At 57.4% G+C, this 57,671-nt stretch carries 45 protein-coding genes and 1 pseudogene (1 of these 46 running past the window's edge); 15 read left to right on the top strand and 31 right to left on the bottom strand.

Annotated elements, in window-relative coordinates; translation table 11 throughout:
- A protein-coding gene (gene nhaA, locus F451_RS0120035) for a Na+/H+ antiporter NhaA (protein ID WP_276202613.1) crosses the window boundary here: on the bottom strand, positions 1-53 show its 5' portion. Its footprint begins 1,222 nt before the window's first position; the window shows 53 of its 1,275 coding nt (coding positions 1-53); it begins with the start codon at positions 51-53; its stop codon lies beyond the left edge, outside the window.
- A 302-nt stretch (positions 54-355) separates the two neighbouring features.
- On the opposite strand from nhaA, the gene F451_RS0120030 reads away from it, so the two are divergent.
- Positions 356-943: a DNA polymerase ligase N-terminal domain-containing protein gene (locus F451_RS0120030; RefSeq protein WP_020683203.1), complete on the top strand. Its 588-nt coding sequence runs from the start codon at positions 356-358 to the stop codon at positions 941-943.
- A 13-nt stretch (positions 944-956) separates the two neighbouring features.
- On the opposite strand, the gene F451_RS0120025 is transcribed toward F451_RS0120030, so the two are convergent.
- Complete coding sequence (locus F451_RS0120025; RefSeq protein WP_020683202.1) at positions 957-1,514, bottom strand: HdeD family acid-resistance protein; 558 nt, start codon at positions 1,512-1,514, stop codon at positions 957-959.
- Between the two features lie 379 nt (positions 1,515-1,893).
- Complete coding sequence (locus F451_RS26160) at positions 1,894-3,477, bottom strand: C13 family peptidase (RefSeq protein WP_020683201.1); 1,584 nt, start codon at positions 3,475-3,477, stop codon at positions 1,894-1,896.
- Positions 3,478-3,826: 349 nt separating this feature from the next.
- On the opposite strand from F451_RS26160, the gene F451_RS26920 reads away from it, so the two are divergent.
- A complete protein-coding gene (locus F451_RS26920; protein WP_083928500.1) occupies positions 3,827-4,840 on the top strand; it encodes an HD domain-containing phosphohydrolase in 1,014 nt (337 codons plus the stop codon).
- Positions 4,841-4,876: 36 nt separating this feature from the next.
- Here the strand turns inward: F451_RS26920 and F451_RS0120010 are convergent, their stop codons facing one another.
- Entirely contained in the window at positions 4,877-6,826 is a 1,950-nt protein-coding gene (locus tag F451_RS0120010) for an acetoacetate--CoA ligase (RefSeq protein WP_020683199.1), read from the bottom strand.
- 1,136 nt (positions 6,827-7,962) lie between these two features.
- Here F451_RS0120010 and F451_RS0120005 point away from each other — a divergent pair.
- The 3 genes from F451_RS0120005 to F451_RS0119995 all read left to right on the top strand — a co-directional run bounded on the left by F451_RS0120005 (position 7,963) and on the right by F451_RS0119995 (position 10,769).
- Positions 7,963-8,721 (top strand): TraX family protein, encoded by a 759-nt coding sequence (locus F451_RS0120005; protein WP_156826567.1) that lies wholly within the window; start codon positions 7,963-7,965, stop codon positions 8,719-8,721.
- A gap of 172 nt (positions 8,722-8,893) precedes the next feature.
- Positions 8,894-10,207 carry an IS1380 family transposase gene (locus tag F451_RS0120000; protein ID WP_020683197.1) on the top strand — a complete coding sequence of 438 codons (1,314 nt, stop codon included), beginning with the start codon at positions 8,894-8,896 and terminating at the stop codon, positions 10,205-10,207.
- A gap of 361 nt (positions 10,208-10,568) precedes the next feature.
- A complete protein-coding gene (locus F451_RS0119995) occupies positions 10,569-10,769 on the top strand; it encodes a hypothetical protein (protein WP_020683196.1) in 201 nt (66 codons plus the stop codon).
- A 986-nt stretch (positions 10,770-11,755) separates the two neighbouring features.
- Here F451_RS0119995 and F451_RS0119980 read toward each other — a convergent pair.
- The 9 genes from F451_RS0119980 to F451_RS0119940 all read right to left on the bottom strand — a co-directional run bounded on the left by F451_RS0119980 (position 11,756) and on the right by F451_RS0119940 (position 23,003).
- On the bottom strand, positions 11,756-12,487 hold the full coding sequence (locus F451_RS0119980; RefSeq protein WP_020683193.1) for an SDR family oxidoreductase: 732 nt from the start codon (positions 12,485-12,487) through the stop codon (positions 11,756-11,758).
- A gap of 95 nt (positions 12,488-12,582) precedes the next feature.
- Positions 12,583-14,076: a xylulokinase gene (gene xylB, locus F451_RS0119975; RefSeq protein WP_020683192.1), complete on the bottom strand. Its 1,494-nt coding sequence runs from the start codon at positions 14,074-14,076 to the stop codon at positions 12,583-12,585.
- 2 nt (positions 14,077-14,078) lie between these two features.
- Positions 14,079-16,112 (bottom strand): transketolase, encoded by a 2,034-nt coding sequence (gene tkt / locus F451_RS0119970; protein WP_020683191.1) that lies wholly within the window; start codon positions 16,110-16,112, stop codon positions 14,079-14,081.
- Positions 16,109-17,077, bottom strand: a complete 969-nt coding sequence (tal, locus tag F451_RS0119965) for a transaldolase (RefSeq protein WP_020683190.1) — start codon at positions 17,075-17,077, stop codon at positions 16,109-16,111. Before tal ends, tkt begins: the two co-directional genes overlap by 4 nt.
- Before the next feature lie 12 nt (positions 17,078-17,089).
- Complete coding sequence (locus F451_RS0119960; protein ID WP_020683189.1) at positions 17,090-17,746, bottom strand: HAD family hydrolase; 657 nt, start codon at positions 17,744-17,746, stop codon at positions 17,090-17,092.
- Positions 17,747-17,884: 138 nt separating this feature from the next.
- On the bottom strand, positions 17,885-19,420 hold the full coding sequence (locus F451_RS0119955; protein ID WP_020683188.1) for an FGGY-family carbohydrate kinase: 1,536 nt from the start codon (positions 19,418-19,420) through the stop codon (positions 17,885-17,887).
- A gap of 99 nt (positions 19,421-19,519) precedes the next feature.
- The gene (locus F451_RS0119950) at positions 19,520-20,506 is read right to left on the bottom strand and encodes an ABC transporter permease subunit (protein WP_156826566.1); all 987 of its coding nucleotides are present in this window, start codon (positions 20,504-20,506) and stop codon (positions 19,520-19,522) included.
- On the bottom strand, positions 20,499-22,004 hold the full coding sequence (locus F451_RS0119945; RefSeq protein ID WP_020683186.1) for a sugar ABC transporter ATP-binding protein: 1,506 nt from the start codon (positions 22,002-22,004) through the stop codon (positions 20,499-20,501). The genes F451_RS0119950 and F451_RS0119945 overlap by 8 nt, the downstream gene beginning before the upstream one ends.
- A 75-nt stretch (positions 22,005-22,079) precedes the next feature.
- On the bottom strand, positions 22,080-23,003 hold the full coding sequence (locus tag F451_RS0119940) for an ABC transporter substrate-binding protein (RefSeq protein ID WP_020683185.1): 924 nt from the start codon (positions 23,001-23,003) through the stop codon (positions 22,080-22,082).
- Between the two features lie 335 nt (positions 23,004-23,338).
- Between F451_RS0119940 and F451_RS0119930 the strand changes: the two genes are divergently transcribed.
- A complete protein-coding gene (locus tag F451_RS0119930; RefSeq protein WP_020683183.1) occupies positions 23,339-24,337 on the top strand; it encodes a LacI family DNA-binding transcriptional regulator in 999 nt (332 codons plus the stop codon).
- Between the two features lie 135 nt (positions 24,338-24,472).
- On the opposite strand, the gene F451_RS0119925 is transcribed toward F451_RS0119930, so the two are convergent.
- Positions 24,473-25,201, bottom strand: coding sequence for an SDR family oxidoreductase (locus F451_RS0119925; protein WP_020683182.1), 729 nt, complete (start codon positions 25,199-25,201; stop codon positions 24,473-24,475).
- A 172-nt stretch (positions 25,202-25,373) separates the two neighbouring features.
- Here F451_RS0119925 and F451_RS28505 point away from each other — a divergent pair, with 172 nt between their 5' ends.
- The 7 genes from F451_RS28505 (at position 25,374) to F451_RS0119890 (ending at position 37,363) form a co-directional block, all read left to right on the top strand.
- Positions 25,374-25,586 carry a hypothetical protein gene (locus F451_RS28505; protein ID WP_240476522.1) on the top strand — a complete coding sequence of 71 codons (213 nt, stop codon included), beginning with the start codon at positions 25,374-25,376 and terminating at the stop codon, positions 25,584-25,586.
- Positions 25,555-25,971: a TraX family protein gene (locus F451_RS26150; protein WP_051103972.1), complete on the top strand. Its 417-nt coding sequence runs from the start codon at positions 25,555-25,557 to the stop codon at positions 25,969-25,971. The genes F451_RS28505 and F451_RS26150 overlap by 32 nt, the downstream gene beginning before the upstream one ends.
- A gap of 401 nt (positions 25,972-26,372) precedes the next feature.
- Positions 26,373-29,687, top strand: a complete 3,315-nt coding sequence (locus tag F451_RS26145) for a helicase-related protein (protein WP_020683180.1) — start codon at positions 26,373-26,375, stop codon at positions 29,685-29,687.
- A complete protein-coding gene (locus F451_RS0119905; RefSeq protein ID WP_020683179.1) occupies positions 29,684-30,475 on the top strand; it encodes a DUF4391 domain-containing protein in 792 nt (263 codons plus the stop codon). Before F451_RS26145 ends, F451_RS0119905 begins: the two co-directional genes overlap by 4 nt.
- 17 nt (positions 30,476-30,492) lie before the next feature.
- Positions 30,493-32,379, top strand: a complete 1,887-nt coding sequence (locus tag F451_RS0119900; protein ID WP_020683178.1) for a site-specific DNA-methyltransferase — start codon at positions 30,493-30,495, stop codon at positions 32,377-32,379.
- 9 nt (positions 32,380-32,388) lie between these two features.
- Positions 32,389-34,047 carry an RNA-binding domain-containing protein gene (locus F451_RS0119895; RefSeq protein ID WP_020683177.1) on the top strand — a complete coding sequence of 553 codons (1,659 nt, stop codon included), beginning with the start codon at positions 32,389-32,391 and terminating at the stop codon, positions 34,045-34,047.
- Between the two features lie 115 nt (positions 34,048-34,162).
- Positions 34,163-37,363, top strand: coding sequence for a type III restriction-modification system endonuclease (locus F451_RS0119890; RefSeq protein ID WP_020683176.1), 3,201 nt, complete (start codon positions 34,163-34,165; stop codon positions 37,361-37,363).
- Positions 37,364-37,697: 334 nt separating this feature from the next.
- On the opposite strand, the pseudogene F451_RS26140 reads toward F451_RS0119890, so the two are convergent.
- Both F451_RS26140 and F451_RS0119880 read right to left on the bottom strand, forming a co-directional pair.
- Positions 37,698-38,156: pseudogene (locus F451_RS26140) on the bottom strand (DinB family protein).
- Between the two features lie 56 nt (positions 38,157-38,212).
- Entirely contained in the window at positions 38,213-38,494 is a 282-nt protein-coding gene (locus F451_RS0119880; RefSeq protein WP_020683173.1) for a hypothetical protein, read from the bottom strand.
- 745 nt (positions 38,495-39,239) lie between these two features.
- Here F451_RS0119880 and F451_RS0119875 point away from each other — a divergent pair.
- Positions 39,240-39,833: a LysE family translocator gene (locus F451_RS0119875; protein ID WP_026291918.1), complete on the top strand. Its 594-nt coding sequence runs from the start codon at positions 39,240-39,242 to the stop codon at positions 39,831-39,833.
- Here the strand turns inward: F451_RS0119875 and F451_RS0119870 are convergent.
- The 12 genes from F451_RS0119870 to F451_RS0119810 all read right to left on the bottom strand — a co-directional run bounded on the left by F451_RS0119870 (position 39,819) and on the right by F451_RS0119810 (position 51,424).
- The gene (locus F451_RS0119870; RefSeq protein ID WP_026291917.1) at positions 39,819-40,652 is read right to left on the bottom strand and encodes an AraC family transcriptional regulator; all 834 of its coding nucleotides are present in this window, start codon (positions 40,650-40,652) and stop codon (positions 39,819-39,821) included. The genes F451_RS0119875 and F451_RS0119870 overlap by 15 nt on opposite strands.
- A gap of 218 nt (positions 40,653-40,870) precedes the next feature.
- Positions 40,871-41,413: a DinB family protein gene (locus F451_RS0119865; protein WP_020683169.1), complete on the bottom strand. Its 543-nt coding sequence runs from the start codon at positions 41,411-41,413 to the stop codon at positions 40,871-40,873.
- A 77-nt stretch (positions 41,414-41,490) separates the two neighbouring features.
- A complete protein-coding gene (locus F451_RS0119860; RefSeq protein ID WP_020683168.1) occupies positions 41,491-42,456 on the bottom strand; it encodes a hypothetical protein in 966 nt (321 codons plus the stop codon).
- 154 nt (positions 42,457-42,610) lie between these two features.
- Positions 42,611-42,943, bottom strand: coding sequence for an excalibur calcium-binding domain-containing protein (locus tag F451_RS0119855; protein ID WP_020683167.1), 333 nt, complete (start codon positions 42,941-42,943; stop codon positions 42,611-42,613).
- Positions 42,944-43,261: 318 nt separating this feature from the next.
- Entirely contained in the window at positions 43,262-43,849 is a 588-nt protein-coding gene (locus tag F451_RS26135; protein ID WP_020683166.1) for a DUF2726 domain-containing protein, read from the bottom strand.
- A gap of 469 nt (positions 43,850-44,318) precedes the next feature.
- Positions 44,319-44,867 carry a hypothetical protein gene (locus F451_RS0119845; RefSeq protein ID WP_020683165.1) on the bottom strand — a complete coding sequence of 183 codons (549 nt, stop codon included), beginning with the start codon at positions 44,865-44,867 and terminating at the stop codon, positions 44,319-44,321.
- Positions 44,868-45,131: 264 nt separating this feature from the next.
- On the bottom strand, positions 45,132-45,707 hold the full coding sequence (locus F451_RS26915) for a DUF2726 domain-containing protein (protein ID WP_051103970.1): 576 nt from the start codon (positions 45,705-45,707) through the stop codon (positions 45,132-45,134).
- A gap of 799 nt (positions 45,708-46,506) precedes the next feature.
- Entirely contained in the window at positions 46,507-46,914 is a 408-nt protein-coding gene (locus F451_RS0119835) for a GNAT family N-acetyltransferase (protein ID WP_020683164.1), read from the bottom strand.
- Positions 46,915-47,073: 159 nt separating this feature from the next.
- Positions 47,074-47,739: an esterase/lipase family protein gene (locus F451_RS0119830; RefSeq protein WP_020683163.1), complete on the bottom strand. Its 666-nt coding sequence runs from the start codon at positions 47,737-47,739 to the stop codon at positions 47,074-47,076.
- Positions 47,740-47,762: 23 nt separating this feature from the next.
- Positions 47,763-48,488, bottom strand: coding sequence for a pseudouridine synthase (locus F451_RS0119825; RefSeq protein WP_020683162.1), 726 nt, complete (start codon positions 48,486-48,488; stop codon positions 47,763-47,765).
- A gap of 84 nt (positions 48,489-48,572) precedes the next feature.
- On the bottom strand, positions 48,573-50,183 hold the full coding sequence (locus F451_RS0119820; RefSeq protein WP_020683161.1) for an NAD(P)/FAD-dependent oxidoreductase: 1,611 nt from the start codon (positions 50,181-50,183) through the stop codon (positions 48,573-48,575).
- 722 nt (positions 50,184-50,905) lie between these two features.
- A complete protein-coding gene (locus tag F451_RS0119810; RefSeq protein WP_026291914.1) occupies positions 50,906-51,424 on the bottom strand; it encodes an RNA methyltransferase in 519 nt (172 codons plus the stop codon).
- 583 nt (positions 51,425-52,007) lie between these two features.
- Here F451_RS0119810 and F451_RS0119805 point away from each other — a divergent pair.
- Positions 52,008-53,363 (top strand): uracil-xanthine permease family protein, encoded by a 1,356-nt coding sequence (locus F451_RS0119805; protein WP_020683158.1) that lies wholly within the window; start codon positions 52,008-52,010, stop codon positions 53,361-53,363.
- 1,025 nt (positions 53,364-54,388) lie between these two features.
- On the opposite strand, the gene F451_RS0119800 is transcribed toward F451_RS0119805, so the two are convergent.
- The 3 genes from F451_RS0119800 to F451_RS0119790 form a co-directional block, all read right to left on the bottom strand.
- A complete protein-coding gene (locus F451_RS0119800; protein ID WP_020683157.1) occupies positions 54,389-54,595 on the bottom strand; it encodes a cold-shock protein in 207 nt (68 codons plus the stop codon).
- A gap of 294 nt (positions 54,596-54,889) precedes the next feature.
- A complete protein-coding gene (locus F451_RS0119795; protein WP_026291913.1) occupies positions 54,890-55,756 on the bottom strand; it encodes a bifunctional methionine sulfoxide reductase B/A protein in 867 nt (288 codons plus the stop codon).
- A gap of 240 nt (positions 55,757-55,996) precedes the next feature.
- Positions 55,997-57,583, bottom strand: coding sequence for an ABC-F family ATPase (locus F451_RS0119790; RefSeq protein ID WP_026291912.1), 1,587 nt, complete (start codon positions 57,581-57,583; stop codon positions 55,997-55,999).
- Positions 57,584-57,671: the final 88 nt, after the last annotated feature.

Below are 57,671 nucleotides of genomic sequence, written 5' to 3'. Positions count from 1 at the left end.
AACAGCAGACCACCCGACACCTCGGTTGCGACGAATTTCTGAAACGGCTGGATGATCGTCTCGATAGGCTCGTCGGGAAACTTTGGTGGTTCCGCTTCAGGCCCCTTGATGTGGTTTCCTCCTGCCGGGAACCTGCCCGGTGCTGCGAAGGTTATCGAGCGGCAGACTAGTTGACCGCAGACCGTTATGCCACTTTCGCCAGGGGCTGTTGCCGTTTGCGGATATGTCCTGCCGGGCTAATCTGCACAACGCCTGCCGTTTTTCTGGACGCGGCTGTTCGAACACCCGAGTCACCTCCGCGCCATTGGACCCGATGCCGGTGCCTTGCTAAGGTCAAAAACGGAGGTGGTCGAACATGACGACCAGGGAATATCGACGCAAGCGGAACCTGGCAAAAAGTGGCGAGCCGGCGGGCACCTCGAAGTCCTTCGGCGCAGCCCCCCTGTTTGTCATTCAAAAGCACGATGCCCGCTCGCTGCACTACGATTTCCGCCTCGAGGTCGACGGCGTGCTGAAGAGCTGGGCCGTGCCCAAAGGTCCTTCGACCGACCCGTCGAAAAAGCGCCTGGCGATCGAGACCGAAGACCACCCGCTGGATTACGCCGATTTCGAGGGGGTTATTCCGCAGGGGCAATACGGCGGGGGCACGGTGCTGATCTGGGATCGCGGCACCTACCGCAACATCACCCAAAAGGACCAGAGCCTGCGCCCCCTGAAACAGGCGCTCGAGGAAGGACATGCGCTGGTGCGGCTCGAGGGCCAAAAGCTCACTGGCGGCTATGCACTGCAGCGTATCGACGCCGACAAGGGCCACTGGCTCCTGATCAAGATGGATGACGACGACGCGGATGCACGCCGCAACCCGGTCTCGAGCGAACCGGACTCCGTGGCAACCGGACGGAGCCTGAAAGAGATCGCCAGCGACGCGGAGCATGGCGAATGAATGCCCGTGCGCGTCACTGCAAGTTGCGAAATTCGCGTGCAGCCAGCGCCAGCGTGATAAAGGAAACGCCGGCCAGGATCAGTTCAATCGCGATGATCAGACCGATAATCCAGAGCCCGGAAACCGGCCAACCCAGGAAGATGACGAGACCCAACACCAGGGTCAGAATGCCGCCGATCAGCGTCCAGCCCCAGCCGTAAGTCCCTCTGAACTGGAAGGCCATCAACAGACGGAGCACGCCGATGGCGACCAGACTGGCACCGATCAGCAGGGTCAGAGTGGCCGATGCCAGCACCGGATCGAAGATCATGATCAAGCCGGCGGCCAGGTACAACAGCGCAATCAGCAGACTCCAGCGATGACGGCGCCAGTCCGGGCTTTGGAATACCGCGACCAGTTGGAAAACAGCGCCCAGCAGCATCAGAAAGCCGAAGTACAGCATGCTGACCAGCCCCAGCGTCACGGTCATGCCAAGCCCGATGACACCGGCAACGAGCAGCAGAATGCCCAGTGCCAGGACCCAGCCCCAATTTTTTCCCAGATAGCCAAAGTGTGCAGTTGTCCGGAGCATGCCTGTCCCTCGAAGACGGTAGTGCATTGCAGCAGGCGCCACAGGGCGCCTGCAGGTAGCGCGCCTGTATCGGAGTATAGTCGTCAGGGCGGCCGTTTCGCCGCGCTCGCCCCTCATCACGGGCCTCTCCCGTCGGAATCAATAACCCGCGGGTTAATAAAGAATCAGACGGTCCGCAGCAGGCTCAGTCTTTCCTCGCAGCCTGTCGGGCTTGGCCGATCGTAGCGAGGGAAAGACCGATTTGCGGCAGTTTTTGAGCTCTTTTGAGGCGAATAGTGGTTCTATTTAACAAAAAAGAGCACATAAAATGCCCCCTCTTTACCGGAAAGAATCGGCTTTTCCGCAGTAGATCAGTGGTAAGTCCGACAGGCTGCTGTAGCTAACGGGTGCAGGTCAGCTCCGGGCACTGATCCCGGGCAGCATCGGAACCGGCAAAAGCGGCCTGGATCCCGGGCTCGCGGTACAGCTCGCTCAGCTTGCCGGCAATCGACTCCCCAACGGACAACTGGGGCTGCGAGGCACCAATCTGCTCGCGCGCTTCACGCTCGCTGACCCATTGGTTCGCGATATCAAAGGCCTGAATGAAACGGGGCTGCTGTTGCAGGGCCTGCTTGAAATACGCGGTGCCAAAATAGGTGAAGTCGCTGTCCACGCCACAGCCAAAGGAGGTGCGATCCGCTGCTGCTGCGGTGATCACCAGGGTTTCAGGGCTTTGCAGTGCGTCAATGAAACCACCGGAAAAGCAGCTCGACACCAGAATCACGCGCCAGCGGATACCCGCGTCATCCAGCGCCTGACGCAGCTGCTCCGGCGTCAGGTCATTCAGCTCCACGGCGCCAAACTCCAGCGAAAAGCGGTGGTCACGGCTGCCATGGGAGGTCATGAACAAAAACAGCACGTCCTCTTCCGTATCCATTTTTTGCGCCACGCTGTCCAGCCCAAGCGCCAGGTTATGCCGGTTCGCCAGCGGGTACTTGTCCACCGTCGCCGGGTTGTTGGCCAGTATCAGGGAACGCCCGCGGGTCGCGTACTGGCGGTCAAACTGCTCGCGCACAAACTCAACTTCCTTGAGAAAGACATCCTCCAGACCATAACCGCCCACCGCCATCAGATAGAGATCCGTAACCCCCGGGCGCTGGGCTTCAAGCTGTGCAAGGCTGTTACGCATCAGCTGGTGCTGTGCGTAGAAGATCGATTCAACATCCAGTGGCGCGTACCGCACCTGAGCGCTTTCCTGGGGTGTGTCGGTATACCAGAGCGGGGTGCGGGGGAAAATCCACAGGCTGGCGAGCAGCATCAGCCCGTAGAGCCCACCGAGTAACAGCGCGCGCTGGGCAGGCGCCCCGATAAAGATGTGCAACAGGCGCATGACGACCAGGACCTGCCACAACAACAGCCCTGCAAGCAGGCTCCAGGCCGTCAATGCCGACACGTCGAAACTATCCACCGACAGCCACAGCAGCTGTGACAGCAGCGAGATCAGCACCGAGGCTGCGAGAAAGGCCGTCAGTAACGGGACAAAACGGGCCGTATTGCCGCCGGCCATTCGGCTGGCCAGCATCAGAACCAGCAGGCTGAATAGGCTGGTCGCCCCCAGATAATTCAGCCCGTAAGCATCAAACTGCACCGGAGCCTCGGTCGTGACAAAGGAGAATCCGGCATTGACCAGCAACAGCAATAACAACAGTGCGACGATCTGCCCCAGTGTGCAGGCGACAGCATCAGCGTTCAGCGCCCGCCCCATGACCAGACGGTAGCCGGCAGCCAGGTTGCGCCCAAGCGCGGCGAAGACGCCCTGCTCGGGAGTGTCTTGCAACGCCGCCTGCTCCGAAGCCCGCGGCAACGGGCTCACAGGCTCGTCCGCCTGCTCAGGCGAGAGAGCCTCATTCGACAGCGCCTCAGACGGGGCCTGTGGCGCATCGTTCAAGGGTGAGCTGCGGCCCTCGTTCCAGGGATCGTTCATTGCCATGGTGCCTGTCGGGGGTAATGTTCAGGGTTACTCACAGTTTAACCTGAATAGTGATGCCAAGCAGGCGCGCGCCTGCCTCTATGAACGGACCGATCTATGGGCGGGCCGATGCAGCCCTGCTTCTAACCTGGGGGCTTAGTCCCTATAATGCTCGAACTGCCTTTCGGGCAACTCGTCGCTACGATACCACTCAAGATACACACAGGCTGTCTGCTTCACTGTCCTCAGAACGGTCAACCGATGCTCAAGTTAAAGATACTCGGTTAATAACAATAACTAATAAAAGAAACACTAATACACCTGAATCTAATTTATAAATACTTAATACACGAGCGCTTATCTAATGGAATTAGCTACTGAACGGAACTCAGACCAGTTCGAGTCTTTTCTGCAAAAGCTGCTTGTCTGCGAGGGTGCAGAAGGCGTAATCAATTGCCTGTCATTCCTGTTCGGTTCTTTCGTATTAACCTGCGAAGGAAAAGTGATCGCGTGCAGTCACAGTTTCGCAGAGATGACCGGCTACGCGCGCACAGAGCTTTACAGCATGAATGCACGCGACTTGATCGCCGAGGATTTTCGATCCGACCTGCATAACCGTTTATCGACGGATGTCACTGAACGCTACAACTCTCAATTGATGACCAAATCCGGTACGCTGAGGCATGTCATTATTTCACCGCGCATATTCTCGGCCAATGGTACAAAGTTCAGGCTTGCCGAGTTCATCGACCAGACGGATATCGTCAACTATCAGCAGGCACAGACGGCCATGTTTCACGACACCGCCAGCGCCCTCACATGCGCCATAGAACAGCGGGATCCGTACACCAACGGCCACATGTCGCGTACGACACAGCTATCGATCAAGATTGCACGGCTCATGCAGCTGGATCAGCACACCACCGACCTGATTTCGCTTGGCGCCAGCCTGCATGACATCGGCAAGATTTCAGTCCCGATCGAGATACTGAACAAGCCCAGCAAGCTGGAACCCTATGAATGGGAGGTTGTTAAACAGCATCCCATCAAAGGGTACAAGATTATTGCCGGCGTCAATTGCGAAAAGCTGGTCAAGGACATCGTACTGCTGCACCACGAAAACCAGGACGGGTCCGGTTATCCCTATGGCCTGCAGAAAGACGAAATTCCCCTTGGCGTTGCCATCGTCACGGTAGCCGACTGCCTGGAAGCCATCGCCGGGGTGCGCCCCTATCGCAGGGCCTACAGCTTTGAAGATGCGATCGCGATCATGCAGCAGGAAACCTTCAAGTTTCACCCCGAGGTATTCAGCGTGATGCGCCACCTGGTAAAAAGCGGAGACATTAAAGGCACCGAGTTCAGTGCCTTTAATGACTAGCGTTTATTGACGCGTGCGAATATGCCGGGCCTTGCCTTAACTCTGCAACTGCGGCAGGTCGCGGAACAGTTCCAGCGCCTCGGGGTTGGCCAGCGCGTCCATGTTCTTAACCGGTCGTCCCTCCACCACGCTGCGCACCGCCAGTTCGACGATCTTGCCGGTTAGCGTGCGGGGAATATCGGCGACCTGGATAATCTTGCTCGGCACATGGCGCGGCGAGGTATTGTCACGAATGGTCGTGCGGATCTCCTGCTCCAGAGCAGCATCAAGGCTCTCCCCCTCCCTGAGCCGCACAAACAACACCACCCGCACATCGCCCTGCCACTGCTGACCGATGGCGATGGCCTCCTGCACCGCTTCGACCTTCTCGACCTGACGATAAATCTCGGCGGTGCCGATGCGCACCCCGCCGGGGTTGAGCACGGCATCGGAGCGGCCATGGATCACCACCCCGCCGCTGGGCATCAGCTCGGCATAGTCGCCGTGCGCCCAGACATTGTCGAAGGTCGCGAAGTAGGCATTGTGGTATTTCTCGCCGTCCGGGTCATTCCAGAAACCGATCGGCATCGCCGGGAACGGGTGGACACAGACCAGCTCGCCCTTGCCGCTCTCGACAGGCTTGCCGTCATCACCCCAGATCTCGACAGCCATGCCAAGCCCCCGGCACTGCAGCTCACCGGAATTGACCGGCAGGATCGGGCAGCCCAGTGCAAAGCAGGACAGAATATCGGTGCCGCCCGAGATCGACGACAGGCACAGGTCCGCCTTGATATCGCGGTAGACGTACTCGAAGCCCTCGGGGGGCAACGCAGAACCGGTGGACAGGATCGTCTTGAGCGCATCCAGGCTGTGGCTGGCACCCGGCTGGATGCCGGCCTTTTCCTGCGCCGCGAGGTATTTGGCGCTCGTGCCGAACACCGTCACTCCTTCCTGCTCGACGATATCCCAGAGCACCTCTGGCGTTGGCGTGAAGGGCGAGCCATCGAACAGCACCAGGGTGCTGCCGGTGGCCAGGGCACTGACCATCCAGTTCCACATCATCCAGCCGCAGGTGGTGTAGTAGAACAGCGAATCCCCACGCCTGAGGTCGGTGTGCAGCTGATGTTCCTTGATATGCTGCAGCAGCGCGCCGCCAACACTGTGTACGATGCACTTGGGCACGCCGGTCGTTCCGGAGGAATACAGAATGCACAACGGGCTGTCGAAATGCACCTGGGTAAATTCAAGCTCCGTTGCATGGGCGTCAACGAAATCAGCGAGCAGTACCGCCCCCGGCAGCCGGCTCAGGTCCGGGCTGGCCTCGAGATAGGGCATCACCACGACCCGGGCGATGTCCGGCAACTGCGGCAGCACGCCAGCGAGGCGCTCCAGCGAGTCAAAGGTCTTGCCGTTATAGAGGTAGCCGTCGGTGGTGAAGAGAACCTTGGGCTTCGTCTGGCCAAAGCGGTCGAGCACACCATGGGTACCGAAGTCGGGCGAACAGGCCGTCCAGATTGCACCCAGGCTCGCCGTGGCCAGCATCACCACCACCGTATCGATCACATTGGGCACAAAGCCCGCGACGACATCGGCCTGAATCACGCCAGCCCGGCGCAGGCCCCCCGCCACCTGTGCCACCCGCGTATAGAGCTCGCCACAGCTCAGGCTCTCGCGTTTTCCCGCCTCGTTGTGAAACACCAGTGCCGGCCGGTCGTCCCGGTAGCGCAGCAGGTTCTCGGCGTAGTTCAGCTGCGCCTCCGGGAACCAGCGCGCGCCCGGCATTCGGTCGGCATCCACCAGCACGCGCTCACCACGCCTGCTTGCGCGCACCCCGCCGAAATCCCACACCAGCGTCCAGAACGCCTCCGGCTGTTCAATAGACCACTGATACAGATCGTCGTAGGTCGCAAAGCTTTTCCCGGCCCGCTCGCCCGCCTGCTGCATGAACTGATACAGATTGCTCCGCTCGATCTGCGCAGCGCTCGGTTGCCATAATTGCCCGTTCATACCACAACCTCCTCTTATTGTTTTGCCCGAGAGGTGCCTGCTATTAATAACTTTAGCGCCTTCAGGTGAGAGGGTCAGTGTGCTATGGCTCTATATATTTATTAAGTTTATTTTTATTACTTAATTATTTATTTTACAAAATAATATCAACTGAGAATGGCTGCTTCACAGTGCAATACGCAGACCAACTGAAGGCTCGAATCCCAAAGCTGTAGCACCGTGCTGCGGGGCCCTGCGCACGGTGTACTGCACAGTCGCCTATGCCGTTGCCGCAGACCCCATGGATGCGCGACGACCCAGGCAAAACAGCCCCAGTCGTTCACCGAGGCGGCGCGCACCGGAAAATGCAGCAAAGCTGAGGATTTTGACCCGGCGACGTTGAACCTCTTCGCCACCCCGTAAAGGCTGAATGAGATCCATTGATGAAGAAACCGTCGGCCACCTGTTGATACACTTTCGCCAGCAGGCACCGCATCGACAGAGCGCAGGGTCTGAACCGACAGCCGCTCCAAAAGCGCTATAGTAGATTTTTTGGTTCTTCGCAGATTTGCGGGAATCTTTGGCCTTTTCCTCACTAATTTCTATTTTGCCGCTTTTGAGCTCCAACAGCACCAGCGGGGATTCCGGTGCACTTCCAGAGAGCCGGAGGTGGCGACTGGGACCCGTTAGGAGCCGGCGAGCACTGGGAGTATTTTTTGATCAGGCCCATCAGGGGCGAGGCATGGATGCCGAGCTGCAGATGCGGTACAGGGATGTGACGTCAGCTGCGCCCGAAAAATACTCTCGGGGCGCAGCGTAGCCCTTGGGCCGGCTTCTTCGGGCGTGCTTTCTTTTGCTTACTTTTTCTTTCGCACGAGCAAAGAAAAGTAAGTCGCCTGGAGGCGAAAAGGAGGCTTAGTCGGAAGCGAAGATGATTCGGTTCGCACGAAATGTCCAAGCGGCGCAGTGCGCTTCGATTACGGAGCCCGATGGTAAAATATTCTTTCCCGCTAAAGTGCGAAGAACCTTTTTTAGGCAACATGATAATGTCGCCTGTGCTGCGTTCGAATGACATTAAAAGCCGCGTGCCGGGCGCCTGAACGCAAAAACGGGTACTGTTTCACCCCACAGGCACAGGCTCCGCAAGCAGGATTGAAATGAGCTCAGAGTTAAAAGTCAGGCGTCCCGACGGGGCAATAACCGGCAGTTCCACAAAGCACAGCGCCAAATGCGCCCTGCCGTCCCTTGTCATGGCCGGTGGTACGATCGAAGCCCTGAAGTGGCTCGCGCTGATCCTGATGACGGGCGATCACGTCAACCGGTTCCTGTTTAACGGAACGGTCGCGTACCTGTTCGGGCTGGGCAGACTCGCGCTGCCGATCTTCGTTTTCGTGCTCGCGTACAACCTGGCCCGCCCGGGGCAGCTCGAGCGGGGCACCTACCCGCGCACGATGAAACGCCTGGCGGTATTCGGCGCCCTTGCATCGGTGCCCTTCATTGCCCTGGGGGACCTGCTACACGCGGGATGGTGGCCGCTGAACGTTCTGTTCTCGCTGCTGGTTCTCACCACCACGCTCTACCTGGTCGAACGCGACGACCTGCTGGCCGCCGGCATCCTGTTCCTGGTGGGTGGCAGTCTGGTTGAGTACGGCTGGCTGGGGCTCACCCTCGGCCTGGCCATCTGGACGTACTGCAAACAGCCATCGCTGCCCGCAGCGGGTGTGGCATTACTCGCCTGTGCGGGCCTCTGGTTAACCAATGACAACTTCTGGGCGCTGGCCGCTGTACCGCTGATCCTCGCCGCCACGCGCGTCAACCTGCACGTGCCCCGCCTGCGCTGGGCCTTTTACGCCTACTACCCCCTGCACCTCGGCGTGATCTGGTTGATTCGCAGTGTGGTGGGGGTCGCCGCATAGCTTTTTTTCGGTTCGGGATGTTTACGCTTTACGGCTTGGTGACCGATTTCCAGGCATGTCTATAAGCCACTGCCAGCGGCTTAGCCCGGATGTTGCAGCATAAACAAGAAGGGCGACCTGGTTTTGTGTTATAATTCAATCACTTAAGTCGAATATAACAACCCGGTCGCCCATGACACATTGTACTGTTACACAGGACCTATTTCCACGCTGTAAAGGTCGTAAAATCGAGACCAATTTCGAAGGGGGCGACATCACGTCCGATGCCGGTGTGCTACTGCTCCGACAGCTCGACCGGGAGCTGGGCCTGACCCGTTCGATCGCCCGCAAGATTACGGATCCGCGCAGCCCCTCCCATTGCCGGCACCAGGCGCAGACCATGATCCGACAACGCGTTTTCGGACTGGCGCTGGGTTACGAAGACCTCAACGATCACAAGACACTGAGGCATGACCTGGCGCTTCAGACTGCCGTCGATAGCGATGCTGAACTGGCCAGTCAGTCCACATTGTGCCGGTTCGAACTCAACGCTAATCGGGCCTGGGCCGTGGCCATGCATGAAGAACTGGTTGAGCAGTTCATTCGCTCGTACAGGAAGCCACCGAAGCGGCTGATTCTCGATTTCGACGCGACTGACGATACGGTGCATGGGGAGCAGGTGGGCCGCTATTTCAGTGGTTACTACAGAAGTTACTGTTTCTTGCCGCTTTTCGTTTTCTGCGGGCAGAAGCTCTTGGTGAGCTATCTGCGCCCTGCCTATGTTGACGCTGCCAAGCATGCCTGGGCCGTTCTGGCCCTGCTGGTCAGGCGGCTTCGAGCCGAGTGGCCGCAGGTGCAGATCATCTTCCGGGGCGACAGCGGCTTCTGCCGACCACGGCTGCTGACCTGGTGTGAGCGCCACGATGTCGGTTATGTCGTCGGCATCGGCAAGAACTCCAAGCTAGAACAGCTGGCACTGGATACCCGTTACCGCGCCGCTGTGGCGTTCGAGGCCACTCGGGTAAAGCAGCGCTGCTTTGCGACGCTCTGGTACTCGGCCCGGAGCTGGAAGAAACGCGTGCGCAAAGTGATCGTCAAAGCGGAGTTCAGCTATCAGGGTGACAACAACCGCTATATCGTCACCAACCTGCCGGGCTCTGCCAAGTGGCTCTATGACCGGCGCTACTGTCTGCGGGGCGATATGGAGAACCGGATCAAGGAACAGCAGTGGCTGTTCTCGGACAGAACCAGCTGCCACGACTGGTGGCCCAATCAATATCGTCTGCTGCTGTCCGGTCTGGCCTACGTCCTGATGGAAAGGCTGCGCAGTGGCTATCTGCGTGGCACCCGCTATGCCCGCGCCCAAGTGACCACGCTGCGTACCCGGCTATTGAAAATCGGTGCCGTCATCACCCGCAACACTCGCCGGATCCGCATCATGATGAGTAGCACTTATCCGGACCAGGAGCTGTTCCAGAAGATAGCCGCCAAGCTGGCGCCGGGGTAGCGCCAGCGGTGCTGTTCCCGGCACGGAATAAACAATGGGGTAAAGGGAGGTTGCGCTCTCATCGTACCATTTGATCAAAAAACAAACAGTTCGTTGGAGCGTGCTCCTCAAATCGGACAGAACTGAGCCATTGGGCCCTCCACTCGAGGACCGGATGAAACATTCGGGTTAGACACATAAAGAAGTGGACTCATAATCAGGTTCAAGTCCTGCCGGGCCGCCAATTAAAGCCTGAAAAATACGTATAAATCATGGCATTAAGAATCATACGATGTAGCACGCCCTTCCTGTGTTCACATGAGATGGTGTTACGGTACACATTCGGTACAGTCAACGTACAAGTAACGTGAAGCAAGGTCCCATGGCTACCATCGTCAAGTCCTCTTCAAGGATCTGGAAAGCGGTCGTCAGAAAGACAGGTTACCGCACTACCTCGAAAACTTTTCGCCCCAAGCGCGGCGCCGAAGGCTGGGTGCGCCGGATCGAGGACGAGATGGTCAGGGGCATCTACATCCAGAGAGCTCCTGCCGAGCGTCGCACCTTTGCGGATACCCTGGCGTGATAATTGAGCGAAGTCACTCCGACCAAGCGGCCTCAAACCCAGCGCGGCAAGATCACCCGCGCCGGTGCCCTGAAAAACACTTCGCCAAATACTCGCTGGCGGCAAAGGTTTTCGAGGTCATGCGGGCGCTGAAAAAACGACAGGCAGCTGCCTTTCAAATCCAGCGGAAGGTCATAGATAGGTGGAGTACGCCTTATCGAGTGCGCGTTTGGCATCGGAACGGATATGCTGACGGAAACACTCGAATATCCCAAGAACGCAATCGAGAAATCGGCTGCGTGACCAGCCCTGCCAACATCCCGATCATTGCCTTTTCGCAACAGAACCGTCTTCGTCAACCGTCAGCCCGTCAATCTCAACCCGTTGCCCGCCAACCAAGTGTTTGTCAGTCTCTATTAAATCGAGTCCAGCACCCTGCAAATCCGGGAAGCCTGCAGGCTCCTCGGTGGCAAGGGCCAAGTTGTTGTGATGATGGATGCTGCAAAATCAGGACACAATTCAGTGCACCCGATACGTTCCGATGTGCTGTGCTCTCCAGAATGTTCAGGCATGGAGGTGGTCGCCGAACCGCCTGCCGACTGACGTTGCTCACGGGACCAGGAGCTGATGGCCTAAAGGAGGTCATCGGCTTTGACTTCGATACCGTCATCGCCAACAACGACGAGGTGGCCCTTAGTGCCATCGCGGCACTGAAGGCGCAGAGGGCAACGTAGGCAGGGTCGTGATCGCTGGTATCGATGCCACACCCTATGCGCTAGCGGTCATGGAACCCGGTAATCTAGACGTGACCGCCTACCAGAATGTCGTCGCGCAGGGTGAGGCAGCCGTGGGTGGCTGTCAGGCTCGCCGAAGTTGATGCCGTCGTCCGTGAGACATGGGAACCATTCGAGCCGGTAACATCCGAGAACCACATTCACTATCTTAACCGCTACAGCTGTCCGACTAAAAAATCTGGCTTGGCAGCCAGAAGCAGTGGAGTTTCCCTTTTAACCAGCAGTAAAGCCACCATCGATCGGCAATACGATGCCCGAGATCATCGAGGACGCCTGGCTCAACAGGAACAGGATCGGCTGCACCACTTCTTCGGGTTCGGCAAAACGGTGGAGCGGAATCCTGCTCAACATGCCTTCGGCCTTGACCGGATCGCTCCAGCCCACCTTGGCCATCGGTGTCAGGGTCACTGTCGGGTTCACGCTGTTGACGCGAATGTTATGCGGGCCCCATTCAGCGCATTGCACGCGCGTCATCGCATCCATGGCCGCTTTCGATGCAGAGTACCCCAGGTGATCGTTCAGCGAAGCCAGCGACGCCTGGCTCGAAACGTTAACGATGGCGCCGCCCCGGCCCTGGTCGATCATCCGCCGTGCCACGATCCGGCTCATCAGCGCCGCTGCCCGGGCATTCACCGCCATCATCTGGTCGAAGGCGTCAGCTGTCACCTCGGTCGCGGGTTCGAGCAGTGCCAGACCCGCGCAGTTGACCAGACCATCGACTTCGCCGAGTTCGCGCTCGACCAAGTCCAGACCGGCCTGCTGGGCCAGGTCCGCCACCACGATATCGCAGGCGGTTTTATCCTTTAGTGCCCGCAGTTGCGCTTCATTGCGGCCAATGGCCAGAACCCGGGCGCCTTCGGCGCACAGAGCTTCAACACAGTACCAGCCGATGCCGCTACTGGCGCCAGTGACCACGATTGATTTATTTTTCAGGTCGTTAAACATTTTATGCTCCCGAATTCGGTTATCACCGGTCACTCCGAACCTGACGCGTCCCAAGAGACTGGTATTTTGGTGTTTACCCGCCACCGCCTTGCGTGTCAGCTCAGCTGGTATAGCGCCTGCAGGTGCCGGCGGTAAATGTTGTATGCCGCCTCATAGGCTTGTACGTCTTTTGCGACGGGCTCGACGGCACCCGCGTCGTCAAACGCCACGAAGCGGTCGCACAGCGACTCGAGCGAAGTGTTTTGTCCCGCCCGGTTGAGATCGCACCAGGCCGCCTGGATGGCGCCGCCCAGCGCCGCCGCCTCGCCGATCTCCGGACACAGGACGCGCGCATTCATCACGTCCGCTACCATCTGTCGCCACAGCGGACTCTTGGCGCCACCACCGATTAGCCGAATATCGCGGCTTTCGATACCGGCGTTGCGAAGCAGGTCGAGGCCGTAGCGCAGGCCGAAGGTGGTGCCTTCCAGCACGGCGCGACAGAAGTTGGCGGCGCTCAGGTTCTGCATGTTGAGCCCGAGCAAGCTACCGGTAGCCTCGGGCAGTGCCGGCACACGCTCGCCGCTGAGGAACGGCAGCATAGTGATGCCGCCGGCACCGATCGGCGCCCGCGCCGCCTCGGCGTTGAACTGTGCCAGGTCGAGCCCGAACATCTCGCGTACCGCGTTGGCTGCGCCGGTCAGGTTCAGCGTGCAGATCAGCCCCAGCCAGCCGCCACTCGACGAGCAGAACGGCGCCAACTGCGGATGCAGTTGCTGCGGGGCCCGGTCGGAACAGGCGTACAGGGTGCCAGAGGTACCTAGGCTCAGCGTCACGACGCCATCCCGAATGTTGCCGGTGCCGATGGCGCCCATCATGTTGTCGCCGCCACCGCTGGCCACCAGAACGTCGTTGCCCAGGCCCAGTTCCCGCGCGATCTCAGGCCGCACCCGGCCGACCGCCTGCTGTGCTTCCAGTAACGGCGGCAGCGCGTTTTCCAGACGCCCGGTCGAGTCAACCAGGCCGAGCACCTGCGGCGCCCACTTGCGGCTTCGGATATCGAAGTAGCCGGTGCCGGAGGCGTCGCCGCACTCGGTGGCGATCTCGCCGCTGAGCCAGTAGTTGAGGTAGTCGTGCGGCAACAGGATATGGGCAATACGGTCGAAATTCTCCGACTCATTCTGCTTGAGCCAGAGCAGCTTCGACAACGTATAGCCAGTCGCCAGCACCAGCCCGAGCTGCTCCATCGAGCCCTGCTCTCCACCCAGTCGTTCGAGCAGCTCGGCGTTTTGTGGTGCCGTTTCGGTGTCACACCAGAGTTTTGCCGGCCGGATCACCTGCCCGGCCGAATCCAGTGCCACCAGGCCGTGCTGCTGACCGGAGACACCGACGGCCCGGATCGCCCGGCTGTCGATACCGGCCTGTGCCAGCGCCATACGGTAGGCGCGCCGGAACGCGTCGACCCACCAGCTCGGTTCCTGTTCGCGGCGCCCGTTGGCTTCGCTGATCAGCTCGTGGGTCGCATAGCCCTCGCCTCTCAACGCCCCGAGATCCGGGTCCAGGATCACCACCTTGGTGCCCTGGGTCCCACAATCTACACCCAGATACATGGTCAGTTCCCCCCGCTCAGGCGCGCCAGTACCGCCTGCGCCTCAGTTTCGATTCGCTCGGCGGTGAAACCAAAATGTTCCAGCAGGTCGGCGGCCGGTGCCGATTCACCGAAGGTGCGCATGCCGATTACGGCACCGTCGAGACCGACCCAGCGGTACCAGCCGTCCGGCTGCGCCATTTCGATCGCAACCCGCGCCCGTACCGCCGGCGGCAGCACAGCGTCGCGATACACCTGATCCTGCTTGGCGAAACGCTCGACACAGGGCAGCGACAGCACCCGTACCGACAGGCCCGACGCTTCGAGCCGTTCAGCTGCGGCCTGCGCCAGCACCACTTCGGAACCGGTCGCCATCAGGATCAGCTGCGGCGTGCCGGCACAGTCGCGCAGGATGTAGCCGCCGCGGTCGATGTCACTGAGCTGCTTGTCGTCCCGTGCCTGCGCAGGCAGGTTCTGCCGGGAAAAGATCAGTGCACTGGGGCCGTCAGTGCGCTCAAGCGCGGCGCACCAGGCGGCTGCGGTTTCGGTCTCGTCGCAGGGACGCCAGGTCTCCATGTTCGGCGTCTGACGCAAACTCGCTATCTGCTCGATCGGCTGATGGGTTGGACCGTCCTCGCCGAGGCCGATGGAGTCGTGGGTATAGACGAAGATGTTGCGAATCCCCATCAGCGCGGCCATACGTACGGCATTGCGGGCGTATTCCATGAACATAAGGAAGGTGCCGCCATACGGAATAAAGCCGCCGTGCAGCGCCAGGCCGTTCATGATGGCACTCATACCGAACTCGCGTACGCCGTAATGGATGTAGTTGCCGTCCGCAGCCCCGGCCGAGACGGACTGCGAACCGGACCATTGCGTCAGGTTGGACGGCGCCAGGTCCGCCGAGCCACCAAGCAGTTCCGGCAGTACGGGGCCCAGGGCTTCCAACACCTGCTGCGAGCTCTTGCGGCTGGCCAAGGTGCGGCTTTGCTGCTGGCAGTTCTGTAGCAGTTCCTTTTTCACCATCGCCCAGTTCGGCGGCAGTTCGCCGGCCAGGCGCCGTTCGAACCCGGCGGCCAGCGCCGGATACGCAGCACGATAGCTCTCGAACTGCTGTTGCCAGCCGCCCTCGCGTTCGGCACCGGAATCGCTTGCGTCCCAAGCCGCACGGATCGCGTCGGGTACTTCGAATGGCGCATGCGGCCAGTCCAGCGCATCGCGGGTCACAGCAATCTCGTCGTCGCCCAGCGGCGCCCCGTGGCATTCGTGGCTGCCGGCCTTATTGGGCGAACCGAAGCCGATGGTGGTCTTGCAGCAGATCAGAGTCGGGCGTTGCAGGTCGGCCTTGGCCTCACGCAATGCCGCATCAATGGCGGCGGCGTCGTGGCCATCTACCGCCTCGATCACCTGCCAGCCGTAGGCGCGAAAACGCGCTGGGGTATCGTCGCTGAACCAGCCCTCGACTTCGCCGTCGATGGAGATGCCGTTGTCGTCGTAGCACAGGATCAGCTTCCCTAACCCTAAGGTACCCGCAAGCGAGCAGACTTCGTGGGAGATTCCCTCCATCAGGCAGCCGTCGCCAGCGAAAACGTAGGTGTGATGATCGACGATGGCGTGATCCGGGCGGTTGAACTGCGCCGCCAGCGTCTTTTCGGCCAGCGCCAGGCCGACGGCATTGGCCAGCCCCTGGCCCAGCGGTCCCGTAGTGGTCTCGACACCGGGTGCGTAGCCGTATTCGGGATGTCCCGGCGTCTTCGAGTGCAACTGACGGAAGCGCTTGAGCTCGTTGAGCGGCAGATCGTAGCCGCTCAGGTGCAGCAAGCTATAGAGCAGCATCGAACCGTGGCCATTAGACAGTACGAAGCGGTCGCGGTCGGGCCAGCCCGGGTTGGCCGGGTTGTGGCGCAGGTGGCCGCGCCAGAGTACCTCGGCGATATCGGCCATTCCCATCGGCGCGCCGGGGTGGCCGGAGTTGGCTTGCTGTACGGCGTCCATGCTCAAGGCCCGGACGGCGTTGGCCAGGGTACGGTTCGGAATTTTTAACTCAGGGGCATTCATGCGGCACCTCTGGACAAACGCTCGCGCAGCAGCGCTTCGAGCTTCAGCTGATCCGCCTCAAAGCCGCGGATGCCTTCGGCCAGTTTCTCGGTTGCCATGGCATCCTCATTGAACTGCCAGCGGAACTCGGCTTCCGAGATCGGCGCCGGCCATTCGGCACGCTCGCCGTTGTCATCCAGCACCCGCTCGACACTGGCTTCACTGCCGGCCAGTTCCTCAAGCAGCTGCGGGCTGATGGTCAGGCGGTCGCAGCCGGCCAGGGCAAGGATCTCGCCGGCGTTGCGAAAACTCGCCCCCATCACCACGGTCGGATACTGATGCCGGCGAAAATAGCGATAAACCTCACGCACTTGCAGTACACCCGGCTCCTCGTCGGGCGCATAGTCAGTGCCGGGATTGGCCTTGCGGTGCCAGTCAAGGATACGGCCGACGAACGGCGAGATAAGGAAGGCACCCGCTTCAGCACAGGCGCGGGCCTGGGCGAAGCTGAAGATCAGCGTCAGGTTGCACTCGATGCCCTCGCGCTCCAGCACTTCGGCGGCGCAAATCCCCTCCCAGGTAGCGGCGAGTTTGATCAGGATGCGATCTCGGCTGATGCCAGCCTCTTCGTACAGTGCCACCAGCTGGCGCGCCTTGGCGATGCTGGCCTTTTTGTCAAAAGACAGTCGAGCGTTGACCTCGGTCGAGACACGGCCCGGAACATGGTTGAGTATAAGGCTGCCCATGGCTACCACCAGCCGGTCGCAGGCCTCGTCTATGGCGTCCTCAACGCTGCCATTGTGCTCCCGTGCTGCGGTGACGATCTCGTCGAACAGTGTGTCGTACTTGCCCGACTGCACCGCCTTGAGAATCAGCGACGGGTTGGTGGTCGCATCCTGAGGCGCAAAGCGGCGGATAGCATCGAGGTCACCGGTGTCGGCAACGACAGTACTCAGTTGTTTGAGTTGTGCTAGCGAATTGGACATTGATGTCTCCTGTTATTCTGTTCGTGCCGACTTGGCCTGCAGTTCAGCCAAACTGTCGTATAGATTGAGGTGTATCTGATCAGCAATGCTGAATTGTTGTGGCGTGGGGTGATTGGTGTCCGGCACTGCGGTTACGACCATACCGGCGGCCCGCGCGGCAATGACACCGTTGACTGAATCCTCCCACACCCGGCATCGAGACGGGTCGGCCGCAATACGCTTGGCAGCCCGCTCGAAAACGGCCGGATGGGGCTTGGAACGCGGCACCTCAGTACCCGAGACCAACACCCGGATCGGCAGCGCGTGGTGCTCGACGACCGCCTCGATGAAGCCGAGCGGGGACGACGAGGCTATGACGATCGGTACATCTTGCTCGTGAAGCCAGTCGACCAGCTCGCGTGCTCCAGGCATCAACGGCGCGTCGGTGATAGCCACCTGCATCCGGTCAAGCAGCCGGTCAAGCAGTGCGCCTGCATCGACACCCCGGTCGGCATACCGATGCGCCATGCCCTGACAGAACGACCGGCTGCTGCGCCCCTGGAAGTAACGCCACTCGGCCTCACCCAGGTCCACACCGTACAGGTCACGCATCAACGCGCACTGTACCTCTCGCCAGACCGGCTCCGAGTCGATCAGCAGGCCGTCCATATCGAAGATTGCGTACTGCATATACCTTCCCCTGCCGTTGCTGTGGGATAGCGATTAGTCGCAGGCAGAGCCTGCGCCGACGCAGACAAACCGGGGGTGTTGCCATTCCCCTGGGAGACCGGGCGAATGGCCCGGAAAGTCAGCCCCTCGGCCAGCCGGTCAGTGCCTGTTTAGCGCATGCATGCAGGGTTTCAGCGCCAGGTAGATGTCGCAGTACTGCTCGAACATGCGGTCGTAGGTCGCCCTGTTCGCAGGATCCGGCTGCGCACGCGCGCGCAATGTACGCCAGTCGCGTACCTGGGCAAGGCTGTCGATCTCGCCCACCGCCAGCGCCGCCAGCATGGCGCCGCCGAGTGGCGCTTCCACCTGCTGCTCGATGGTCAGCACCGGATAGCCGGTGATATCGGCGATGATCTGCATCCAGAGATCTGATGCCGCGGCCCCCCCGACCACGATCAGCTCGGGATCGAGCCGCACCGCACCCTGCTGGCCACATTCCATGTTGTGGCGCAACGCGAAAGCCAGACCTTCCAGCACCGCGCGGTAAAGGTGGGCCTTGCTGTGGTACAGCGTCAGGCCAACATAGGCGCCCGAAGCCTTGGCATCCCAGACCGGGCTGCGCTCGCCCATCAGGTAAGGCAGAAACACCAGACCGTCGGCGCCGGCCGGGGTTTTGGCGGCTTCCAGCTCCATCAGCTCGTGAACATCGACGCCGGGAAGCAGCGCTGCCGCCTGCTTCTCTTGCGTGCAGAACTGGTCCCGGAACCAGCTAACTGAGGCTCCGGCGGTAATGGCCCCGCCGAAGATGTAGATATCCTCGCCAGCGTTATGCACGTAAGGCATGCTGATCAGGCCGTAGCCGGCATCGGTGCGCTGGTTGATAAAGCCCCAGCACATACTGGTACCGATCATCGCCACATGATTGCCGGGTTCGATAACGCCTGCAGCCAGGGTGGCCATGGCGGCATCGACGCCCCCGGCCACCACCGGCGTCCCCGGATTCAGCCCGAGCCGCCGGGCGGACTCTGGCAGCAGGCCGCCGACCACGTCGCTGGACTCCACCAGCCGCGCCGGCATCAGCTCGGGGTTGATTCCAAGCGCGTCCAGCAACGTGACCGACCAGTTACGCGCATCGATATCATAGACACCGCCGATATTGCCGGCCGAACTGTGATCAACCGCCAGTTCGCCGGTGAGGTGATACTGGACATAGCTGTTGGGCGGCAGCAGATAGCGCGTCCGCGCCCAGACATCCGGCCTGTTGTTTTTAAGCCAGAGCATTTTGGTGAAACCGTAGTAGCTGTCGACAGCGTTGCCGGTAATCTTCTGCAACTGTTCCATATCGAGATTCTGGCGCACCCACTCGACTTCATCGTTGGCGCGTCGGTCCATCCAGATCAGGCAGGGATGCAGCGGCTTGATGTCGCTGTCGACAGGGATACCCGAGCCGCCGTACAGGCTACTGACGCAGATGGCACTGATCTCATCGGCCGACACCTTGCTTTTTGCAACCACGCTGGCAGCTGCCTCGTATACCGCTTCCAGCCAGACATCGGGCCACTGCTCCGCCCACATGGGGCGCGGCTGATCGACCTGATAGGCGGCTGATGCCTGGGCGACGATGGAGCCATCGGTCGACATCAGCAATGCCTTGGTACTTTGCGTACCGATATCGACCCCGATAACGTAGCTCATGAGAATACTCCTAACAGAAAGCCCCCTGGACACAGTGGCGCCGTGGCGGGCTCCCGCCAGGGAGCTCCACTACGAAACCGCTGGTTGGGAGTTTTTTTATTACTTGCCGCGGGTACGACCGATGTAGATCGCCAGCAGTATGATCCCGCCCTTGATTACGTTCTGGACATAGGGCGAAACGCCCATCAGGTTGAGTCCATTGTTGAGTACACCCAGCATCATCGCACCGACCAGGGTACCGATGATGGCGCCGCGTCCGCCGGCGATTGCGGTACCGCCAAGTACCACGGCGGCAATCGCATCCAGTTCGAAGCCGATACCCGAGTTCGGCTGGCCGCTCATCAGGCGCGAAGTCAGCACGATACCGGCAATGGCTGCGGTGGTGCCGCTGAGGGTGTACACCATCAGCTTGTAGCGTGATACGCGGACACCGCTGAGGCGTGCCGCCTCCTCGTTGCCGCCGATGGCATAGATGTAACGACCGATCGGGGTTTTGTTCAGCAGGATATACGCCAGTGCAAACACTACCAGCATGACCAGTATCGGCAGCTGCAAACCAAAGAGCTCACCACGTCCCAGGAAGGCAAAGCTATCCGGCAGACCGGAGACCGGGTAGCCGCCGGTGTAGATCAGCGCAAGACCCCGGGCAATACCCATGGTCGCCAGTGTCACGATAATCGGCGGCATCTTGGCGTAGGCGACAAAAGCACCGTTACCGGCACCGAACAGGGCCCCAACCATCAAACCGGCCAGTACGGCGGCTTCCGGCGGCATTCCGGCGGCCATCAGGCCCGCAGTCACAGTACCGGCCAGTGCCATGACAGCCCCGACCGACAGATCGATCCCCCCGGTCAGAATCGCGCAGGTCATCCCCACGGCGATGATGGCGTTGATCGACACCTGACGTGCCACGTTGCTCAGGTTATTGGTGGTCAGGAAGTTCTCGTTGACGAAGGCCATCGCGACGAAAATCACGATGAAACCCACCAGCGGATAGAAAACCGGCGATTTGCGCCATTTGCTCAGCTGCAGACTCATCACGGAATGCCCCTGGTTTTGAACCTTGGTCTCAGTCAAGTTACTCATCGCGGGCACCCCCAGTCGCATGACGCATTATTTCGTTGGAATTCACGGCATCGCCTGCCAGGGTTTTGACAATACGCCCCTGGCGGAAAACAGCGACGCGGTCGCTTACGCCCACGACTTCGGGCAATTCGGACGAGATCATGATGATCGATATACCCAGGGCCGTAAGCGCCCGCATCAACCGATAGATCTCGTGTTTCGCGCCGACATCGATCCCGCGTGTCGGCTCATCGAAAATCAGTACCTTGCACTCGTGATTGAGCCAGCGTGCGATAACGACTTTCTGCTGGTTGCCGCCGCTAAGGTTGCCCACCGGCGTTTCGTGGTCAGGCGCCTTGACCCGCACCTTGCGCATCAGTTCGTCTACCACCTGCCCTTCGTCACGACGATCAATGATGAAGCCCTTGCCGCAATGCTTGGCCAGGTTGTTGAGCGTGATGTTTTCTCGAATAGAGAATGGCAGCACCAGCCCTTCGGTCTTGCGACTCTCCGGCAGCAACCCGATACCGCAGTTAAGCGCATCGGCAGGCGACTTCAGGGTCTCGGGCCGGCCGTTTACCACCACTTCCTTACGATAGACCGGGGTCGCCCCGAGCAGCCCCATCGCCAGTTCAGTACGCCCGGAACCCACCAGACCTGCGAAGCCGAGAATCTCGCCCTTTTGCAGCTGGAAACTGTTGACCGGCGCATCCTTGGTTAGCTGGATGGAGCGGACATCGATCACCACCTCATGCCCGTCAGCATGAGTTACCTTGGGCGGAAAGTTATTCTCGATCTTGCGACCGACCATCAGCTCTACCAAGTCATCAACATCGGTCGTCTGGACAGCACACTCGCCAACCTTGCAACCGTCACGCAGCACGGTGATCCGGTCACAGACTTCATAGATCTCTTCCATGTGATGGGAGATGAAGATCATCCCGACACCCTGGGATTTCAGCTCGCGCATGATTCTGAACAGGTGGTCCGCCTCGTTGGGCGTCAGCGTCGCCGTCGGTTCGTCGAGCACCAGGATGCGCGCATCCAGCGACAGCGCCTTGGCAATTTCTACAAACTGCTGCTCGGCGACGCTGAGGTGATGGACCGGTACGGTCAGATCGATATCGACACTGAGTCGCTGGAAAAGCGCCTCTGCTTTTTTACGCATAGAGGCGCGATCGAGCATACCGAATCGATTGGTCAGCTCACGGCCCAGGAAAATATTCTCGAAGGCATTGAGATAGGGAATCAGACTGAATTCTTGAAAAATGATACCCACGCCAGCATCGATAGCGTTGTGGTAGTTGTAAAAATGCATCTGCTCGCCGTTGATGGTAATCGTGCCGGTATCGGGATTGTGGATACCGCAAAGGATCTTCATCAAGGTGGACTTGCCGGCGCCGTTTTCGCCGAGCAGCGCATGAATTTCCCCTTCCTCGAGCCGTAGGCTGATATCGGTCAGCGCCTTAACCCCGGGAAAGCTCTTGGAAATATGTTCGAGCGAAAGGAGACTGGACATGGCCTTGTACCTTTTTGATCGTTTGACCACGTCCACGGGGCCTGAGGGGCTCCCGCGGACGCGACGGAAAAATGCCTACCAGCTGAAGCCGGGGGCTTTTTCCTTATCAATCAAGGTAACGTCGACCGGAACCGTAGCCGGTACATTGGCACCCCAGTGCTTGGCCAAGGCGATACCCAGGCCCAGGCGGATCTGATCACGGGGATACTGGGCGGAGGTGGCGATAAACTTGGAGCCTGGCTTCTGCATCGCAGCGATAGCTTCTGGAGCACCGTCGACACTGACCAGTTTGACGTCCAGACCGCTGGACTCGATGGCAGTCAGCGCGCCCAGGGCACCGGTATCGTTGACGCTGAAGACACCCGCCAGATTCGGGTTGGCCTGCAGCATGTTCTCGGTGACATTCATCGCCATGTCGCGTTCCTGCTTGCCGTTCTGCTTGGCGACAATTTTGATATCCGGGAACTCGCCAAGCGCATCGTTGCAGCCGCGTACGCGTTCCAGGATCGGCACGACCGGGATACCGTCCAGAATCGCGACTTCTCCTTTGCCGCCAATATTTTCAGCCAGGTATTTGCAAGCCAGGAGACCGGCATCGTAGTTTTTCGAGCCGACGAACGAGTCCAGCGGACCTTCGGCCTGGGCATCAATTGCCACGGTTACGACACCGGCTTCCTTCGCTGTAATCACCGCGGACTGAACGCCTACGGAATCGGTGGGGTTAAGCAGAATAATATCGACGCCACGCTGCAACATGTCCTCGACATCGCTGATTTGCTTGGAGACATCATGACGGGCATCAGTAAAGATCACTTCGGCACCGACGGATTTCGCAGCGTCTTCCAACGCTTCTTTCATGGTTACGAAATAGGGATTATTGAGCTCCTGAAAGGACATGCCGATCTTGAGACTGTCCGCGTGTGCGGTTCCGGCGAGCCCGGCCATGCAGCAAACACCGGCAAGGAGAGAAGTCAGCTTATTCTTCTTAAAAGCATTCATGGATTTATCCTTCATTATTGTTATAGAGTTTTTAATGTTGACGTTTACATTCCAGTCTAAAACTAAACCCGTCCATAAGAGACAGGTTTTGACAAATCTTAAACTCGAATCCACCAGCACAAATGTTAACGTTTACATTTTGTTTACTGAAAAAAGCTGACCGTTTGATCTGTCAGCGCGCCCAGGTAAATGTTAACGTCTACATAAAACACAAACTAACACAGCAAATTCAGCTTGGCAACACCCTCAACGGGCAAATCCACACGCGCTTCGCCCTGCCCTTCGAAAAGCTGATATGCTGCGCCAGCGCCTACCCCGCAGTGACAGGTTAACCCATGACAAAACCCGACAAAGCCACCATTACCGACATTGCCAAACGCGTCAACATGACGACAGTCACCGTCTCGCGCGCCCTCAACCGGCCAGAAAAGGTCAAGAAGGAAACGCTGGCGCGGATACTGGAAGTCGCGCGCGAACTCAATTACGTGCCCAATGCCTTCGCGCGCAACCTCAAGAGTCGCGAGAGCCGCCTGATCGGCCTGATCACCGCCAGCCTCGATAACCCCTTCTACGCCAAAATCATCAAGGCGATCTCCCGCGAAGCCAAGAAGAAGGATTATTCGCTGCTGCTTTTCGACACAGACGGCTCGCCCGAACTCGAAGAACGCGCTGTCGATACACTGCTCAGCTACCAGGTCGCCGGAATCATCCTGTCGGTAGTCTCCGATGATGACGACTACCATCCGGCTTACCTGCCCAAGCTGGAACTAACCCGCATCCCGGTGATCCAGATCGACCGCAAGCTTGCTGAGGCTCCTTTTGCCGGTGTTTACCTGGAAAACTGGGAGAGTGGCTACCAGGGTATGCATACCCTGGTCGAACAGGGGCATAGGCACTTTCTGGTGGTAGGCGGCCCGGAAAAGTCCAACATCACCATATCCCGGCTCGAGGGGATCCGCCGCGCGCTCGACGAATGCCCCGAACCGACACAGCTGGATGTGCTGTATGGCGACTATACGCAGGCACCCGCCCGAGAGGCCGTTAATACCTACCTGGCCAGCGGTAAGCGTCCGGACGCCATATTCGGGCTCAACATTCTGATCACACTGGGTAGTCTCGAGGCCATTCGAGCACAAGGTATGAGTCGGGACGACATCGAGGTATTCAGTATCGACCAGGTCCCCTACGCCGACATTTTCGGCCAACCGGTTCCCTGCTTCAGCCACAACACCTATCAGCTGGGCCTGACCGCCATAAACATGCTGCTGAGAAAAATCGATGATCCGCAGTACGATCCGACTGACGAGATCATTAAAGGTGAGCTGATACTTTAAACCAGGGAAATGGGATGGGAGGAGCCGCAATGGCGCTTCGCGGTGAATGCGCAGCGGGTTCAATGCGGTTTTAAAGCAGGGGGAAGCGTCTGATAACCCGGTACTCGTATGCCGGGTTATCAGGACACGGGTTGCTTACATATCGAATGCGGAAGGCAGAACGATCATGTCGCGAATGGTCACGTTACGCGGGCGCGTCAGCATAAACATAACCGCAGCTGCCACTTCGGTCGGTTCGATCAGGCTGCCGCTCTCTTTCGCCTTTTTCAGGTTTTCCTCCGGCCAGTCGGCAAGAAGCGCGCTGACGACAGGTCCAGGCGACACCGCACCCATACGGATGCCATGCTTGTTGACCTGCCGACGCGTGGTCTGGACAAAGCAGTTGATAGCCCACTTGGACGCCGCATAAACCGGTTCCCAGGGCACAGGGAAATGACCCGCCACTGAGCCTGTTACAATGATGTCCCCCGTGCCACGCTCGATCATGTGCGGCAGTACGTCGTGGACATTCTTCATGACGGCATTGACGTTGAGATTCAGCATGCGGTCGATCACCGCCGAATCGGCTTCGATCAAATCACCGCCGATATAGCTTCCCGCGTTGGCATAAAGAATGTCGAGTTGTCCGGCCTTCTCCAGCACCCCAGACAGCAACGTCGCGCAGCTTTGCGGATTAAGCAGATCGATGACCAGCGGAATCGCGGCATCGCCAAGTTTTTCACAGGCCGCACTAAGCGCCGCTTCGTCACGATCGACCAGTACCACGCGCGCGCCCGCCCCGATCATCGCCTCAACGGCGGCCAGCCCGATACCTGATGCCGCACCGGTCACCGCAGCAACCTTACCTGCCAATTCTTGTGCCATTGTCTTGTTCCTTATTCTAATAATCGCCCCGCTCTGCAAGGCATTCTTGTTGTTGAAGCGCCCTTCGAATTGCCGGCACCAATAATGTTAACGTTTACATACTTAATGCCTAAAAAACGCCGATTGCCATGGCATGATCGGCGTCAGCAAAAAATGTTAACGTCTACATTTCATGAAAAACTATCACAGCCTTTGCCGCTTCGCAAGCGCCTATCGAGCGGATTCGCTGCTACGCCGACTTCGATTAGTGCTGGCCTACAACCTGGCCCGACCGGGGCAGCTCGAGCGGGGCACCTACCCGCGCACGATAATACGTCTGGCGGTATTCGGCGTCCTTGCATCGGCGCCCTTCATTGCCCTGGGAGACCTGCTACACGCGGGATGATGGGCTGAACGTTCTGTTTTCGCTGCTGGTTCTCACCACCACGCTCTACCTGGTCGAACGCGACGACCTGCTGGCCGCCGGCATCCTGTTCCTGGTGGGTGGCAGCCTGGTGGAGTACGGCTGGCTGGGTCTCACCCTCGGCCTGGCCATCTGGACGCACTGCAAACAGCCATCGCTGCCCGCCGCCGCTGTCGCGCTACTCGCCTGCGTGGGCCTCTGGTTCACCAATGGCAACCTCTGGGCGCTGGCCTCAGTACCGCTGATCCTGGCCGCTACGCGCCTCAACCTGCGAGTGCCCCGCCTGCGCTGGGCCTTCTACGCCTACTACCCCCTGCACTTGGGGGTGATCTGGTTGATTCGCAGTACGATGGGGGATGTGGGGTAGCGGCTTTTTGGTGCGGGAGTTGGCTATTGGCTATTGGCTATTGGCTATTGGCTATTGGCTATGATTTTATCCAGCAGTCATGGCCATGGTGTTACGCGACTTCGCGGTACTTAAAGTCTTCCGGACTCAAGAATAGCAGGGCCAAGTCTTTTACTTTAGTCTCTAATCTGAAGGGCAAAAGGCATGACCCTGCGGCCAGAGGTACGTGACATTCTGAAGTCTGCCGTGCTGCCCGAAAAAACCGATTTCCTTGCACCACCTGGGAGAACTCAGGGCACTACCAATCTGGCGATCGACGAGTAATAGCACCACACGTATGCCATGAACAGGTAAGTCCGAGAGCTCCCGCCGTTGAAGTGTAGAGCCAAGCTGGCATGCCCATAGGAGGGCCGATTTTGGAGATGATCGACAACATCAACCGTTTGCTCGGTGACGATCTGAAGGAAGCAGTCACACCGGGATCCAGGCTGAAAATTGCAGCCTCCTGTTTCTCGATCTATGCCTTTGAGGCCCTGAAATCCGAGCTTTCAAATATCGACAGCCTGGAATTCATCTTCACCGCCCCCACCTTCGTCCCGAACGAAGTGACGGATCGCATGAAGAAGGAGCGCCGCGAGTTCTTCATCCCCAAGACCCAAAGAGAAACTGGACTCTATGGCACTGAATTCGAGATCCAGCTGCGCAACAAGCTCACACAACGGGCAGTAGCACGGGAATGCGCCGCCTGGATACGCAAAAAAGCCACCTTCCGCTCCAACAAAACCAAGGCCCCCATGCAGCCCTTCGTGCATGTCGAGCACCAAGGTGAAGGCACCGCCTACATGCCGGTCAATGGCTTCACCGCAGTGGACCTAGGCTATCAGCAGAGTGACGCCGTATCCAATTTCGTCAACAGAATGGATGATCCGGCACACGCAAAAATGTACCTGCAACTGTTCGATCAGATCTGGTCCGACCCAGAGAAGGTTCAGGATGTAACGGCCGCTATTTGCGACCATATCGAGTCCGTGTACCAGGAAAATTCGCCAGAGCGTATCTACTTCACCATGCTCTACAACATCTTCCATGACTTCCTGGAAGACGTTGACGAAGATGTGCTGCCCAAGGACCTCACCGGATATCGCGACACCCTGGTATGGAACAAGCTGTTCAACTACCAGAAAGACGCCACTACCGGAATTATCAACAAGCTGGAAACTCATAATGGCTGTATCTTGGCTGACAGCGTGGGCCTGGGTAAGACCTTCACTGCCCTCGCTGTCATCAAGTACTACGAGCTACGCAACCGGGCAGTGCTGGTGCTCTGCCCCAAAAAGCTGGCGGACAACTGGCGTAACTACAACAGCAACCTGACCACCAACATTTTCGCCAAAGACCGTTTCAACTATGACGTGCTCTGCCATACCGATCTGTCGCGCACCTCTGGCGAATCCTTTGGCATCCCGATCAACCGGGTGAACTGGGGCAACTACGACCTGGTAGTCATCGATGAGTCCCACAACTTCCGCAACAATGATGTCTATCGCGATCGGGAAACCCGCTATCAGAAGCTGATGCACAAGGTGATTCAGGCTGGCGTCAAAACCAAGGTACTGATGCTGTCGGCCACCCCAGTCAATAACCGCTTTGCCGATTTGCGTAACCAGCTGGCTCTGGCGTATGAAGGGGACTCTGATGCACTTGGGCAACATCTCAAGGCCAATACCAGCGTGGAAGAGATCTTCCGCAGGGCGCAAAAGGTCTTCAACGAATGGTCCGCCTTGCCGCCTGAAGAGCGCACCGCAGCATCCATTCTGAAGGCCCTGGACTTCGACTTCTTCGAGCTGCTGGACGCCGTAACCATTGCCCGCTCGCGCAGGCATATTCAAACCTTTTACGACACCAGCGATATTGGTCCATTCCCGGAGCGCCGTAAGCCACTATCGTTCCATTGCCCAATCACCAATCGGGACGACGTCTCAGATCTGAATACGATTTTTGGCCAACTTTCCTTGCTCAAACTAGCGGTCTATGCGCCGATCAGCTACATCCTACCAAGCCGATTGCGCAAGTACGAAGAGATGTACGACACCCAGGTGGAAGGCGGCAGAGGCAAGCTGAGACAAGCAGACCGTGAACGTAGCCTGCAAGCCTTGATGACCACCAACTTGCTCAAACGACTAGAGAGCTCCATTTTCGCCTTCAGAAAGACCCTGGGCGTCCTGCAGAGCAACATCCTGCGCACCTTGGAGGCAATTGATACCTTTGAACGCAGCGGGCTCAGCAGCGACATAAGTGAAGACCTGGCCGACTTCAGCGCCTTCGACCCGGACGACGAGGACCTATCCGGTCTCAATGATTTCACCGTTGGCAAGAAGATCAAGATCAGCCTGGCCGATATGGACCTGCCCTCATGGCGGCACGAACTCTCAACCGACCTGGAGCTGATCAACGCTTTATTGGAAACGATCAACAAGGTCACACCAGAAGACGATGCCAAGCTGCAGCACCTGCTGCAACAGATCCGCCAGAAAATCGAACAGCCTATTAATCCAGGCAATCGAAAGGTGCTGATCTTCACAGCGTTTGCGGATACCGCCCATTATCTCTACGAAAACCTGGCTTCACTGGCAAATCAACTGGACCTCAACATGGGTAAGGTGACCGGCTCTGATGCCCCTAAATCCACGCTGAAGAAAGCCTATGACTACCAAAGTCTGTTGACGCTATTTTCGCCCCGTTCCAAGGAAAAGGCCATAGCCCTGCCGAACGAAACAGCGGAGCTGGACATACTGATTGGCACAGACTGCATCTCTGAAGGCCAGAACCTGCAGGACTGCGACTACCTGATCAACTATGACATCCACTGGAACCCGGTGCGCATCATCCAGCGCTTTGGCCGTATCGACCGTATCGGCTCGCCCAACAGCCAGATCCAGCTGGTCAACTACTGGCCCGATATCACCCTGGATGAATACATCAACCTCAAAGAGCGCGTCGAAAACCGCATGGTGATCACCGATATCACCGCCACCGGTGACGATAACGTGCTAACCGCCAAATCCAGCGATATCGCCTACCGCAAGGAACAACTCAAGCGGCTGCAGGACGACGTCATCGAGCTGGAAGACGTTAAAGCCGGTATATCCATTACCGACCTGGGGTTGAATGACTTTCGCATGGACCTGCTCAACTACGTCAAGGAGCATGGCGAGCTGGATTCGATGCCTTTGGGCATGCACGCCGTGGTGCCCGCCCAGCCGGACAGGGGTTTACAGCCTGGCGTTATCTTCGCACTGAGAAACATCCACGATAGTGTCAACGTCAACCAGCAGAACCGATTGCACCCCTATTATTTGGTGTATATCGCAGAAGATGGCGAGATTGTCGCGGATCATACCGAGGTTAAGCGCCTTCTGGATCTGATCCGGTCCAGCTGCAAAGGCAAATCAGAGACCGTTCAGGCCGTATACCGCACCTTCAACGAGCGCACCCAGGATGGCCGCCAGATGGATGCCTACTCCGATCTGTTGAGTGAAGTGATTCGTTCCATGATCGAAGTGAAGGAAGAAAATGATATCGACAGCCTGTTCAGTGGTGGCCGTACCACTGCACTGACCACTACCATCAAAGGTCTGGATGACTTCGAGCTGATTGCCTTCTTGGTAGTCGAGAGAGCACTTGAGAGAACCACTGAGAGCGTCAATGAACACAGCAGCACAGGTGCCACGGAATGAAACTCTTAGCCTGGCCCAAAGCCGCTGCCTTTGGCCGCGCTATCCCCAAACGCAAGATCTACGACCATGCAGATGCCAAAACGGCACTCAAAGATCTGTTCGTACAGGACGTTGATCAGATAACCTGGGCCTACAAGCTGGCCCCGGAAACTATCAACATCCCGGCGACGAGATCGGTCAGCGAGATCCAGGTGTTTCAGATCAAGCTGAAAACCTCAGGGCTTGATGACAAGGTGCTTCAAGCCATCGACAAGGCGATCCCCTTTCCCCTCCTGTTTGAGTTATCCTACCGCGGCCAAGTGAGGCTGGCGGCTGCCTATAAGCGCCCTCATGAAACGGACGGCAACCGCTGGGTAGTGGGGCGCTACTTTGAGAGCGGCTGGCAACCGGAAGATGCGCAGCGCGAGCCATTGCCAATGGCACTGAATTTATCGGTGCTCTATGAGCAGCTGCTGACCCCGTTGGTCGATGCAAGCAACAGTGTACAGACCGTACCACCGACACTCGAAGGTGTTCAGGATGCGCCCGCTAACTATGACATCTCTGGCCAGAGGGACATCAAACCAAGCCCCCAATACAACAACGATCGGTCAGCAGTTTCGTTAGAACAGCGGATCGCTCTGGCGGAAGCCATTGACGCCAAACAGAAAGAGATCGACCAAATTCAATCGCGGTTGAAGCGCGAGAAACAATTTAACAGGCGCGTCGCCATCAACAGCGAGCTGCGTGAAGCCAAACAACAGTTGGCGCGGCTGCAGGCCAGGCAGCCCGCGATTGTGAGCCACTGAGTGTTTAGAGAGTCATAATGGACAAATTGAAAATGCACAGCCCTGACTTGAGTCAGGATAATATCGCCAGGATTCGCGAGCTGTTCCCCGGCTGCGTAACGGAAGCGCGGGATGAATCGACCGGCGAACTGCGCCTGACTGTCGATTTTGACCAGCTAAAACAAGAACTTAGTGACCATATAGTGGAAGGGCCACAGGAGCGGTATCGGCTGGACTGGCCGGGTAAGCGGGAAGCACTAGCTATTGCGAATGGTCCAATAGCAAAAACTCTACGCCCCTACCGGGAAGAGAGTGAAAGCTTTGATACAACGAAAAATTTATTTATAGAGGGGGATAACCTTGAAGTTTTAAAGCTTCTTCAGGAGTCCTATTTAGGCCAAGTCAAAATCATCTATATTGACCCGCCATATAATACCGGTGCTGACTTCGTATATGATGATGATTTTGCAGAAGGCTCGGACGAGTTTATGTTGAAATCAATGCAAAAAGACGAATATGGAAATCGTCTTATTGCAAATACTGACTCAAATGGTCGATTCCATTCAGACTGGCTCTCAATGATGTACCCACGTCTTAAAATAGCGCGCTCACTGATGTCAGAAGGTGGTATGATCTTCATCAGTATCGATGATAACGAGCAATCTCCCCTTCGTTTACTATGCGATGAGATTTTTGGACGTTCTAATTTTATCGAGTGTTTTGTTTGGAAAAAGAGCTACGGTGGTGGGCCAAAGGAAAAGTACGCCGTTACGCAGCATGAATATATCCTTATGTATGCCAAGAGTAAAGAAAACTTCCAACCGTTTTCTTTACCATATGACCCGCAGAAGGTAGATCGCTATTACAAGGGTAAAGATGAGTACTTCCCTATACGGGGTCCATACCGTTTAAAGCCTCTTGAAGCGACAAAGAGTATGGATGCACGTCCAAATCTTGTGTATGACATAAAACTTGAAACTGGAGAAATTATTCGACCACAACGCCAATGGTTATGGGGAAAAGAGCGTGTAGAGGAAGCTCTCAAAAAAAACCATGTAATAGTTGTACGTAACAATGGAAAGACAACTTTAAATTATAAGCAATACCTGCGTGACGAGAACGGTGTCGAGCGTGGCGAAAAGGCTTTCAGTGTAATCGACGGAATTTATACCCAGCATGGAACTTCAGATTTGAGCAACCATTTCCCCGAGGCTGTTGTTGTTCAATTTCCCAAACCGGTACGACTTATTCGACAATTCATCCAAATTGCCACTTCAAACGATCCTAATGCAATAGTGCTCGATTTCTTTGCAGGAAGTGCAACTACCGCAGAGGCATGTTTCAGCTTGCCTAAACCCATTCGTGATCATGTAAAGTTTATTCTTGCTCAAATACCCGAAGAGACACCGAAGGAGTCAGCAGCACGAAAGGCTGGATTTGAAACAATTGCAGAAATTTCAAAAGAACGCATTCGGCGGGCAGGAAAAAGCCAATGTGACCAAGAAGATGATGGCGGAGATTTCGGTTTCCGAGTGCTCAAGGTAGATACCTCAAATATGAAAGATGTGTACTACCGCCCTGATCAGCTCACTCAAGGCGACCTGCTGGATGCCGTTGATAATGTCAAACCGGACCGCACTGCGGAAGACCTGTTGTTCCAGGTACTGATTGACTGGGGTGTGGACCTGACCCTGCCGATTCGCCGCGAAACGATTCAGGACAAGACCATCTTCTTTGTCGATGAAAATGCACTGGTGGCCTGCTTCGACCAGGGTGTCAGCGAAACGCTGGTCAAGGAACTGGCCAGGTCCGAGCCGCTGCGCGTAGTGTTCCGTGATCACGGCTTCGAGTCGGACGCAGTGAAGATCAATGTCGAGCAGATCTTCCGCCAGCTTTCACCCACCACTGAAGTCAAGGCGATTTGAGGTCAGCGCATGCAGCCAACCAAGCTAAGCGCCCTGCTGGAGCAACTGATCAGCACCTGGGAAAACGAGGTGGTGGAGTTCAAGCAGGCTGATGAAGACTACAAAACCGACAAGATTGGTGAGTACTTCTCTGCGCTGAGTAACGAAGCCAACCTGAGGGGGATGGAAAGTGCCTGGCTGATATTTGGCATTAACAACAAGACACGCAGTATCGCGGGCACCCGCTACCGCGAGGCACCTGAACGCCTGCACGGGCTGAAGCAACAGATTGCCCAATGCACCGAGCCCAGCGTGACCTTTCGCAATATCCATGTTCTGCAAGACCCTGCAGGCCGTGTGGTACTGTTTGAAATACCGGCAGCCCCGCGTGGTATCCCGATCTCGTGGAAGGGACACTACTACGCCCGAGCGGGAGAGAGTCTCACACCCTTGGGACTCGGTAAGCAGGATGAGATCCGACAGCAAACCTTCGCTGAGGACTGGAGTGCCCAGCTGGTACCGAATGCAACGCTGGATGATCTCGATCCGGCGGCACTGCGCAAGGCGCGGGAAGCCTTTGCACAGAAATACGCCAACCGCTTCACTGCGGAAGAAGTAGAGAGCTGGCCGCTAACCACTTTCCTGGATCGCGCCCGTATCACTCAAAACGGTCACATCACCCGCGCTGCGCTTTTGTTGTTGGGCAAAGCGGAGTCGGCCTGGAAGTTGTCCCCCCACCCGGCCCAGATGACCTGGAAGCTGGAAGGGCCGGAGCGGGCCTATGAGCACTTTTCATTGCCCCTGCTACTGAACACTTCTCAACTTTATCAGCGCATTCGCAACATCCAGTTGCGCCTGCTACCACAGGATGAGCTGCTTCCTATCGAAGTCTCCAAGTACGACCAGAAGATCGTACTGGAAGCCCTGCACAACTGCATTGCGCATCAGGACTACACCCGTAATGCCCGTGTTATCGTCGTCGAGCAGCCTGATCGGTTGATCTTCGAGAACGAAGGCATCTTTTTTGAAGGAGAGCCCGGCGACTACCTGGAAGGCAACCGGGTCCCGCGCCGTTACAGGAACCCCTTCCTGGCTCAGGCTATGGCAGAGCTCAACATGATCGACACCATGGGGTACGGAATTCACGACATGTATGCACGCCAGGCTAAACGCTATTTTCCCATGCCGGACTATGACCTGAACGAAACGGGGGCGGTAAAACTGACCATCTACGGCGGGGTGGTTGATCCTGCATACAGCCGCTTGCTCATCCAGAAAACAGACCTCCCGCTGGCCGATATTCTGGCACTGGACCGCGTGCAGAAAAAACTACCGATTCCCGATGAGGCCGTAACCCGGCTACGGCGCACCGGCCTGATCGAGGGCCGCAAGCCAAACCTGTATGTCTCAGCGAAGGTCGCCAAGGCAACGTCAGACAAGGCCGACTACATCCGCACTCGCGCCCAGGATGATGAGTTCTACGCCAAGCTACTGACGGACTATCTGCAAAAGTTTGGCCAGGCCAGCAGGGACGAGATCGACAAGTTGTTGATGGATAAGCTGAGTGATGGGCTGTCGGCAGAGCAAAAACGTAACAAAATCGGCAACTTGCTGACCAAGCTTCGACGCCATGGGCGCATTCGTAATGTAGGCTCCCGTGGCAAGCCTCTATGGACGCTTGCAGAATGAAAAAGACAGTAGCATAACAAAAACATCATAGATAACAAACAGTTAGATCTTTCTGCAAAAATACAGAGAGAGTTTTTGCAGAAAGAAATGCAGAAAGACTGCAGAAAGGAATGCCATGAAGCTCAAATTCAAGACCCAGGCCTACCAGACCAATGCTGTTGAGTCCGTGGTGGAGTGTTTTGCCGGACAACCCAAACAGGATGGCATTACCTATCGCATTGATCCGGGCAGCAAGAAACAGACGAGCGCTTACGAAGAGGGTTTCAAGAACACGGACCTAGCGCTGACTGAAGCCCAAGTGCTGGAAAACATCCAGAAAGTACAACGCCACCAGAATCTGCCTGTGTCCCAGGCTTTGATCGACTTCACCACCTTCGACAGCAAAGGCAACCGGGTTCCGGTCAAGGCGGACTACAGAAAACAGGCGCTGGCAGCGACAAAGCTGCATCTCGATGTTGAGATGGAAACCGGTACCGGCAAGACCTATTGCTACATTAAGACCATTTTTGAGATGAACAAGCGCTATGGTTGGAGCAAGTTCATCATCATGGTGCCTTCTGTCGCTATCCGTGAAGGCGTGTACAAGTCGCTGCAGATAACCGCCGACCACTTCACCGAAGGCTACGGCAAGAAGGCCCGTTTCTTTATCTACAACTCCAAGCGCCTGCATGAGCTGGAAAGCTTTTCGTCGGATGCCGGGATCAACGTGATGGTGATGAACATTCAGGCATTTGCTTCTCGAGGAGCTGACAACCGGCGAATTTATGGCACGCCTGCCATCAAACTAAATGGCGAAACTGAACTGGTGGGCCTAGATGACTTCCAGTCACGCAAGCCTATTGACGTAATTGCCGCCAATAAACCGATCCTCATTCTGGACGAACCCCAGAAAATGGAAGGTAAGGCTACTCAAGAAGCTTTGCCTCAGTTCAAACCGCTGATGATCCTGCGCTACTCCGCCACCCACAAGACCCAGCACAATCGCATACACCGGCTGGACGCTCTGGATGCCTACAACCAGAAACTGGTAAAGAAGATTGCTGTACGAGGCATCCAGACACGGGGATTGGCCGGAACCAACGCTTACCTGTACTTGGAAGGGATCGATATATCGAAGAAAGCTCCCGTGGCCCGGATCGAGCTTGAAGTAAAACTGCAGAGTGGCGAAATCAAGCGAGCGCTTCGACGCATTGAGTTTGGCAGAAATCTCTATGACGCCTCCGGCCAGCTAGACCAGTACCGGGATGGCTTCACGATCAGCCAGATCGACTACAACAACGATACCGTCGAGTTCACCAATGGCATTGTGCTGAAGGCCGGTGAGGCGAACGGTGATGTCTCCGAGCAAGATGTACGCCGTATCCAGATCCGCGAGACCATCAAGGCCCACCTGGACCGGGAAAAGCAGCTCTTTGCTCAAGGAATCAAGGTGTTGTCGCTATTCTTCATCGACGAAGTGGCCAAATACCGTGACTACGCCCAGGACGATGAAAAAGGTGAATATGCGCGCATCTTTGAGGAAGAGTACCAGTTGCTAAAGGATGAGTATCTTTCTGAACTGGCAATCGATAATGAAGCCTACCGCGAATATTTGGATAAAATCGATGCGAAGGAAACCCATAACGGCTATTTCTCCATCGACAAGAAAACTGGCCGTCAGATTGAGGGGGCGATTAAGCAAGAAAAAGACTCTGAAACAGGTAAGAAGATTGCCATTTCGCAAGACGTGGATGCTTATGACCTGATCCTGAAAGACAAAGAGAGCCTTTTGGCGTTTCACAGTAAGAAAGATGACCCGGAAACAAGTGCAAAGCGAAAAGTGAGATTTATCTTCTCACACTCTGCTTTGCGTGAAGGCTGGGATAACCCCAATGTGTTCGTCATGTGCATGCTCAAGCACAGTGACAACACCATTTCACGCCGCCAGGAAGTCGGGCGCGGCCTGCGTCTGTCAGTAGATCAGCATGGTGATCGTATGGATCACCCTGCCGTGGTACATGACATCAACGTACTGACGGTGATTGCCAGCGAGAGCTACAAGGACTTTGTGGCTGGCCTGCAGCAGGAAATTGCAGAGACATTGACCGCGCGCCCACACCAGGCCAATGAAGACTACTTTACCGGCAAGGTACTGAATACCAAAGACGGCGATGTTGAAGTCACTGCCGTCATGGCCAAGCAGATCTACCGCTATCTGCTGAAGAATGATTACACCGACGATGCGGATCATATCGCTGACCTTTACCACGAGGCCAAGGAAGATGGCACCCTGGCAGCGTTGCCAGACGATCTTAAACCCTATGCTGATCAAATATTCGAGCTGATCGATCATGTCTTCAGCGATGCGCAGTTGCCCAAAGTGGATGACGGCCGCAAGCCGAAAACTAACCCGCTCAATGCCAACTTCAATAAGCAGGAGTTTCGGGCACTCTGGGAGCGAATCAATCGCAAAGCGGTTTACAAGGTCGACTTTGATTCTGACGAACTGGTCCGCAAGTGCAGCAGTGCGCTGAATACAGAGCTGCGGGTAACGCCCCTGCAATACACAGTGCGCAAGGGCATTCAGCTGGACGGGCTCACTGACGAGCAGCTTCGCACTGGAGACGGCTTTAAGGTTGAAGACACCGTTACAGAGTACGGTGACTCCATTCACTCAATGGTCAAATACGACCTGTTGGGTAAGGTGGCAGAAAACACCCAACTGACCCGCAAAACAGCAGCAGCGATACTTAAAGGAATTCAGCCAGTGGTTTTCAAGCAGTTCCAGCAAAACCCGGAGCACTTCATAGCGGAAGCCAGCCGACTAATTACCGAGCAAAAAGCGGCCATGGTCATTGAGCGCCTGGCCTATGACGAAGTAGACGAACGCTATGATGTCGATATCTTCATGGCCAACCAGACCGGCCAAGACTTCTCACGCGCTTCTGCCAAGTTGAAGAACCATGTATATGACTACGCCATCACCGATTCAGCGGTGGAACGTGAGTTCGTAAAAGAGCTGGATACCAGTAACGAAGTCGTGGTCTACGCAAAACTTCCACGCGGTTTCTTGATCCCCACCCCGGTTGGCGACTACAACCCAGATTGGGCGATCTCTTTCCGCAATGGCAGCGTGCGCCATATCTACTTTGTTGCCGAGACGAAAGGCACGATGTCATCAATGAAGCTGCGCGAGATCGAAAAAACCAAAATCGAATGCGCGAGAAAGTTCTTTGATGAGATCAGCCAGCAGATCACTCAGGACAAGGTGAAATATGACGTTGTCACCGACTACGCCAAGCTGATGGATGTTGTTGGTAAGGCGATGCCGGCGTAAGCAGGTAGATTCTGCGACGCGACTAAAGAAAGGTACCCACTAGATTTTAGTGGGTACCTTTCTCCCAGACAGCAGTCCAGCCTCGTCCAGCCTCACTTGAATACCTCACTCAATATCATGGAGAGTCGCCAAAACAGGTACAAGCGAGCATTGAGGTCATCGTACGATCAGACATTCTCGGTCGATACAGGGGCAGTGCCAGCCAAACGTCCTTGCCTACGCCTGCCTCCATCCATACCGAACCGCAAAGTCATATCACCGCCTCATCCGGAATCAACGCCAGCAGATCCGTCACCCCGATGTCCTCCCCGGCCTGATGCAGCAAGGTCGAAACCTAGCCCCGGTGGTGGGTCTGGTGATTGAAAAAGTGGAGCAGCAGGCTGGCATAGCGCTTGGTGGCCGGAATGCCCTTGGTGTTGCGGTAGTGGAGCACATGCTCCAGGTCGCTTTCCGTGAGCGCCGCGATCCATTGGATAATCTGCGCATCCAGCCAGGCTCTGTGCGTTGTCAGAGCTTGCAGATCTGCGAACAACTGCTGATCGAGCGATGCTGGCGCCGGCAGATCGGCCACTTAGCGCAGTGCCCCCCCGCATGCCGGGTGCGTCGAAAACCGCTGCAGCCAGATGGTATCGCCGGCAACGAGGTGATTCAGGGTTCCGAGCACAGAGCCGAAAAAGGCACCACGATCCCTGGCGAGCTCCTGTTCATCAAGACGCGCCGCCGCCTCGTAGACCTTCGCATTCATCCAGGCATTGTACGCGGCCAGTAATTCGAGCTGTTGCTTGAGCGCCACGGGAACCCCTTTTCATGCACTTGCATAATTGCTGCAAAATTAACCTGGTGACTACTTCAGGACAGCCCCATCACGACCCAAGTACGGCACGGCGAACGCCTCTCACACCCCTGCCGCCCAGCCGCTATCATCCCGCGTGCCCGCAGTGGTGTGCTCACACCGTCCGGCTCTTGGCCATCCGGCGCGGCGAGATCCCGCAACGGCTCCAGGTGGGCTTCAACGCCAGCCAGTTTGTATGCTTTGCGCGCCGGCACCCTAATCAGCGGCAGCTGTATCTGTTCGCAGATCTGCTGCAGCATCTCGTCGCGTTGGGCGCTTGTTCTTCCGATGCGGTACATGGATCTACCGTCAGCGGAGCCCGCCGCATGGGCTCAGAGCGCAGCGAAAATGCTTCATCGGGGGCGCAATCTTCAAGGTAAAAAGCCTTGGTTACTTGCTTTGCGCGTGCAAAGAAAGTAACGCGCCAGCAAGGCGCAACACGAGCCATTAAATCGCTCCGATACCCCAGCCTGCACAGGCTCAAACACTATCATCTAAATCTCATCGAAAATTAGCAGCGACCGCCGCACGGTGCAATTCGCAGGCTCATTAGCACCCTACAAAAGCCGCTGATTCCGTACTGAAAATAACGTGAGGGCGCAGTCTTCAAAGTAAAGAGCCTTGGTTACTTTTTTGCACGTGCAAAGAAAGTGACGCGCCAGCAAGGCGCAATACGAACCATCAAATCACTCGGGCGCGTCCGACACAGGGACTGCCCGCCACCTGGAGCCTGGACCGCAAGCTTCGCCGCGGGGCGCGGCTCCTACAGTGCTCGAAGCTATGTCACCAACGAGGGAAAGAGTCAGCTCGTCCCCTGCCCGCCGCTTCCCCTTACGGCTCCCCCGCAAGGGTGCAGCCCCGCCAGTCGCTTCTGCACCTTCATCCACGGCGAGTTCCCGCAACGGTTACCGGTATTCCCCAGCCTCCGCTCGCTGGCGGCCTTTGTGTGTCGACGCGCGGATCCGTGGCAGCACCGCAATTTTCTTCAATATCTTGAACAACCGACATTGCACACTTCGGCCATTATCACCCAGGAGTATGACGATGAGCCTTTCCATGATTTTGCCGATGTCGGCCTTTGCCCTGGCGGCATCCATTTCACCGGGCCCCGTAAACCTGGTGTGCCTGAGCTGCGGTACCCGCTACCCGATTGCCCGGGGGCTGGTCTTCGTCACCGGCGCCACCCTGGGCTTTATCGCCCTGTTCGTTGCCGTGGGGCTTGGGCTCTATTCGGTGCTGGCGCTCATGCCGGGACTGGACGTGGCACTGCGCTGGGGCGGTATCGCCTTTTTGCTTTACCTGAGTTTCAGGCTGGTCCGGGACGACGGCCGTCTGCCGGAAGGAGAAAGCGGAACGGCACCGGGCTTCATGACCGGCGCCTTGATGCAATGGCTCAATCCCAAGGCCTGGCTGGCTTCAGCCTCGGGCATCGGGGCATACGTCAGCGGTCACGACCTGGGGCAGCTCACGGTATTCGCCGCGCTCTATTTACCCATCTGCTGGTTATCCCTGGGGAGTTGGGTCTACGCCGGCGCCTTTCTGCGCCAGTACCTCGACAGGCCGGCGCTACTGACAACGTTCAACCGGGTACTGGCAGCATTGCTCGCGGCCAGCTGTGCCTATCTACTTCTTGACTAGGGACTTGCGGTACTGATCCGGCGTCGCGGCAACCAGCCGCTTGAAGGTGCGCTGAAAATGCGGCTGGTCGTTAAAGCCCGCATTCAACGCGGCCTCTACTATAGGCCTGCCACCTTTCAGCTCTTGCTGGCCGAACTGTATCCGACGATTGATCTGATAAGCGTGCGGCGTGAGCCCAAAATGCTGCTTGAAAGCCCGGATGAGATGACCCGGACTGAGGCCGGAGCGATCACACAAGGTATCCAAAGATACGTCCTCTGTCGCACGCTCGTCCAGGTGAGCCGCCACTGCCTGCAGGACTTCCGGTGCCCTCGGCAGCGGCGGCAGCGTTTGCCCGGCCAGCGCGTGCATCAAGCTGGACAGGTAGGCGGCCACTTGCGTCTGCTTTTCCAGCAGCTCCCGCTGCGGGTCCAGCAGACTGTCCACCATGCGAACGTAACCCTCATACAAGCCGGCGTCCGTAATAACGGCCGTCGCGATATCCTGCCAGCGGGGCGCATCCAGCAGCCCGGCTTCGTAGCGCAGCTGCGTCAGCCAGCCGGTGTCGACGTAGAGCATCAAGTAGGCCCAGGGCTGGTTGTCGATAGGATTGCAGGCGTGGACCCAGTCCGGGTTCATCAGCACGAGGGTCCCGGCACCGACCTGATGCTGGTCATCACGGTAGCAAAAGGTGCTCGTGCCCTCGGTGATAGCGCCCAGGGACCAGTGTGTATGGCTGTGCGGCGCATAGCAGGCCTTGCGTCCGTCACTCACCTTTCGCAGCTCCAGATGCGGCATCCGCGAGTCCCGCCAGAACAGGGGGTTGCTTGAGTCTGTCATTGCACTATTACACCTGCGCGTTTTGTTTCCAGGCTTGATGCTGAAGCGCCATTCCCGCATCCATCTCGGCCTGCACCCTGTTCAAGACAGCTGATCAGCCGTCGAATACGATGAACGACCCCGTTGTACAGGTCCAGCGTCGGGAAAGGGGTCACCTGTTTTTATTCACCTAACGGCATCCTGGGCATGATCCGACGGAGCCGGACCGAACCCCAAAGTCAGACCGCCGTTTCGTCCGGGATTAACGCCAACAGATCCGTCTCCCCGATATCCACCCCTGCCTGGGACAGCAAAGTCGATACCTGGCCCCGGTGGTGGGTCTGATGATTGAAAAAGTGTAGCAGCAGGCTGGCGTAGCGCTTGTTGGCGGGAATGCCCCTGGTGTTGCGGTAGTGGAGCACATGCTCCAGGTCGCCTTCCGTGAGCGCCGCGATCCATTGGGTGATCTGCGCATCCAGCCAGGCTCTGTGCGTTTGCAGGGCTTGCAGGTCTGCGAACAGCTGCTGATCGAGGGATGCCGGCGCCGGCAGTTCGACCACTTGGCGCAGTGAAAGGCCGCATGCCGGGTGCGTCGCAAACCGCTGCAGCCAGATCGTATCGCCGACAACGAGGTGATTCAGGGTTCCGAGCACGGAACCAAAAAAGGCGCCGCGATCCCTGACAAGCTCCTGCGCATCAAGGCGCGCCGCCGCCCCGTAGACCTTCGCGTTCATCCAGGCATTGTACGCGGCCAGTAATTCGAGCTGTTGCTTGAGCGCCATGGGAATCCTTTGTCATTTATATAAACAGCGTTGCTGGAACGCCAGGCGGGTTACCGCTTTGCGCAAGCCAGCCCCCTTCACGACTCGAACCGGTACTCCCCGTCGACCTTCTTCGCGGCCCGGAACCAGCCCAGATCCGGATAGAGCGCCACCCGCAGGTGCCAGGCCAGTGCAATGCACAGCACGGCGAAAGCAATGCTCAAAATACGCAGCAGGCCAGGATCGTGCATTACGCCCATCAGGGCTTTGGGCAGATTCGTCAGCGTCAGCACCAGGCAGAGATTATAGGCCCAGAAGCGATAACGGTAGATGCCCCACAGCAGCAGCACTTCAATGACGATGCCGACGCCGCCAATGATGGTGATCTCCTCGTAGCGGCTGAAGTACGCCAGCAGGAACAGGAAGCCAAACATGATTAGCCCCTGTACGAAAATCAGCGTCAGCAGCAGGTTGTTCCGGCCATTGTGCAGCAGGCACAGGGTCGGGTCCGGCGTCACCGCAATCAGGCGCGCCAGATGACCCAGCGGAATACCGCGCTCCGACAGGCGGTCGAACATGTCCTGCCGGCTGACGCCCTTGTCCGCCAAGGCCCTGATTTCCCGTTTGGCAGCCCGGTTGCTGAGCCAGTCCTGGGGGGCGAGTTCGGATTCAGGCAAGGCGCCCTGCAACGCGGCATCGAGCCTTTGCTGCAGCAATGCCTGATCGGCTTTCGAGAAGCGGCTAAGTGGCAGCCGGTAGCGCGTATCATCCGACAGCAACAGTCGCAGCCAGCCCCTGCGCTGCCTGACGTCTGTCAGCTTGTCGAGTGCGATACGTGCCAGCACGCCGCCCGAGCGCGAGACAACCAGCGACCGGCTGGCGATGGTAATGCGGTAACTGGCGCAGATACACAGGTACAGAAAGGTGGCAAAGGGCACGAGAAAATCGTGCGCATCCACACGCCAGTCGGTGGCCAGTTCCAGCCAGAGCCAGAGCAGAAAGCTCATGAGCATGACTTTGAGATAGAAAACGCCTGAATACTTGATCGCTGTAACTTTTGCCATGACCGTCCCTGTGCCCCTTATCCCATCCTTGGGAGTCTTTATCTGAGATTGATAACACTCTGTGTTGATTGTTGCGTCCGATACCCGGAGCTTAATGAACGATTGAAGCTGCGACAACCTGTTTCATTGGTCGTTACGACGCCTTAACAGGCTGTTAAAAACGGCTGTCATTCTCACAGGGGATGCCATCGTGGTCACCGTCCATTTTGGTATTGGGGCAATTCCTGACAAAAAATTCGGCTTCCGCTCTGGATGTCATTTGGCTGCAATACTGCCGGCCATCGCAGCGAAAGTCTGTTTCCGGTTGTGCCCGATCCAGGTCTGCCGGGTGGTAACCGGTTTGAAATTGCCCACCCTTGCCAGACGGCATGGACTGAGGCGCATTCTGGTAGTAGCTCCAGAAACCAAAGCCGATAATGGCTAACAGTATTATTTTTCTCAAACCGCGTGCCCTCTGTAAATTGACGCGCTTCAGTGTTTTGGCCAAGGGGCAGTCACGGAGCGGCCCCGCAGCCTGTGCTTTAGCAGGCTGTTGAAAAACTACCTGCGTTGCTATCGCGGCGTTAAAAATCGGCTCACAGGCTTTGCCTGAACGCACTTTAGTGCGGCCCCGAAGGGGAGAGCGAAGCGAATAATTCGGTCATTTATAGGCTATAAACTCCCTCATTTCGCCGATTCTTGTCCGGGCGGCGTACCGCTTGCGCTAGCTGCCTCGCTAACGCTTTTCAACAACCTGTTAGATCGATTCCCAGCGGTTGCCGTTTAAATCAGCATCGTGCCAAGCTCACAAAATCACCACCTATGCTTACATCCCTGCCGCCCAGCCACTGTCATCCCGCGTGGCCCGCATCGATGTGATCACGCCGTCCGCTTCAGGGCCATCCAGCGCGGCGAGATCCCGCAACGGCTTCAGGTAGGCTTCAACGTCAGCCAGCTTGTACGCTTTGCGCGCCGGCACCCGGATCAGCGGCAGCTGTACCTGTTCACAGATCTGCTGCAGCATCTCGTCGCGTTGCTGGCGCTTGGCCTTCTGATGGCTGCTGTCGTCCAGCTCTATCACAACGAGGGGCACCAGGTCGCTACTGTTGCAGATGACGAAATCGAAATGCTTGGCGCTGATGCGATTGAAGGATTTTTGCCAGATGCGCCGGTCTTTGCCGGGCAGCGGTTCTATAAGATCGGCGACGCGGACCTTGCCGTAGATGCGATAGCGCCCATCCAGAACCTGGTCCAGTACGCCGGCAAAGGAACGTTCGGCGGCAGTGAAAAGTGCTGGTCGGCGGCGGTATTGCAGCTGTTCGGCGGGCGCCGTGCGAGCGCGATTACGAGCGAGGAATTTCAGTAAAACCAGCGCTGCCACGAACAGCAGCACACCAATTACAAGACCATCCATAGCTCAATCCCTGAGTATTCATGATGAGTGCGTCACTAATTTGGCAGACGCGACAGCGGCTCAGTTTGCTCCGAATCAAAGCCTCACACAAGAGCGGAAAAGCCGACACCCTCAGCGTCCTTTTCAGGCGCCAAGCCCCGTCTCAAGGTTCAATTTCAGCGGCGACCTATCTGAATTCAACACTAACGTGATTTCAGAACAGCTCCGATTCCCCCTTATGAAGCCGGCGAGCACTGGCGTCATTGTACGATCAGGCCCGCAGGGGTGAAGACAGGGATTGTCGAGCCGCAGATTAGGCACAGGCTCAAACACAGCCATCTGAATCTCATCGAAAATTAGCAGCGACCGCCGCACGGTGCAATTCGCAGGCTCATTAGCACCCTACGAAAGCCGCGAATGCCGTACTGGGAATATCGTGAGGGCGCATTCTTCAAGGCAAGAATGCCTTGAAGACGTAACCCCACACCCCTTACTGGCTCTGAACATTCAGAATCTCAATATCGAATGGCAGAAGCTCTTTACTGGTCTTCAGAAATTCGGTCGCTTCGAGCACCTGATCGAAGGTTGCCGATGAAATGGGTCCGGATGTACAGGTACTGCTGTCATAGGTATCGGTGGTCGCGACGTAGGCAGTCGTACTGGGAGCAAGGCTGCAATCGCAGTGGGCCGTGGTCCCGTTCTCGTCAACAGTGCACTGCGCGTCCAGACAGTACGCCCAGGGTTCGTCGTTTAAACAGCTGACGACACTCTTGATCGGGTAATAGCGGGATCTGATCGACGCGCCCTCGACCTGCTCTTGAACGCTGTCGCACGCTTTACTGCCGAGCGAATAACCGGTTTTCACATCGCATTTGCAGGATACGACATCGTCTGTGCCTTTTTTCGCGTTACACGAGGCGGTAGTGCATAAGGCATAGGTGCTTTCACACACCTGGAATTTCATCTCGTCTGCAAATGCCGGTGCACTGCAAACAGCCAGCATTAACAGCAGTGTCGACAGCGCCTTCCGTGCTTTCATTGCACACCTATTCAAATCATTCGATTAGCGGCCCTGTAACTCGAGGGTGATACAGGGCAACGTCAGCGTCTGCCGCACAGGCACGCGGGCTCTCGTACAACCCGCCCCTCTTGCTCGATTGAAGACTTCAGCTTAGTCGAAACTATTCGAGCCGTGACAGCCAAGACTGAACGCACCCAGGCCGGGCCAAGCCAGGCCGGGCCCGAGTGCAACGTGACCGGCACAGGCCAGGCCTGCACTCGATAACGGTTTTCAAAAACCGCCTCAAACGCTCTCGGCGTTGCGCACGGCGCGCATTGGCGCCTTCGGGGTAGCAGGTTCTGCAGCGGCGTGCCCGGCAATATCCCGCAACGCCTCGAGAATGACGGCGACGTCCGCCTGCTTGTAGTCCCTCTTCGCCGGCACCCGGACCAGCGGCAGCTTCACCTGCAAACAGATTCTGGTCAGCACCTCGTCGTGCTGCAGTTTTTTGCTCTGCTGATAGCCACTGTCATCGAGCTCGACGACACAGACAGGTGCAAGGTCGCTGCTGTTACAGATCACGAAATCAAAATGACTGGTGCTGATGCGGTTGAAGGCCTTTTGCCAGATGCGGCGGTCTTTGCAGGGCAGTGGTTCGATAAGCTCCACCACCCGAACCTTGCCATACACCCGGTAGCGCGCATCCAGTACCTTATCCAGCACAGCGGCGAAGGAGCGTTCCGCGGGAGTGAAGAGCGCCTGTCGGCGCCGATAAAACGACGGGGCGACAGGGGCTTCCCTTGCACCATTACGGGCGAAGAGTTGCAGAAAAAGCAGCGCTGCCACGACCAGCAGCAAAACAATCACGAAACCATCCATAGCTCAGTCCTTGAGTATCCATGATGACTAACAATGCGCCTACATCCTGAAAGTCGCACCAAGATTCCGTTCGCAACCCACTAAAGCTGCGCACGAACACAGACAGGTTACACGATAGCAGCAACTTCCTTGTCCTGCCCAAGCGCAGAATCGCAGGAAGCGAAAGCTAATGATCGTTGCCGGCATAGATCCACATGGGCTCAGTTTTGCCGGCGCGCTCAAACCCCAGCGCGCTGGTAGAAGTCGATGGGCCGTGAGCATCTGCTGGTGAAAACCGTCAGCTAATAGGTGACCCCGCGATAGGGTCCGTTCAGGACCTGATCCAGCACACCGGCGAAGGAACGTTCAGCGACGGTATTGCAGCTGATCGGCAGACGCCGTGCTCCACGCTACTACCAGGATAACAGAACGGCTCCTGTTACCCCTTTTGAAGCCAGCGAGCACTGGCGTCATTGTGCGATCAGGCCCGCAGGGGCGGAGACAGGGACTGTCGAGTCCGCAGATTAGGCACAGGATGTGCCGTTAGCTGCGCCCGTACAATGATGTCGGAGCGCAGCAGGAAGGCTTCTTCGGGGGCGCCTTTCTTTGGTTACTTTCTTTGCGCGTGCAAAGAAAGTAACGCGCCAGCAAGGCGCAATCCAAACAATCAAACCGCCTCGATATACCCGTCTGCACCGCTGAAATAAGGCCCTTTCAGTTACTTCCTGTGGATGGGCCAAGGCACTAAGCGCCTGCAAGTGTTACCCATGTATTTGAACTGAGCTGTTACCTATCTGTATGAACTGCACCGCCGAAGCTCCTAATGATCCGTTCCCGCATAGATCCACATGGGCTCAGTCTTGCCGGCGCGCTCAAATCCCAGCGCGCGGTAGAAATCGATGGCCCCGCCATCCGCGGTGAGCATCTGCTGGTGAAAACCCGCGTAGCGTGACTGCAGTGCCTGCATCAGCGCACGCCCAATGCCCTGCCCCTGAAAATCCGGATGTACCAGCAGGTGCGGGTAGTACACCACCAGGTGACCATCGGACAGGGCGTTACCCAACCCCACCAGCCGGCCATCGATGCGGGCGGTCACCAGGCTATGGGAATTGTGCAGCGCCGCCATCAGCGCGGCGGGCTTGTCGGCGGCGGACCAATGATTGGCACGGTACAGTTCCAGCACCTCGGTTTCGCCGAGGCTAGCATCAATGCTGATATCAACGTTCATGTAACATCCTGTTCCTGGGTTTTATCCGGGCTCGCATTGGCCGCTGGCCAATATTGGCGTGCCCTGCGCCACTTTATTAAACCGCTACTGACGACACAAATTAGCACGGATTAATAAATAGATTTACTGTCTTCTCAAGCGATTGAAGCACGAACAAGGCTATCGCGAGTGTTCGGCCTGGCGGCTGAATGCGCCCTGCTTCAGAAACTCCAGTACCCGCTGCAGGGTCTCTTTCTGGTGGTGAATATCCTTGTGACCATAGGGCAACAGGATCATATCGGATGCACCGCCGAGACGGACGGACCCCACCTCCACGCGGCCATCACTGTGCGGCGACAAAAACAGCTTCCCCAACAGGCTGCTATTGCTGCAACCGGCGATCACACCCACCGTAAGGCCGGAATCCGCATAGCAGCCGTCGTAAGCGTCGCTGGGCACAAGCTCTGCGACGGGTTTGAAGACCCGCGCATAGAACGGAATCTGGCTGGCGAGCTCAGCCAGGCGCGAGCCGCCGTGGGGCGTGGCAATAAACACGCAGCGCCCGACATTCTGCTGTTGTGTGCGGCGGATAAAATTAAAGGTGATTAACCCGCCCAGGCTGTGGGCAACATAATGCACTTGGCGATAGCGCGGCGTAATGCCCTTGAGCTGAGCGGCCATGGCGGCGACCATGTCATCCATGTCACCGAACAGCGTCGGCAGGCTCACGGTGAGCGTTTTCCAGCCCTCGCGCCGCAGGCCGGCCTCAAGGTAGGCCATATCCCGCCATCCCTTGTTGAAGCCGTGCACCAGTATGACTATTTCATCGTTCGCATGTTCAGGCATCGAGGGCCAGCCATTCGGTCAATTCAGTTTGCGGGCACCTTGCCCGCGATCGAGCGCACTTCCTGGCAGGTCAGCTCGCGGCTTTGCCCCGGCTCCAGATTCGGATCAAGCGCCAGATTGCCAATGGCATGACGGTGCAGGGCCAGTACCGGATTGCGAAAGCGGCCGAACATGCGCTTTATCTGGTGATACCGGCCCTCGACCAGGGTGACTTCCGCCACCCGTTCGCTGAGTATACGCAGCCCTGCGGGCCGGGTGGTGATGTCTTCGTAGGCGAAGTACATGCCGCCCGCAAAGGCCGCGACATAATCCTCACCGATGGGATTGGCCAGGGTAACCCGGTACTGCTTGCTAACCTTGCTCTGCGGCGAGGTCAGCTCGCGAGACCAGCGGCCATCGTTGGTCAGCAACAGCAGGCCGGAGGAGTTCAGATCCAGCCGCCCCACAATGTGCAGCGTATCCGCATCCGGACACTCCAGAAGATCAATCACCGTTTTATGCAGCGTATCCCGCGTGGCGCTCACCACGCCCACGGGCTTGTGGAGCATGACATAGCGCGGGGTGTTGGCCTGCAGCACCTCGCCATCGAGCAGCACGCGGCTGAATTCACCGACCGGCTGCTGGATGTCCGTTGCCGGTACACCATCCACCTGCACCCGCCCCTGGGCCAGCATCAGCCGCACGTGCTTGCGGTTGATACCGGTGCGTACGCTGATAAAGCGGTCGAGGCGAGCAACCCTGGATTGCATCTTGGCAGCCTCCCGGCCTTAGCACTGATCTACGGCGGAAAAGCCGATTGTGGTCATTTTTCACGCCCCTCTTTACCGGCCAGCCTACCGGCGGCTTTCTTCGTTAATGCTGAGAGCCATGGCTTCGGCGATGCGAATTCCATCGATGGCCGCCGACATGATGCCACCGGCATAGCCTGCGCCCTCACCCGCCGGGTAAAGCCCGCGGGTGTTGAGGCTCTGCAGGTCGTCGCCGCGCTTGATGTTGACCGGCGACGAGGTGCGGGTTTCCACCCCGGTGAGAATCGCATCTTCCAGCGCAAAGCCACGGATCTTGCGATTAAACGCCGGAATCGCCTCGCGAATGGCCTCGATACAGAAATCCGGTAATGCCTGGGACAGATCGGTCAGCTTGATGCCGGGCTTGAACGATGGTTCCACCGTGCCCAGCTGCTCCGATGAGCGTCCCTTGAGGAAATCACCGACCTTCTGTGCCGGCGCATCATAATTGGCGCCGCCGAGCTCAAAGGCCAGGCTTTCGAGCTGGCGCTGAAATTCCACGCCGGCCAGCGGATGACCCGGATAATCGGAGGGTTCGATGCCCACCACCACGGCGCTGTTGGCATTGCGTTCGTTGCGCGAATACTGGCTCATGCCGTTGGTGACCACGCGGTTTTCTTCCGAGGTCGCCGCCACCACGGTGCCGCCCGGGCACATGCAGAAGCTGTAGACGGAACGGCCGTTCTTGCAGTGATGCACCAGCTTGTAATCGGCGGCGCCGAGAATTTCGTTGCCGGCGTTAGCGCCAAAGCGGGCTTCGTCGATCATGGACTGCTGATGCTCTATGCGGAACCCTACCGAAAACGGCTTGGCTTCCATATAGACATTCTTGTCGTACAGCATCTGGAAGGTATCGCGGGCACTGTGGCCCACTGCCAGGGCAATATGCTTCGATTTGATCTGCTCGCCACTGGCCAGCGTCAGGCCGGTAATCTGGCCATCTTCGATATGCAGATCATCAACGCGGGCGCTGAAGCGAATCTCGCCGCCCAGCTCGATGATCAAGGCGCGCATTTTCTCCACCATGGACACCAGCCGGAAGGTGCCGATGTGGGGCTTGCTGACGAACATGATTTCCTCCGGCGCACCGGCGGCGACGAACTCGCTCAGCACCTTGCGGCTGTAGTGCTTGGGATCCTTCACCTGGCTGTAGAGCTTGCCATCGGAAAAGGTGCCGGCGCCGCCCTCGCCAAACTGTACATTGGACTCGGTGTTCAGCACCTTCTTGCGCCAGAAGCCGAAGGTATCCTTGGTGCGCTCGCGCACTTCCTTGCCACGCTCCAGGATAATGGGCCTGTAGCCCATCTGCGCCAGTAGCAGACCCGCCAGCAGCCCGCAGGGGCCAAAGCCGATCACTACCGGTCGTTCGGCCAGCGGTACCGGTGCCTGGGCGACAAACTTGTACGTCATGTCCGGCGTTGGCTTGATCAACTGATGCCCGGCAAATTTTTTCAGCAGGGCCGCATCCTGGCTCGTTTGCACGTCCAGGGTATAGATCAGCTCGATTTGGCTTTTCTTGCGGGCATCATAGCCGCGCCGATGGATCTCGAATCCCAACAGCTGTGCTGCGGTGATTTCCAGCGTTGCCAGTATGGCGTTTTTCAGCGCAGCCTCATCGTGATCCAGTGGCAGCTTGATATTGGTCAGGCGTATCATGTGAATTTCCCGAACGACAGAAAACCGCGCTATCGACTCCGCTGGGCATCCGCCTGGCCGCAGGCCCCTGCACGGACAAGCCGGCGGCTGCATGACAGGGCATAGATGTCGCAACGGTGTAGCGGCGGCTTCGGAGTTACCTGGTTATAGTAAAGGCGGCATTTTACTGCATTGCGGGCCTCGATGTCGCCCGTTGCACGGCCGGGCGCGCACCCGGCGCCATCCCGTGCAGCGCACTGTAAGTACGCGCCACCCAGAGGGTGATTTTATATCCGCTGTCTTGTGATGCTGGCGTGTTACAGTGTAATCAGACTTCACCGCAGGCGCTGGCCTGATCTATAGCCGAACAGCGGCCCCGCATAGGTTTCAGACGTTAGGATCTGCAGTGTACCCAATGCCAGGGTGCCGGAAGGTGTCTTTTCAGCCCCCTGACAGCAGCCAGGACATGCATAGCGCATTGTCCTGAAAACCATCGATCGCCGGAGCACACGACATGTCCAAAGAAAGAAGCAGTTCCAAGGAATCGAAAAAGAAACCTGCCATGTCTCCCAAGGAGAAAAAGGCAGCCAAGCACTCGAAAAAGGAATCCAAGAATATTTTTGGTTCCTGATCCGTCACGTTCAATTAATCTGAACCACTGACCTTCTGCTGCAACCTGACTGAATAAAGAGGTCGTGTGTATAACCTCTTTATTTACAATGGCCCACCTGCAATCCCTTTGCTTACAAGGGCCCGCGCCTTACTTTGACCGTATTGTTTTTGTCACGGCTGCGACGTATCAGCTCATCGTCGGCAATGCCGTCGGCGGATTTTGCCAGCCGGTCGTACAGCAGCACATTCACCGTGGCCGCCAGGTTCAGGCACCCCACCGTGGGGATATAAACCACGGCCTGGGCACAGTCGACCAGCTGCTGACTCAAAGTGCCGTCTTCCGGACCAAAGATGTAAAAGGCATTTTCCGGATGCTCGAAGGCATTGAGCGGCTGCGCACCCTCCACCAGCTCGACGCAGACAATTGCTGCGTTCTCCGGTACCGCATCCAGCAGCGACTCCACACCCGTAAGCGGAATACTGCGGCTTGCCTGCTTGGTGTCTGTACTGAACTTATTGGCCCGCGGATAGCGCTCGCCCGTATAGAACACCGCATCCACCCCGAAACAGCCCGCCGCACGCATGACTGCGCCCACGTTGGTCGGACTCTTGGGATTGCTCAGGCCAATACAGAGTTTCGGATGTGTCATCGTGGTTTCGCAGCAGCAATTGATCAACACGCCCGACCCGGGCGTAACAGGCCGCTATTTTAACAGACCCGGCCACAGCCGCCAGACTCGCACCATAGCTGCGTCCTGGCCCCCGGACCAGGGCCGGAAACCCTCACATGTATCCAAAAAACAACACAGAAAATACACAATATTCCATCAATATAATTACAAAAACTTAATTTTTAATTTGAAATAATAGTTACAGAAATGTATACAATACGGCCTCGAGGCAATCGAATGCCGTTGGCACGGGCTGCTCTGGCCTCCAACCGGCACAACCGGCGAACGCTGCGGATTTCGTTATGACAATCCCGTCGCGAACTCACCGGGCCGCATCTGGCGGCATGACAAAGCACCCCGCACACACGGGGACGCGAACAATAAAAATGGCACGCTCAAGCCGTGCCTGAATCCAGAGGAACAGCATGAAAGAGCACAACAGGGACATGACAAGACGCCCATCCCCCTCAGATAGCCGCGATTTACAGCAGCCGGGCGCCGCCACAACGGCGTTGTCACATTAATTCTGTTCGATCACGATGACCTTTCTGGGGCTCTTGCCATGAACACCCGCACCCGCAACACCTCCCTGTTCGACTTCTACGGCCGGCCGCCCATACTCAAGGCCCTGCCGCTCTCCCTGCAACATATACTGGCCATGATGATGGGCACTGTCACCGTACCCATCATCATCGTGGGCGCAGTGAACGCATCGCTGGATGAAAAGATGGCGCTGATCCAGATCGCGCTGATCGCCTCCGGCATCTCCACCCTGCTGCAGCTGTACTGTATCGGCAAGATGGGCGCGCACCTGCCCGCCATCTTCGGCGTGGGCTTCGCCTATGTGCCGACCCTCACTGCCATTGGCGCTCAGTACGGTATCAGCGGCATTCTTGGTGCACAGGTCGCCGGCGGTATCGCCATGATGCTGGTGGCGCTGTTTATCAAGCGCATTCGCGGCCTCTTTACGCCGGTGGTGGCCGGCACCGTTGTGCTGGTGATCGGCCTGTCACTGTACGATATCGCCATCAATTACATGGCCGGCGGCGTTGCCAGCAGCACCCATGGCTCGCTGTTGAACTGGGGTATCGCCATCGCCACCCTGCTGGTGGTGCTGGGTATCTCCCACTTCGCCCGGGGTTTCCTGCAGCTGGCCTCCATCATCTGCGGCATCGCCGTGGGTTATGTTCTGTCCGTGTTCTGCGGCCTGGTCGACTTCAGCCCTATTGCCGCCGCACCCTGGTTTACAGCGCCAAGCCCCATGCAATTCGAACTGGAGTTTCATACCGCAGCCATTATTTCCATGGTGATCATCTGCGTGATCAACTCGGTGCAGACCATCGGCGATCTTTCCGCGACCACTGTCGGGGCCATGAACCGCGAACTGTCTGACCGCGAACTCACCGGCGGCCTGCTGGGCAATGGCGTCTGCACCATGCTGGGTTCGTTTTTTGGCGCGCTGCCCACGGCGTCCTACAGCCAGAATGTCGGCATCGTGGCCATGACCAAGGTGATTAGCCGCTTTGTACTCGCACTGGCGGCGGGATTTATGCTGGTGGCGGGATTTATTCCCAAATTCGGCGCCCTGATCACCACCATTCCGTTCCCGGTGCTCGGCGGCGCAACCATCATCGTGTTTGGCATGATCACCATGACCGGCATCAAGTTGATTACCAAGGAAGAGATGTCGTCGCGCAACGTGACCATCGTCAGCCTGTCACTGGCGCTGAGCATGGGGATCTATGCGGTGCCGGACGCCATCGAGCAGTTTCCGCAGATGCTGAAGCTGGTGGTGGGTGGCTCCCCCATCGTGGTGGCGGCCTTTGTATCCATCGTGCTGAACCTGATACTGCCGCACAAATCCCTGGCCGATGAAGAGCAGGAACGGGCGCAGATCGAGCTCAAGATGAACGGCTGACGCTCAAGCGCACAGGCCTGAACAGAAGCCCGCCTCGGCGGGCTTTTTGCAGTGCGGGCTCAGACTGTGACGCCGGTGTCGTCGTCAGGTAACGACCCATGGCTGCACAGTTCATTTACCGGCACCGACACCGGGCCCGCAAACGACGGAGGGACAGGTCGTGATGTGTAATTCGTAAAAAATTATTGGTACGCAGCCGAACCGTCGTCAGGTGAAGAGGGTGCGATGAAAGCGCAGGAGACCGGTCTTCGGGCGAACCGGGCGGGAGTCTGGCGCTATTCGCCCGCGGAGCGGGCTCCCACAGGAGAGCATGGAACCCCCCATGGCTGCATGGTTCATTTACCGGCACCGACACCGGGCCCGCGAACGACGGAGGGGCAGAGCGTGATATGTAACTCGTAAATAGTTATTGGTACGCAGCCGAACCGTCGCCAGGTGAAAATGGTGCGATGAAAGCGCAGGAGACCGGTCTTCGGGCGAACCGGGCGGGACTCTGGCGCTATTCGCCCGCGGAGCGGGCTCCCACAGGAGATCATGGAATGACCCATGGCTGCACAGTTCATTTACCAGCACCGACACCGGGCCCGCAAACGACGGAGGAACAGGTCGTGATATGTAATTCGTAAAAAATTATTGGTACACAGCCGAACCGTCGCCAGGTGAAGAGGGTGCGGTGAAAGCGCAGGAGACCGGTCTTCGGGCGAACCGGGCGGGAGTCTGGCGCTATTCGCCCGCGGAGCGGGCTCCCACAGGAGAGCATGCAACGACCCATGGCTGCACAGTTCATTTACCGGCACCGACACCGGGCCCGCAAACGACGAAGGGACAGGTCGTGATGTGTAATTCGTAAATAGCTATAGGTACGCAGTTGAATTGGGTGAGCGGTGCTGATACCAATTAGCCATTATTTTTCCTGCGCCCACAAAAAAAGGCGACACCCGAAGGTTTCGCCTTTTTTTATCGCTCAACTCCAGGGAGTTGAGGGTGACATCATATTGCTACGATGCCAGTCGTGATTCTGTAATTTACAGAATTACGATGTTCTCAGCCTGAGGACCTTTCTGGCCCTGAGTAACTGTGAACTCGACTTTCTGGCCTTCGACCAGAGTCTTGAAGCCAGAACCAGTGATCGCACGGAAGTGAGCGAAAACGTCAGGACCAGATTCCTGTTCGATGAAACCAAAACCTTTAGCTTCGTTGAACCATTTTACGGTGCCGGTAGTAGTAGACATAGTATATTTCCTGATAATTCAAGAGTAATTTAATTGCCTTGTTGCCAAGGCCGTCGGACTAAAAGTTGTGCTATTACTTATGAAAAACAGGACGAAGTTCTAAAACAGGACATCGAAAATGTGTGCATAAATATAGGTCGTACTTTCAGGTAAGGCTGTATTATACATGGCCACCTTGCGGCGTCAACCGCTTATTTTGAACCCCCTCTAATCACTCACCCCCAACACCCTATTCAACGAGACACCTGCACGCCAGGCCTGGGCCCCGGCATAGCCGGGGCTGGAAACTGGCGGTCAGAATTTCTTTTCATAATGGTGGCAATACGGTGTCTTGCCCGTTTTAGCATAGTAGTCCTGGTGGTATTCCTCGGCGCGCCAAAAAGGGGCCATAGGGAGCAGTTTGGTAACCACGTCGTAGCCCTTGGCCTTGAGCGTGTCGATCAGTTTCTGAGCGGTTTCGCGCTCCTGATCGTTCGCGACGAAAATGGCGGAAGCATACTGCGAGCCCAGATCCGGCCCCTGACCGTCCAGCTGGGTCGGGTCGTGAATTTCGAAAAACAGCTTGGCCAGGGTTTCGTAGCTGACTTCGGCGGGGTCATAGCTGACCTCGACCACCTCCAGGTGCCCGGTGGTCTTGCTGCATACCTGGGTGTAGGTCGGATTCTCGGACTTCCCGCCCATATAACCCGACACCACGGATTCCACCCCTGGCACCTGTTGCAGCAGGTGTTCAACCCCCCAGAAGCAGCCGCCGGCAAAATAGGCCTTTTTCAGCTCGGTGCCCTTTTCGCGCGCCAGCTCTTCGGCACTGACGAAATTCATCGAGATGGAATTCACACAGTGACGAATATTTTTCGCAGTCTGCATTTCGCCTTCAAATACGTGCCCCAGATGTCCGCCGCAGTGGGCACAAACGATTTCAGTGCGACGCCCGTCGGCATCGACATGGCGCGCCACGGCACCTTCAATTTCATCATCAAAGCTCGGCCAACCACAGTGGGAGGGAAACTTGTGTTCCGAGCGATACAACGGTGCATCACACTGCTTGCACAGGTAGAGACCATTCTCGAAGTGCTCGTTGTATTTGCCGGTAAAGGGCCGCTCCGTGCCCTTGTCCTGAATAACGTGCCGCTCTTCGGGTGTCAGTGTGTTGAACGTCATAAAGCTACCTCCAGATTGTATTGCCAGCTGCAGCAGGCATTGCGGCAGCAGCACGGGTGTTGCCTGTACGTGATGAGTGCCGGCATATTCGGGGCGCAACAGGTACTCATCAGATGACCGTCGCAGACGGCAGTCGTTCCCGGCCACAGAATACCAGAGCCATAACGCGAAAGGGCCCGGATCTCCTTGCGAAAATCCGGGCCCTTCCCTGCAGTGGAGTCACTGCCTGTGACCGAAGCCTCAGATGCCCTGGCTGCGCAGGTAATCTTCGTAGCTGCCGTGGAAGTCCACGATGCCGGTCGGCGTCAGCTCGATGATACGCGTAGCCAGCGAGGAGACGAACTCCCGGTCATGGCTGACAAACAGCAAGGTGCCGGGATAATTTTCCAGCGCCAGGTTGAGCGACTCGATGGACTCCATGTCCAGGTGGTTGGTCGGCTCGTCGAGCAGCATGATATTGGGGCGCTGCAGCATCAGCTTGCCGAACAGCATACGGCCCTGCTCTCCACCGGAGATGACCTTTACGCTCTTGTTGATATCATTCTGCGAGAACAGCAGACGCCCCAGGGTGCCGCGAATAATCTGCTCGTCATCGCCTTTCTGGCCCCACTGCGACATCCAGTCAAACAGCGTGAGTTTCTTTTCGAAATCCGCCGCATGATCCTGGGCGTAGTAACCCAGCAGACTGTTTTCGGACCATTTGATCGTGCCGGCGTTAGGTTCCAGCTCGCCCATCAGACACTTCAGCAACGTCGACTTGCCGATACCGTTGGGGCCGATGATCGCAATACGCTCACCCACGCTGACCTGCAGGTTGAAGCCCGAGAACAGTTCTTCGTCAAAATGCTTGGCCAGACCTTCCACTTCCAGCGCACTGCGGTGCAGCTTCTTGTCCTGATCAAAGATGATGTACGGGTTCTGCCGGCTGGAAGGCTTGATTTCCTCGATCTTGATCTTGTCGATCTGCTTGGCGCGGGAAGTCGCCTGCTTTGACTTGGAGGCGTTGGCCGAGAAGCGGCTGACAAACGCCTTGAGGTCGGCAATCTGGGCCTTTTTCTTGGCGTTGTCGCTCTGCTGGCGCTCACGCACCTGGGTCGCGGCGGTCATGTACTCGTCATAGGTGCCGGGGTACAGACGCAGCTCGCCGTAGTCCAGGTCGGCCATGTGGGTGCAGACGCTGTTCAGGAAGTGACGGTCATGGGAAATGATGATCATCGTGCAGTTACGCTCGTTGAGCACCGTTTCCAGCCAGCGGATCGTGTTGATATCCAGGTTGTTGGTCGGCTCGTCGAGCAGCATGATGTCGGGATCCGAGAACAGGACCTGCGCCAGCAGTACACGCAGCTTCCAGCCCGGCGCGATTTCGCTCATAGGGCCAAAGTGCTGTTCCACCGGTATACCCACACCCAGCAGCAGTTCGCCGGCGCGCGACTCGGCGGTGTAGCCATCCATTTCGGCAAAATCCGCTTCAAGGTGACCGGCCATGATGCCGTCTTCCTCGGTCATTTCGGGCTTGGCATAGATGGCATCACGCGCCGCCTTGATCTTCCACAGGTCCTCGTGACCCATGATCACGGTGTCCACCACGCTGAACTCTTCGTAGGCGAACTGATCCTGACGCAGCTTGCCGATGCGCTCATTCGGATCCTTGGAGACGTTACCGCTGGACGCGTCCAGATCGCCACCCAGGATTTTCATGAAGGTGGACTTGCCACAGCCGTTGGCGCCAATCAGGCCGTAGCGATTGCCGTCGCCAAATTTGACGGAGACATTTTCAAACAGCGGCTTGGCGCCAAACTGCATGGTGATATTCGCAGTTGTCAGCAATGGTTTGTACCGAGTAATAGAGCTGATAGAAACACAGATACCGTCACCCGAAGGGCGACGCACTGCAAAAGGAGAGCAAAAATTCGGC

It is taken from the genome of Marinobacterium rhizophilum DSM 18822 (assembly GCF_000378045.1).
GTDB classification, from domain to species: domain Bacteria; phylum Pseudomonadota; class Gammaproteobacteria; order Pseudomonadales; family Balneatricaceae; genus Marinobacterium_A; species Marinobacterium_A rhizophilum.
The sequence above is the reverse complement of the archived record's forward strand: the minus strand, read 5'-3'. Positions and strand labels throughout refer to the sequence as shown.

What these genes read in the sequence shown, in the direction of transcription:
- F451_RS0120030 (WP_020683203.1), top strand. Translation starts at nt 356, where the DNA reads ATGACGACCAGGGAATATCGACGCAAGCGGAACCTGGCAAAAAGTGGC.
- F451_RS0120025 (WP_020683202.1), bottom strand. Translation starts at nt 1,514, where the DNA reads ATGCTCCGGACAACTGCACACTTTGGCTATCTGGGAAAAAATTGGGGC.
- F451_RS26160 (WP_020683201.1), bottom strand. Translation starts at nt 3,477, where the DNA reads ATGAACGATCCCTGGAACGAGGGCCGCAGCTCACCCTTGAACGATGCG.
- F451_RS26920 (WP_083928500.1), top strand. Translation starts at nt 3,827, where the DNA reads ATGGAATTAGCTACTGAACGGAACTCAGACCAGTTCGAGTCTTTTCTG.
- F451_RS0120010 (WP_020683199.1), bottom strand. Translation starts at nt 6,826, where the DNA reads ATGAACGGGCAATTATGGCAACCGAGCGCTGCGCAGATCGAGCGGAGC.
- F451_RS0120005 (WP_156826567.1), top strand. Translation starts at nt 7,963, where the DNA reads ATGAGCTCAGAGTTAAAAGTCAGGCGTCCCGACGGGGCAATAACCGGC.
- F451_RS0120000 (WP_020683197.1), top strand. Translation starts at nt 8,894, where the DNA reads ATGACACATTGTACTGTTACACAGGACCTATTTCCACGCTGTAAAGGT.
- F451_RS0119995 (WP_020683196.1), top strand. Translation starts at nt 10,569, where the DNA reads ATGGCTACCATCGTCAAGTCCTCTTCAAGGATCTGGAAAGCGGTCGTC.
- F451_RS0119980 (WP_020683193.1), bottom strand. Translation starts at nt 12,487, where the DNA reads ATGTTTAACGACCTGAAAAATAAATCAATCGTGGTCACTGGCGCCAGT.
- xylB (WP_020683192.1), bottom strand. Translation starts at nt 14,076, where the DNA reads ATGTATCTGGGTGTAGATTGTGGGACCCAGGGCACCAAGGTGGTGATC.
- tkt (WP_020683191.1), bottom strand. Translation starts at nt 16,112, where the DNA reads ATGAATGCCCCTGAGTTAAAAATTCCGAACCGTACCCTGGCCAACGCC.
- tal (WP_020683190.1), bottom strand. Translation starts at nt 17,077, where the DNA reads ATGTCCAATTCGCTAGCACAACTCAAACAACTGAGTACTGTCGTTGCC.
- F451_RS0119960 (WP_020683189.1), bottom strand. Translation starts at nt 17,746, where the DNA reads ATGCAGTACGCAATCTTCGATATGGACGGCCTGCTGATCGACTCGGAG.
- F451_RS0119955 (WP_020683188.1), bottom strand. Translation starts at nt 19,420, where the DNA reads ATGAGCTACGTTATCGGGGTCGATATCGGTACGCAAAGTACCAAGGCA.
- F451_RS0119950 (WP_156826566.1), bottom strand. Translation starts at nt 20,506, where the DNA reads ATGAGTAACTTGACTGAGACCAAGGTTCAAAACCAGGGGCATTCCGTG.
- F451_RS0119945 (WP_020683186.1), bottom strand. Translation starts at nt 22,004, where the DNA reads ATGTCCAGTCTCCTTTCGCTCGAACATATTTCCAAGAGCTTTCCCGGG.
- F451_RS0119940 (WP_020683185.1), bottom strand. Translation starts at nt 23,003, where the DNA reads ATGAATGCTTTTAAGAAGAATAAGCTGACTTCTCTCCTTGCCGGTGTT.
- F451_RS0119930 (WP_020683183.1), top strand. Translation starts at nt 23,339, where the DNA reads ATGACAAAACCCGACAAAGCCACCATTACCGACATTGCCAAACGCGTC.
- F451_RS0119925 (WP_020683182.1), bottom strand. Translation starts at nt 25,201, where the DNA reads ATGGCACAAGAATTGGCAGGTAAGGTTGCTGCGGTGACCGGTGCGGCA.
- F451_RS28505 (WP_240476522.1), top strand. Translation starts at nt 25,374, where the DNA reads ATGAAAAACTATCACAGCCTTTGCCGCTTCGCAAGCGCCTATCGAGCG.
- F451_RS26145 (WP_020683180.1), top strand. Translation starts at nt 26,373, where the DNA reads ATGATCGACAACATCAACCGTTTGCTCGGTGACGATCTGAAGGAAGCA.
- F451_RS0119905 (WP_020683179.1), top strand. Translation starts at nt 29,684, where the DNA reads ATGAAACTCTTAGCCTGGCCCAAAGCCGCTGCCTTTGGCCGCGCTATC.
- F451_RS0119900 (WP_020683178.1), top strand. Translation starts at nt 30,493, where the DNA reads ATGGACAAATTGAAAATGCACAGCCCTGACTTGAGTCAGGATAATATC.
- F451_RS0119895 (WP_020683177.1), top strand. Translation starts at nt 32,389, where the DNA reads ATGCAGCCAACCAAGCTAAGCGCCCTGCTGGAGCAACTGATCAGCACC.
- F451_RS0119890 (WP_020683176.1), top strand. Translation starts at nt 34,163, where the DNA reads ATGAAGCTCAAATTCAAGACCCAGGCCTACCAGACCAATGCTGTTGAG.
- F451_RS0119880 (WP_020683173.1), bottom strand. Translation starts at nt 38,494, where the DNA reads ATGTACCGCATCGGAAGAACAAGCGCCCAACGCGACGAGATGCTGCAG.
- F451_RS0119875 (WP_026291918.1), top strand. Translation starts at nt 39,240, where the DNA reads ATGAGCCTTTCCATGATTTTGCCGATGTCGGCCTTTGCCCTGGCGGCA.
- F451_RS0119870 (WP_026291917.1), bottom strand. Translation starts at nt 40,652, where the DNA reads ATGACAGACTCAAGCAACCCCCTGTTCTGGCGGGACTCGCGGATGCCG.
- F451_RS0119865 (WP_020683169.1), bottom strand. Translation starts at nt 41,413, where the DNA reads ATGGCGCTCAAGCAACAGCTCGAATTACTGGCCGCGTACAATGCCTGG.
- F451_RS0119860 (WP_020683168.1), bottom strand. Translation starts at nt 42,456, where the DNA reads ATGGCAAAAGTTACAGCGATCAAGTATTCAGGCGTTTTCTATCTCAAA.
- F451_RS26135 (WP_020683166.1), bottom strand. Translation starts at nt 43,849, where the DNA reads ATGGATGGTCTTGTAATTGGTGTGCTGCTGTTCGTGGCAGCGCTGGTT.
- F451_RS0119845 (WP_020683165.1), bottom strand. Translation starts at nt 44,867, where the DNA reads ATGAAAGCACGGAAGGCGCTGTCGACACTGCTGTTAATGCTGGCTGTT.
- F451_RS26915 (WP_051103970.1), bottom strand. Translation starts at nt 45,707, where the DNA reads ATGGATGGTTTCGTGATTGTTTTGCTGCTGGTCGTGGCAGCGCTGCTT.
- F451_RS0119835 (WP_020683164.1), bottom strand. Translation starts at nt 46,914, where the DNA reads ATGAACGTTGATATCAGCATTGATGCTAGCCTCGGCGAAACCGAGGTG.
- F451_RS0119830 (WP_020683163.1), bottom strand. Translation starts at nt 47,739, where the DNA reads ATGCCTGAACATGCGAACGATGAAATAGTCATACTGGTGCACGGCTTC.
- F451_RS0119825 (WP_020683162.1), bottom strand. Translation starts at nt 48,488, where the DNA reads ATGCAATCCAGGGTTGCTCGCCTCGACCGCTTTATCAGCGTACGCACC.
- F451_RS0119820 (WP_020683161.1), bottom strand. Translation starts at nt 50,183, where the DNA reads ATGATACGCCTGACCAATATCAAGCTGCCACTGGATCACGATGAGGCT.
- F451_RS0119810 (WP_026291914.1), bottom strand. Translation starts at nt 51,424, where the DNA reads ATGACACATCCGAAACTCTGTATTGGCCTGAGCAATCCCAAGAGTCCG.
- F451_RS0119805 (WP_020683158.1), top strand. Translation starts at nt 52,008, where the DNA reads ATGAACACCCGCACCCGCAACACCTCCCTGTTCGACTTCTACGGCCGG.
- F451_RS0119800 (WP_020683157.1), bottom strand. Translation starts at nt 54,595, where the DNA reads ATGTCTACTACTACCGGCACCGTAAAATGGTTCAACGAAGCTAAAGGT.
- F451_RS0119795 (WP_026291913.1), bottom strand. Translation starts at nt 55,756, where the DNA reads ATGACGTTCAACACACTGACACCCGAAGAGCGGCACGTTATTCAGGAC.